The organism is Chitinophaga caeni, assembly GCF_002557795.1.
Classification (GTDB): Bacteria; Bacteroidota; Bacteroidia; order Chitinophagales; family Chitinophagaceae; genus Chitinophaga; species Chitinophaga caeni.
This window is the reverse complement of record NZ_CP023777.1, coordinates 3093087-3150757: the sequence shown is the minus strand read 5'-3', so window position 1 is coordinate 3150757 and position 57671 is coordinate 3093087. Positions and strand designations below refer to the sequence as shown.

38 protein-coding genes and 1 tRNA gene (2 of these 39 cut by a window edge) are annotated in these 57671 nt (G+C 42.2%); 13 read left to right on the top strand and 26 right to left on the bottom strand.

The window, feature by feature from the left end:
• Positions 1-423 carry the 3' portion of a PepSY-like domain-containing protein gene (locus tag COR50_RS13275; RefSeq protein WP_157760825.1) on the top strand. Its footprint begins 6 nt before the window's first position, so the window shows 423 of its 429 coding nt (coding positions 7-429); its start codon lies beyond the left edge, outside the window; its stop codon occupies positions 421-423.
• A gap of 3 nt (positions 424-426) precedes the next feature.
• Positions 427-2838, top strand: coding sequence for a TonB-dependent receptor domain-containing protein (locus COR50_RS13270; RefSeq protein ID WP_098194433.1), 2412 nt, complete (start codon positions 427-429; stop codon positions 2836-2838).
• A gap of 200 nt (positions 2839-3038) precedes the next feature.
• Here the strand turns inward: COR50_RS13270 and COR50_RS13265 are convergent, their stop codons facing one another.
• The 4 genes from COR50_RS13265 to COR50_RS13250 all read right to left on the bottom strand — a co-directional run bounded on the left by COR50_RS13265 (position 3039) and on the right by COR50_RS13250 (position 5753).
• Positions 3039-3794, bottom strand: coding sequence for an SDR family oxidoreductase (locus COR50_RS13265; RefSeq protein ID WP_098194432.1), 756 nt, complete (start codon positions 3792-3794; stop codon positions 3039-3041).
• A gap of 82 nt (positions 3795-3876) precedes the next feature.
• Positions 3877-4257 carry a helix-turn-helix domain-containing protein gene (locus COR50_RS13260; protein ID WP_198405644.1) on the bottom strand — a complete coding sequence of 127 codons (381 nt, stop codon included), beginning with the start codon at positions 4255-4257 and terminating at the stop codon, positions 3877-3879.
• A 227-nt stretch (positions 4258-4484) separates the two neighbouring features.
• Complete coding sequence (locus tag COR50_RS13255) at positions 4485-5111, bottom strand: FMN-dependent NADH-azoreductase (RefSeq protein ID WP_098194431.1); 627 nt, start codon at positions 5109-5111, stop codon at positions 4485-4487.
• Positions 5112-5171: 60 nt separating this feature from the next.
• Positions 5172-5753 (bottom strand): Crp/Fnr family transcriptional regulator, encoded by a 582-nt coding sequence (locus COR50_RS13250; protein WP_098194430.1) that lies wholly within the window; start codon positions 5751-5753, stop codon positions 5172-5174.
• A gap of 761 nt (positions 5754-6514) precedes the next feature.
• Here COR50_RS13250 and COR50_RS13245 point away from each other — a divergent pair.
• Complete coding sequence (locus tag COR50_RS13245; RefSeq protein WP_098194429.1) at positions 6515-7525, top strand: terpene synthase family protein; 1011 nt, start codon at positions 6515-6517, stop codon at positions 7523-7525.
• A gap of 134 nt (positions 7526-7659) precedes the next feature.
• Here the strand turns inward: COR50_RS13245 and COR50_RS13240 are convergent, their stop codons facing one another.
• The 3 genes from COR50_RS13240 to COR50_RS13230 all read right to left on the bottom strand — a co-directional run bounded on the left by COR50_RS13240 (position 7660) and on the right by COR50_RS13230 (position 9699).
• Positions 7660-8148, bottom strand: a complete 489-nt coding sequence (locus COR50_RS13240; protein ID WP_157760823.1) for a hypothetical protein — start codon at positions 8146-8148, stop codon at positions 7660-7662.
• Positions 8149-8732: 584 nt separating this feature from the next.
• Positions 8733-8816: transfer RNA gene (locus COR50_RS13235), tRNA-Leu, on the bottom strand.
• Between the two features lie 70 nt (positions 8817-8886).
• Positions 8887-9699, bottom strand: coding sequence for a 2,3,4,5-tetrahydropyridine-2,6-dicarboxylate N-succinyltransferase (locus COR50_RS13230; RefSeq protein WP_098194427.1), 813 nt, complete (start codon positions 9697-9699; stop codon positions 8887-8889).
• Positions 9700-9833: 134 nt separating this feature from the next.
• Here COR50_RS13230 and COR50_RS13225 point away from each other — a divergent pair, with 134 nt between their 5' ends.
• From COR50_RS13225 to miaA, 4 genes are all read left to right on the top strand, one after another.
• Positions 9834-10403 (top strand): L-threonylcarbamoyladenylate synthase, encoded by a 570-nt coding sequence (locus tag COR50_RS13225; protein WP_098194426.1) that lies wholly within the window; start codon positions 9834-9836, stop codon positions 10401-10403.
• Between the two features lie 87 nt (positions 10404-10490).
• Positions 10491-11915, top strand: coding sequence for a CCA tRNA nucleotidyltransferase (locus COR50_RS13220; protein ID WP_098196229.1), 1425 nt, complete (start codon positions 10491-10493; stop codon positions 11913-11915).
• A gap of 100 nt (positions 11916-12015) precedes the next feature.
• Positions 12016-12588: an IS1096 element passenger TnpR family protein gene (locus tag COR50_RS13215; RefSeq protein WP_098194425.1), complete on the top strand. Its 573-nt coding sequence runs from the start codon at positions 12016-12018 to the stop codon at positions 12586-12588.
• Positions 12589-12656: 68 nt separating this feature from the next.
• Positions 12657-13565, top strand: a complete 909-nt coding sequence (miaA, locus tag COR50_RS13210) for a tRNA (adenosine(37)-N6)-dimethylallyltransferase MiaA (protein ID WP_098194424.1) — start codon at positions 12657-12659, stop codon at positions 13563-13565.
• 67 nt (positions 13566-13632) lie between these two features.
• Here the strand turns inward: miaA and COR50_RS13205 are convergent, their stop codons facing one another.
• The 11 genes from COR50_RS13205 to COR50_RS13155 all read right to left on the bottom strand — a co-directional run bounded on the left by COR50_RS13205 (position 13633) and on the right by COR50_RS13155 (position 29651).
• Positions 13633-14046, bottom strand: a complete 414-nt coding sequence (locus COR50_RS13205) for an SPFH domain-containing protein (protein WP_098196228.1) — start codon at positions 14044-14046, stop codon at positions 13633-13635.
• A 61-nt stretch (positions 14047-14107) separates the two neighbouring features.
• Complete coding sequence (locus tag COR50_RS13200) at positions 14108-14923, bottom strand: hypothetical protein (protein ID WP_157760821.1); 816 nt, start codon at positions 14921-14923, stop codon at positions 14108-14110.
• 216 nt (positions 14924-15139) lie between these two features.
• Positions 15140-15880 (bottom strand): hypothetical protein, encoded by a 741-nt coding sequence (locus COR50_RS13195; protein WP_098194422.1) that lies wholly within the window; start codon positions 15878-15880, stop codon positions 15140-15142.
• 580 nt (positions 15881-16460) lie between these two features.
• Positions 16461-18737, bottom strand: a complete 2277-nt coding sequence (locus COR50_RS13190) for a redoxin domain-containing protein (RefSeq protein ID WP_098194421.1) — start codon at positions 18735-18737, stop codon at positions 16461-16463.
• A gap of 8 nt (positions 18738-18745) precedes the next feature.
• Positions 18746-20140, bottom strand: a complete 1395-nt coding sequence (locus COR50_RS13185; RefSeq protein WP_098194420.1) for a RagB/SusD family nutrient uptake outer membrane protein — start codon at positions 20138-20140, stop codon at positions 18746-18748.
• 19 nt (positions 20141-20159) lie between these two features.
• Positions 20160-23594 (bottom strand): SusC/RagA family TonB-linked outer membrane protein, encoded by a 3435-nt coding sequence (locus COR50_RS13180; protein ID WP_098196227.1) that lies wholly within the window; start codon positions 23592-23594, stop codon positions 20160-20162.
• A 182-nt stretch (positions 23595-23776) separates the two neighbouring features.
• Complete coding sequence (locus COR50_RS13175; RefSeq protein WP_098194419.1) at positions 23777-24946, bottom strand: FecR family protein; 1170 nt, start codon at positions 24944-24946, stop codon at positions 23777-23779.
• 151 nt (positions 24947-25097) lie between these two features.
• Positions 25098-25718 carry an RNA polymerase sigma factor gene (locus COR50_RS13170; RefSeq protein ID WP_098194418.1) on the bottom strand — a complete coding sequence of 207 codons (621 nt, stop codon included), beginning with the start codon at positions 25716-25718 and terminating at the stop codon, positions 25098-25100.
• A gap of 210 nt (positions 25719-25928) precedes the next feature.
• Entirely contained in the window at positions 25929-26891 is a 963-nt protein-coding gene (locus COR50_RS13165) for an alpha/beta hydrolase (RefSeq protein WP_098194417.1), read from the bottom strand.
• A 627-nt stretch (positions 26892-27518) separates the two neighbouring features.
• Positions 27519-28025 (bottom strand): VOC family protein, encoded by a 507-nt coding sequence (locus COR50_RS13160; RefSeq protein ID WP_098194416.1) that lies wholly within the window; start codon positions 28023-28025, stop codon positions 27519-27521.
• Positions 28026-28187: 162 nt separating this feature from the next.
• A complete protein-coding gene (locus COR50_RS13155; RefSeq protein ID WP_098194415.1) occupies positions 28188-29651 on the bottom strand; it encodes an alanine/glycine:cation symporter family protein in 1464 nt (487 codons plus the stop codon).
• A gap of 554 nt (positions 29652-30205) precedes the next feature.
• Here COR50_RS13155 and COR50_RS13150 point away from each other — a divergent pair.
• Positions 30206-30721, top strand: a complete 516-nt coding sequence (locus tag COR50_RS13150; protein ID WP_232516165.1) for a hypothetical protein — start codon at positions 30206-30208, stop codon at positions 30719-30721.
• Between the two features lie 164 nt (positions 30722-30885).
• Here COR50_RS13150 and COR50_RS13145 read toward each other — a convergent pair whose 3' ends face one another.
• The 8 genes from COR50_RS13145 to COR50_RS13110 all read right to left on the bottom strand — a co-directional run bounded on the left by COR50_RS13145 (position 30886) and on the right by COR50_RS13110 (position 48182).
• The gene (locus COR50_RS13145) at positions 30886-32799 is read right to left on the bottom strand and encodes a SusD/RagB family nutrient-binding outer membrane lipoprotein (protein WP_098194414.1); all 1914 of its coding nucleotides are present in this window, start codon (positions 32797-32799) and stop codon (positions 30886-30888) included.
• 18 nt (positions 32800-32817) lie between these two features.
• Positions 32818-35949, bottom strand: a complete 3132-nt coding sequence (locus COR50_RS13140; RefSeq protein ID WP_098194413.1) for a SusC/RagA family TonB-linked outer membrane protein — start codon at positions 35947-35949, stop codon at positions 32818-32820.
• Positions 35950-36183: 234 nt separating this feature from the next.
• The gene (locus COR50_RS13135) at positions 36184-37377 is read right to left on the bottom strand and encodes an ROK family protein (protein ID WP_098194412.1); all 1194 of its coding nucleotides are present in this window, start codon (positions 37375-37377) and stop codon (positions 36184-36186) included.
• A 362-nt stretch (positions 37378-37739) separates the two neighbouring features.
• Complete coding sequence (locus COR50_RS13130) at positions 37740-39503, bottom strand: RagB/SusD family nutrient uptake outer membrane protein (protein WP_098194411.1); 1764 nt, start codon at positions 39501-39503, stop codon at positions 37740-37742.
• 12 nt (positions 39504-39515) lie between these two features.
• Positions 39516-42821: a SusC/RagA family TonB-linked outer membrane protein gene (locus COR50_RS13125; RefSeq protein WP_198405643.1), complete on the bottom strand. Its 3306-nt coding sequence runs from the start codon at positions 42819-42821 to the stop codon at positions 39516-39518.
• 759 nt (positions 42822-43580) lie between these two features.
• Positions 43581-44228 carry a trypsin-like serine protease gene (locus COR50_RS13120; RefSeq protein WP_098194409.1) on the bottom strand — a complete coding sequence of 216 codons (648 nt, stop codon included), beginning with the start codon at positions 44226-44228 and terminating at the stop codon, positions 43581-43583.
• 5 nt (positions 44229-44233) lie between these two features.
• The gene (locus COR50_RS13115; protein WP_098194408.1) at positions 44234-46441 is read right to left on the bottom strand and encodes a hypothetical protein; all 2208 of its coding nucleotides are present in this window, start codon (positions 46439-46441) and stop codon (positions 44234-44236) included.
• Between the two features lie 16 nt (positions 46442-46457).
• Positions 46458-48182, bottom strand: a complete 1725-nt coding sequence (locus tag COR50_RS13110) for a hypothetical protein (protein WP_098194407.1) — start codon at positions 48180-48182, stop codon at positions 46458-46460.
• A gap of 302 nt (positions 48183-48484) precedes the next feature.
• Here COR50_RS13110 and COR50_RS13105 point away from each other — a divergent pair, with 302 nt between their 5' ends.
• The 5 genes from COR50_RS13105 to COR50_RS13080 all read left to right on the top strand — a co-directional run.
• Positions 48485-48934, top strand: a complete 450-nt coding sequence (locus tag COR50_RS13105; RefSeq protein WP_098194406.1) for a hypothetical protein — start codon at positions 48485-48487, stop codon at positions 48932-48934.
• A 223-nt stretch (positions 48935-49157) separates the two neighbouring features.
• Positions 49158-51536 carry a TonB-dependent receptor gene (locus tag COR50_RS13095; protein WP_098194404.1) on the top strand — a complete coding sequence of 793 codons (2379 nt, stop codon included), beginning with the start codon at positions 49158-49160 and terminating at the stop codon, positions 51534-51536.
• 959 nt (positions 51537-52495) lie between these two features.
• Positions 52496-55585, top strand: coding sequence for a SusC/RagA family TonB-linked outer membrane protein (locus tag COR50_RS13090; RefSeq protein ID WP_098194403.1), 3090 nt, complete (start codon positions 52496-52498; stop codon positions 55583-55585).
• Between the two features lie 10 nt (positions 55586-55595).
• The gene (locus COR50_RS13085; RefSeq protein ID WP_098194402.1) at positions 55596-57230 is read left to right on the top strand and encodes a SusD/RagB family nutrient-binding outer membrane lipoprotein; all 1635 of its coding nucleotides are present in this window, start codon (positions 55596-55598) and stop codon (positions 57228-57230) included.
• A gap of 175 nt (positions 57231-57405) precedes the next feature.
• Positions 57406-57671: the 5' portion of a hypothetical protein gene (locus COR50_RS13080; protein ID WP_098194401.1), read on the top strand. The gene runs 13 nt beyond the window's last position; 266 of the gene's 279 nt are visible here — the first part of the coding sequence; it begins with the start codon at positions 57406-57408; its stop codon lies off the right edge, out of view.

Sequence of the window (57671 nt, the reverse complement as noted above, 5' to 3'; positions counted from 1 at the left end):
AAATTATTATTGCTGCTATTAGCCATTCTCTGCGTAGGAATTACAAATGCGCAAAAGTTACCCGGAAAAGATGTTCCTAGCATTGTAAAATCAGCGCTGAAAAGCAAATTCCCAAATGCAAAACAGGTTAAGTGGGAACAGGAAAAGGAACATTACGAAGCAAGTTTTAAATTAAATAAAAAGAACTATTCTGTACTGATAGGCACACCGGGGAATATATTGGAAACAGAAGAAGAGATCAAGATCGAAAACTTACCGGTAAAGGCAAAAGCATACCTCGCGAAAAATTATGCAAAGCAAAAAATTAAGGAAGCTGCAAAGATTACAGATCATAAAGGAATGATTACTTACGAGGCTGAAATAGGTGGAAAAGACATCATCTTTGATCTTCAGGGGAATTTTTTGCGGGAGGTAAATGCATAGCAGATGAATAAATTATGGTTACTCCTCGTATTATTAGGTAGTCTCTATACCAGGACCGGTTTTGCGCAGGTAAAGTCGATCACCGTTTCAGGGATGATAAAAAACAAAAAAGATCATAGCGCGATGCCTTACGTGAATGTCGTGGTAAAAAATGAAAAGGACAGCTCATTTGTAACCGGTACCCTCTCCGGTGAAGACGGGCGGTTCTCCATCAATGGAATCAAACCGGGAAATTACCTTCTAGATGTATCATTTATGGGTTTCGCCAAGAAAGTGCAGCCATTGTTTATCGGCAGCCTTTCCCCCTTCCTGGACATACCGGCAATTGAACTGGAAGGGGCAACCAAAGAACTCAATGGTATCACCGTTATTGCCCAAGCTGGCAAGGCCGGTATCAAATTGGATAAGAAAACCTTCAAGATGGCAGATAATATTAGCCAGGGCGGAGGCTCAATTCTTCAAGGCTTACAAAATTTACCGGGTGTTACCGTGCAGGATGGGAAAGTTCAGCTACGCGGTAACGATAAAGTGACGGTACTGATCGATGGTAAACAGACTGCTATAACAGGCTTCGGCAGTCAATCCGGGCTGGATAATATCCCGGCTTCCGCGATCGATAAAATAGAGATCATCAATAACCCTTCATCGAAATATGATGCTAATGGTAATGCCGGGATCATCAACATTATCATGCATCAAAACAAACAGCAAGGCTTTAACGGCAAGGTTGGCATCACGGCAGGCTTGGGCTCACTTTGGACCAGGAAAGCGAATTTGCCTTCAATACGGCCACAATACAAAGCTACGCCAAAGATCAATCCTTCGCTATCCCTTAACTACCGGAAAGAAAAAGTGAATATTTTTTTCCAGGCCGATGATTTATATACCCATACCTTAAACAAGAACGAATTCGTAACCCGCACCTATGACGATGGCGCCATTATTAAATCACAGCTAAAGCGCAACAGGAATACGAACTTCTTCACGGGCAGAACCGGTGTTGATTGGTTGATTGACGGTCAAAATACGCTGACCGTTTCAGGTATGTTTGGCAGCGAGAAAATCATTGACAGGGGCGATCAACCATTTTTCAATGAAGACTTGTCAAAACGGCTTCGCCTTTGGCAGTTTTTGGAAGATGAGCTAAAAACCACAGCGATGGCTACCACGACCTTCCAACATAAGTATAAGGAAGCCGGGCACCTGCTCAATATCGGGTTCAATTATACTTTTCACAGGGAAAACGAGCAATATTTCTATCACAATTACTTGCCCGCATCAAGGGGTACCGATGCATTCAAACTGTTATCAGATGAACAGGTGTTCGATCTTAATATCGATTATTCCAAGCCATTGCGCTACGGGAGAATAGAAACCGGTTTCAAGTTACGCAACAGGCGCATTCCCACTAATATGGACTTCAGACCGGGAGAGAACTCCGTATTGGATACCGATGCCGGAGGTTGGGCCAAGTATAAAGAATTTATACCGGCGCTTTACGGCAATTATATTTATGAGAATGAAAAATGGGAAGCCGAGCTAGGGTTGCGACTAGAATATGTAAAAATACGCTATGATGTCAATCCCGGCCACAGCACCTATAAAAGTGATGGATATGACTATAGCCAACCATTTCCCAACTTAAGGATGGCCTACAAACTGGATGATCATAACAAGCTCTCCGTTTCCTACAACCGTAGGGTAGACAGACCGAATGAAGTTGATATCCGTATTTTTCCAAAATATGACGATGCGGAAATTATCAAGGTGGGCAACCCCGCCCTGCGTCCGCAATTTACTAATTCTTTAGAGCTGGGTTATAAAACCACCTGGGAGAAAGGTTATATGTATACCGCGTTATACCACCGCTTTGCAAACGGTACAATAACGAGAATATCCAGTATCATACCCGGCAGCACTTTGATTTATGCCATCTTCCAAAATGCAGGGAAAAGCTACAATACAGGCTTTGAAGCGATATGGAACCAAAATGTTTCCGAAAACTATTCATTTAATTTGAACGGCAATATTTACAGGAATCAAATCGATGCCTTTTCCGTTGAAAACTTATATCCCGAGCCTAACCCCTATTCCTCCAACCTGCAAACTGCCATATCGGGCAACCTTAAACTAAACAATTCACTCCGATGGGGTAACAGTTGGAATGCACAACTAACCGCAACTTACTGGGCGCCGGATATTATTCCGCAGGGAAAGATTTCTGCCAGGTTCTCAATGGATGCAGGACTCAAGAAATCAATTCAGAAGGGAAAGGGAGAAATTGTCATGAATGCTACCGATCTTTTGAATACGATGGTTATTAAAAAGCAAATCGATGGAGTCGGCTTCCGATACAGCAGCGATGACTACTATGAAACCCAGGTAATACGGCTGGGTTACAGCTATAAATTCTAAATAAGATTATTCGAAACAAGACTCATTGGCCAGGTTAAGCAAGAAAAAATTCAAGAATAAAGTGGCTAGATCAAAAGTATTTTACAGTCCTTGACAATCGTGTAAATAAAATTTGTACCCATCAGGTACACGAATAAAAAGAGGCCGGATCAACTTTTGATCCGGCCTCTTTAGCATTCTCGAACAAAATACTATTTCCCTTACCGCGTGGTGTACCCACCATTCGCGAAAATGGTTTGGCCGGTAATCCACCATCCGTCGGTTACCAAAAATTCTATCAAGGGAGCAATGTCCTTGATATCCGTTAATCCACCCAAAGCCGAAGCAGATTTATGGTAAGCAACGGCATCATCAGATTCCTGGCCGTAGAAAAATGGCGTATCCATTGGCCCGGGAGCTACACCCGTAACCGATATTCCCCTATTTCCAAACTCCTTGGATGCCATCCTGGTAAAATGTTCAACAGGCGCTTTAGCCCCAGCATAAGTGGAATATAAACCCGTGTATGCAGCTAAAAGAGAGGTAACGATCGTACAAATTTTCCCATTATCATTCAATGCTCTACCCGCTTCCTGGATAAAGAAATATGCTACTTTCGAGTTGATATCGAACATGGTATCATACTCTTCTTCCGTTGTTTCCAGGAAAGGTTTCTTCAGCACCATCCCGACCGTGTTGATCGCGATATCGATTCCCCCGAACTTAGATACCGTTTCGTTAAAGAGTTTTTTAATATTTTCAAGTTTCGTTAAGTCAGCTTGAAAAAGAAATGCTTCGCCACCATTCTTCGTGATATCGGCCAATGTTTTTTCCGCATCTGCTTTTGTGCCATTACTGTTGTAATGGATGGCTACTTTTGCACCCTTTGCTGCAAAATCACGGCTTAATAAGCCACCTAAGTTCTTGGCGCCGCCAGCTATTAGTACAACTTTTCCTTTTAAATCGTTTCTTGCCATCTGGATTGATTTTAAATATGTAAATAGATAAAACAAAGATGACAAAACCCGGATTGTTGATCGTGGTGAACTTTTCGGAACTTTATTTTTGTTGTTCTTTCCTGAATTGACCCGGGGTAAGGCCAACAAATTTTTTGAAGAATTTTGAGAAGTTGGAAGGATCGTAAGTCAGTAACCTGGCGATTTCGGAAGTGGATCGATCTGTTTCTAGCAGCATCTTTTTGGCGCTTTCAATTATTTTTAAATCATAAAAGTAACAGGGATGATGCCCCGTTTCCTTCTGGATCGTATCCGTAAGATGTTTATGCGAAATATATAACTGGGCCGCAATTTGGTTAATCTCCATAAAATCGGGCGCCTTCCCCGATATAACATCCGGAACATGCGTATCAAGGAATTGAAAATACGCGTCCTTAATTTCTTTGCTTCTCTTTAATACATCTCGATTTGTTGTATCCATCATAATTTTTTCTACGCCCAATAAAACAATGATAGTGGAATTTACGGAATTCTTTCCGCTTCGTTAAGATTAATTATATCCGCCCAAGGTGAGTTGATAAAGTATTTGATCGGAATCCTATCTTTTCAATTAAATGCTAAATATAAATCCATCATTGCCCCGATGGAAATTAAAAAAGGGAATGTTCACAGATGTGACGGATCTACCCCTATGACATTCCCTGCTATATTTCACCGGATCGACCGTATTTTTTCGAATATTTCTTCCTTCGATTGCTCGAATATTTCACCCCCAAATTCTTCGTTATCAAGAGAAATAGTCGTAACATCACCTACTCCCATAATACCGAGAATAAATTTCAAATAAGTAGTTTGAAAATTCATATGACTGTTTTTCTCATTTTCCCCATAACCGGTATCCCCGCGACTGGAGAGTATAAAAGCCTTCTTATTATCGAGCAATCCTACATAATCTCCATCGGGAACACCCGATCTAAACTTCCATGTTTCATGGATCCGCATCACTTGATCCAGGTATGCTTTTAAACCGCTGGGTATTGACCAATTATACATGGGCGTTGCAATCACGTAAACATCGTGTTCCTTTAGCTCCTTTACCAGCTCATTGCTAAGTTTCAAAGCTTTTTGATTCTCTCCGGTTCTATTGGCTGGATGGATAAAAGCGCCGGCAATCCAGGATTCATCGATCGCTGGAATTACATTGATGCCCACTTCCCGGAAGGTAAATAAGTCGCCGGGATATTTAGCTTTCCAGCTTTCCTCGAAAAGGGTGGATAATTTACGGCTATAGGACCTCTTATCCCTAACACTGGCATTAATAATCAAAATTTTTCTCATTGCTTAATTCTTTTATAAAGCAAATGTTTTGATTATTACGTTCAAAAATATTGACCTAGTTCAAGAGAATTTATTTTTTTTGATCCTGCTTAAAAATTCAGCAGACATCCCCAGGTAGGATGCGATCAAATATTGAGGCACCTTGGAAGCGATAGAGGGGTAATTAGCTAAAAAATCGAGATACCGTTGTTCAGCATCAAAAACATTGTTATAAACAATCCTTTTCTGCAAGGTGCTAACATATCCTTCCAATATGATCCTAAAATACCTTTCCAGTGAAGGAATTTCGGACAATAATTTTTGAAAGGAATGATGATCGATCTGTAAGACCGATGTTTTCTTAATAGTTTGTATGTTGTATATAGAGGGTTTTTGTTTTGAGAAACTTTCTATATCCGTGGCCCACCAATCATCAACCGCAAAATAGAGAATTTCTTCTTTACCATTTTCTGCATTGATATAAAAAGCCTTGACTACACCTGAAAGCAGGTAATTATCATAGCGGCAAATATTACCTTCCCTTAACAGGTACTCTCCTTTCTCCAGGGTTTTACTCAGCCAAAAATTTTCAAATACTGAAACTTCGGCAGGACTTAATTTTAGGAATCGAGAAATGTTATTTATCAATGGATTGATGTTCATGATGCTGTATAACTTTCAAATAGAAATACAATAATATGCCTTCATTGGAAGAGTTGCGCGATAAATTTTGCATTAAATATATTCAAACATTATTGTCCGACTAAATTTTAACCGGGGAGCAATTTGATCCCTCATTAGTTCGATTCAATGTTCATCGGCTCGTTTCTTGTACTTTTTTGTTCACCCCAAAAAGCACCAAAAAAGGGCACAAATTGGCCCTTACGGCCACCAATTTGATCGCTCGATCTGGCATTTCTACTACTGTATGGCTTCGCTATTAACAGTGCGAAGTTCCACTGTTTTGTTGGTGTGGCTGAATAGATCATCCTTCGCTTACATCCTTGACCAGGTAAGGAATCCAAATAAATTTAATGCAATTTTAGCCGGACGACAAGGATATTCAATTTGGAATTATCTACACGTTCTTTCAATTTGCCCCGGCTCTTTTGGCATAAACGCGGCGGCTGCCCGGCGAACTTAATTTTTATAAGCTGGTATTTCAATATTTACAACCCGAAAGTAATAGCAATGCAATAGGAATTTAGCGCGAAAACCTGAAAATTGATATATATATTTCATTATAATGCAAAATGGCTTATATTAGCTTAACCATTCGATCAATCGATGGCTAACCCTAATTCTACCTGAACATCGGAACCAGCATTATGTTTAGGACCCGGTCATATTACGTTGAAACCTAGTTTAACCCGTATTTACCCTAATTTTTAATTATAATTTTTTAACCCTAAATGTTGATCCAAATGTCGTCCATTATTTCACATGAAGCGCTTGTTGCAAAGCTCAAACATCTACCCCAGCCTAAGTATCCATGGCCGAATTCAATCCATCCAAATTTTCTTGAAGCGAGGCAATCATATTATGCATGGATTGACCGCGATTACAAGTTTCAAAGTGAATCAGCCCGTAAAAAACATAAAAGTCATAACCTGACGGATCTGGCGGCCCGCGGATTCCCCTACTTACGTACCCTCGAAGAGCTTCGTCCCGTAGCTAGTTACGCGGCGAACGGGGCCATGATGGATGACTATTTCGATCGTTGTTCCCGGCAGGAAATGCTTGGCATCGTGCAACACATCATGGCGCTATTAAAAGGAGAGGAAACCGAAGAGCCGATCAACAATGGATTCTTGCGCCAATGGTGGGTGCTACGGCAAGATGCGCTTCAATGCGACATCCCGGCGAGCATTTACCGAAGATTCATAGATACCATCGCGGATACATTCAACGGTTATGCCGAAGAGAAAGCCTATTATGCTGCCAATATAATCCCACCGCTGGCCGTATATACATTGATCAGGGAGGCTACCAGCGGCGCTGTTCCCTTTTGCAAGTATGTATGTATGCAGAAAGATTATCGCCGCTTACCCGATGCCATTCTAAATCATCCGCACCTACTCCGTATAGAGGTTATTTGTGCCCTGCTGATCGGGATGCACAATGATTTCATCTCCTTGCCGAAAGAACTCATGAGGCCCGGCGATACGATGAACATCGTGAAAGTATTCCAAAACGAGCATAAAATGCCATTGGAAGAAGCTTATATGGCAGCGCTGGCGCATCATGATAATTATTTGAAGGAGTTCCTGGTACTGCAACAACATTTACCACGATTTGATGACGAATGGAAAAACATGGTAGCAGAATATGTGGAAGACCTCGGTATAATGGTTTCCGGTGTTTATGCTTGGCATACTAATGACACAACAAGGTATGTTCCGGGAGGTTATGTAGAGGGTGAGTTTGGGGGGTGATAAATGTTATTGCTTTCATTAGCAACTGGCACCATAGCAATATCAATAAAAATCTCCGTATTCCTTATGAAAGGATATGGCACCCGGTTTTATGCGAATACGCGGTACAGTCAACAATTTCTTTATCATCTTGACTATTGAACCGCTTTAAAACTTTGATTGCTAAATGGTGGCGTAGAAGGAACAATAATAACATTGAACTCATGCTTGGTAGCCTGGTGACAACTATTGCAGGTTGATGTGAGAGTCATGAAGCTGTTTTTAAATTCTTTGATGTTTTTATCCTGGATAGCATTGCTTACATTTTGTAAAGGTTGTTCGATCATATCAATAGAATTGGTTTCAGGCCTATCGGTGCAATATTTCGTAATATCATCTAAGCTTTCCTTGATTTCGTTGATTTCAAATTCAGCTAGGTCCCAGTTGTTGTTTATTCCTGCAAACCATAACTTGTCGTGGTGTACTTGTATATTGCCCATAAATTCACCGAATCCGGGTTTATAAGCATTATCCAGTTGATGTTTCAGGCTGTCTATCTCCGCCTGTAACCCCGGTATCTTACTTTCCTGCTGCCGGCAAGCAGCAAGTACAAACATTACTGACAAAACCACTATATATTTCATTCCCGGTTTACTTTTGTAATGAAGCAATTATTAGTGTAATAAATTTACGCAATAAAGAAATATTATCATATTGACGTATTATAGGCCAAGTAACAGGAAGCCCTGCCGTTACCCACTGATACATATAACACAAATGGAGGGTTTAGGTTAAGACGGATGCCCACAGGTGTAACTATACGGTTGAAGCGTTAAATACCGTAAATCACGGATAAGCAATCCCGATGCCTTCCAGGATATGATAAATTGTTTGAAGGCGACCTGGTTTGTTAAACCCTACATGGAGCAATCGGATACCCAGTGCACAGTTATGCATTCTGCCGGGATGTGACCACGTTGGCCTGATTCAATCCCCTGCCATTTTTGAGCGGATTGTTATTCCTTACCTGAGAATGTGAAAGAAAGAAGTTTTTCGGACACGACAGTCGTTGTATCATGCCGCTCAAAGGTAAGACCGGCTTAGCAGCCTAGAGAAGAGGAAATAATTTTCGCGTGTCTATTATGTGCGGCAATAGTGGCAAAAGCGCACAAAAACGGCATCCACATAAAAAAATAGGTTGTAAGTAAAGTACTTACAACCTACCAGGTGCCCAAGACTGGATTCGAACCAGCACGTCCTTGCGAACGCTGCGACCTGAACACAGTGCGTCTACCAATTTCGCCACTTGGGCAGCCCCTCGTTTTTAAGAGTGGGCAAAGATAAAGATATAATTTCTTAATCTCCAAATTTTTATGCAAAAATTAAACGGCAACATTGAATTCTCTCAACGTATCGTTTAAGCTCGTTTTCAAATCCGTAGATGCTTTACGTTGACCGATGATCAACGCGCAACTTACCTGGTAATCACCTGCCGGGAATTTCTTCGTGTAAGAACCGGGGATCACCACGCTGCGCGCCGGTACCCTACCCTTGTATTCTACCGGGGTTTCGCCACTCACATCGATGATCTTAGTGGATTGCGTCAATACCACGTTGGCGCCTAATACGGCTTCTTTTTCAACGTGAACGCCTTCTACCACGATACAACGGCTCCCCACGAAAACACCGTCTTCAATGATTACCGGGCTGGCTTGTAACGGCTCCAATACGCCGCCGATACCCACGCCACCGCTCAGGTGTACATGTTTCCCGATCTGGGCGCAAGAACCGACCGTTGCCCAGGTATCTACCATCGTTCCCTCGTCAACATAAGCGCCGATATTAACATAAGAAGGCATCAAGATAGCGCCCTTCGCAATGTACGCGCCGTAGCGTGCCACGGCATGGGGTACCACGCGAACACCCAATTCTTTATAATTGGTTTTCAATTTCATTTTATCATGAAATTCAAAGGGGGGCAATGACATCGTTTCCATGGGTTGAATGGCGAAATACATCAGGATCGCCTGTTTTACCCATTCATTTACCTGCCAGCCGTTCGCCGTTGGCTCTGCCACGCGTAAATGTCCCTTGTCTACCGATTCTATTACAGCCCTCACCGCGTCGGAGTAGGTATTGTCTTGCAACAAAGCCCTGTCGTTCCATGCAGCTAGTATCAATTCTTTTAATTCCATTGGTTCTAAATTTTGCACAAAAATAGGGCTCATTTCGGATTTATCTTAGTGATTTGTTCTATAGGCTTGTATAATCTGTCTATACGGGAGGATCAAATGAATTATTTTTTCAAGGATTTACTAATTTTGTATTTATGGATTTCGAAAAGGATATCGTGAATTGTTTGCAAGTTTTAAGGCAAGGTGGTACTATTTTATACCCTACTGATACCATTTGGGGCATCGGCGCCGATGCTACCGATGAGATGGCTGTACGCAAGGTGTATGAACTCAAACAACGGGACGAAAAAAAGAGCTTGGTCATCCTGCTGACCGATCACCGCGATCTCAAACATTACATCGCGAATCCCCCGCATGATATCGATTCCATTATCGGCGGCTTTGACCGGCCTACCACCGTTATTTACCAGGGCGCCATCCACCTGGCTCCTAATGTCATCAATGAAGACGGTACGGTAGCTATCCGCTTCGTCCGAGATACCTTTTGCCGCCACCTTGTAAAAAGGTTGCGCAAGCCCCTGGTCTCCACTTCCGCTAATATCAGCGGGCAGGCATCCCCGGAGAATTTCGCCGCAGTATCTTCCGAAATTAAAAAAGGGGTGGATTACGTCGTGGAATACCGGCAAGATGATACGGAAAAACACCCGCCATCTAGGATTATCAAACTGCACCAATCCGGTGATTTTGAGGTAATTAGACCCTAACATTTCTATAATAATTCAGGACTTTACGCTTCGTTTGACTACATTTGCGGGCAAACAGAGGAAAATTTTTATAATATAATGGCCAAGATGCGTTTCGATATACCTGTTTCACCGAAAGAAAGAACCTTATTCGAGCTGGTAGCAATGGCTGCCGGGGAGAAAAAAATGCCTACCTATATCGTGGGCGGCTTCGTTAGGGATAAGTTGCTGAACAGGAATACCAAGGATATTGATTTCGTGTGTATTGGCGATGGAATCGACCTGGCAAATGCCCTGGCCGACAAGTTGGAACCGAGGCCCAATGTAAATTTCTTTAAAACCTTCGGTACGGCCCAGATAAAATGGTTCGATTTTGAACTGGAATTCGTGGGCGCCCGCAAGGAAAGCTATAACCGCGATTCGCGGAAACCCATGGTGGCCCCGGGCACCTTGGAAGATGACCAGAACCGCCGCGATTTCACGATCAACGCGATGGCAATAAGCCTCAACCCGAGCAATTACGGTCACCTGGTTGACCCTTTTAATGGAATGCAGGCACTGGAAGACCAGGTGATCCGCACCCCCCTGGAACCCGGCCAAACCTTCAGCGATGATCCGCTTAGAATGATGCGGGCTATCAGGTTCGCATCCCAACTTAATTTCAAGATCGACCCGGCTACTTTTCAATCGATCAAGGAAAATGCCGCGAGGATCAAGATCATTTCCCAGGAGCGCATTACCGACGAGTTTAACAAGATCATGCTCTCCCCCAAGCCTTCCCTCGGGCTCGACTTATTATACAAGGCGGGTTTATTGAAGTTGATTTTCCCGGCCATGATCGACCTGGTTGGAGTAGAAATGGTAGAAGGTAAAGGGCATAAGGATAATTTCTACCACACGTTGCAGGTTGTTGATAATATTTCTAAAAATACCAAGGACTTATGGTTGCGTTGGGCTGCCCTTTTGCACGACATCGGCAAACCGGCCACCAAGCGTTTCGAGGTTGGCCATGGATGGACTTTCCACGGGCATGATGCCGTAGGCGGAAAGATGGTGCCCAAGATTTTCTCGAAGTTCAAACTCCCGATGACCGAAAAAATGCGCTTTGTTAAGAAATTAGTAGAATTGCATTTGCGCCCGATCAGCTTGACAAAGGAGAATATAACGGATTCGGCTATACGTAGATTATTGTTTGATGCAGGGGATGATATTGGCTCGTTGATGATGCTCTGCGAAGCGGACATTACATCGAAAAATAAGGCTAAAGTGAAAAGGCACCTGGAGAATTTCGAAATGGTTAGGAGCAGGTTGAAGGAAGTAGAGGAAAAAGATCGCGTCCGCAATTGGCAACCTCCCATTACGGGAGAATTGATCATGGAAGTATTTAATTTGCCTCCCGGCAGGATCGTCGGTGATTTGAAAAATGCGATCCGCGAAGCTATACTGGATGGGGAAATAAGTAATAATTACGAAGAGGCTTACCAATTCATGTTGGAAAAAGCAAGGGCATTTAACTTGACCCCTGTTAAATAAATTCATAATTTTACATAATCGGGCATTTTGCATTTGAATTCGGACGACAATAAATCACTACAACAATATTTAATCTTAAACATTACATAACGTTACATATATGCCGGTATTGAAATTCAGAGTTTACTGGGAAGAAGATGAAAGTGTTTATAGAGACATCAGCATTAAACCTGATCAAAGTTTCTTTCAATTGCATCAAGCTATCTTGACAGCCTTTGAATTTGACAGTAAACACAAAGCTTCGTTTTTCAGGAGTAACGACAATTGGCAACGCGGCCGCGAAATTATTATTGAAGCTGATGACATCCAAAGGGTGGCAGAACCCCTTATCATGGTTGAAACGACTATCGGCTCGGCCGTAAAAGCGCCTAACCAGAAATTTATCTACCTGTATGATTATGCCAAGCAATGGACTTTCTTGGTAGAATTAATCGGCGTATCAAAGGATGAAAACATTAAATTGTCATACCCGGTATGTGTACGTAAGGAAGGGCTTGCCCCCAGCCAATACGGAACAAAGGGCATCATCGGCAACGATAAACTGGTGGAGATGGAAGAAAAATACGATCTTAACCGTGAAGGGATGGACGCTGACGGCTTCGGGGAAGAAGGTGAAGATGGCATTTCTGATGAAGGCAGCGACGGGGGTGAAAGCAACGATGACTCATATTAATATTTGTTCAAATAATTGATTTAACCCGAAACCAAAGTTGCCCTGCTGCTTTGGTTTCTTCATTTAGGATGGAAAGAAAGAAAAATACGGTGATCGTGGTAGCCGGGCCAACCGCAGCCGGGAAAACGGCCATGGCCATCCGTTTGGCGCAACTGTTACAAACGGAAATCATCTCCGCAGATTCCAGGCAATGTTACCGCGAACTCAGTATCGGAACGGCAAAGCCTAGCCCGGAAGAACTCGCCGCGGTGCACCATTATTTCATCAACTCCCATTCTATCAAGGAAGAAGTAAATGCGGGCACTTACGAGCAGTTAGCCCTGGGCTACGCGGCTGAAATATTTCAAAAGCGGCCTGTTGCCGTGGTTTGCGGTGGCACGGGTTTGTATATAAAAGCTTTTTGTGAAGGGATGGACGCCATGCCGAAAGTTCCTGCTGAAACTAGGGAGCGCATCCGCCGGCAATACGAAGTGTACGGTATCGATTGGCTACAGTCTGAAATCAAGCAAAAAGATGCGGCATTTTTCGAGGTTGGAGAGATACAGAATCCGCAGCGCTTGATGCGTGCATTGGAAATCATTGAAAGTACAGGGCAATCTATTTTGAGTTTCAGGAAATCTAACCCTGTTGAAAGAGATTTCAATATACTGAAAGTGGGTGTTACGTTGCCGAAAACATTATTACATGAAAATATTCACCTGCGAGTAGATAAAATGATGGATGCTGGTTTGGTTGAGGAAGTCCGATCGGTACAGGATTATAGGCAACATAATGCATTACAAACGGTGGGTTATACCGAGATTTTTAATTATTTCGATGGCAAACTTTCCATTGATGAAGCGGTGGAACAAATTAAAACCCATACCCGTCAATATGCAAAACGTCAACTGACTTGGTTCAGGAAAGATACCGCTTACCATTGGTTCGATGCCAGGGAACCGGGGAAGGTGCTGGAATTTGTTAAATCAGAGTTATAACAATGATTACATCAATGATCAACACGAATAAAAGTCGATCATTGATGCAAGTTCTGTTTTAAGCTATTTATTTATTGGCTGGTGCAGCATTTCTGCCTAATCCCCTACCCGCTTCCATAATGGGTAATCCTGCTTCCGTTGGAATATACACCACGTTGGCTTTTTCGAGGTGTTCCAACCAGAGGTAATGCAGGTACACTTCATTATTCTTCAAGCTTTCACCGATAATTTGGTTTGCTTTGGCAACACCTTGCGCGCGGATCACCTCTGCCTCAGCCAGCGATTTAGCGCTTTCCCGCTTGGCTTCAGCTTCCTGGATCGCGATTTTACGGTTTTGTTCGGCGCGTTTCAATTCTGCTTCACCGGCAAGCTGTTGTTGCCATACATTATACTTCGGGCAGCCGTATAGTCCAGCAGCAACCAGCACTAACAAGGTCGCGATGGCGCCAAAAAATGATTTAAAAAATTTGTTGGATTCCATGTTCTTAGAAGATTTCATAATAGATTTACGATTAGTTCGCTATGATAAAAATAATCATATTCTATTGAACAGGAATATATTCGTAAGTATAAGTAAATTTATTAGTAGAGTTAAAATTGGGATAATAGGTTACTCTTTCTTCTTCTAATGGATAATAATTATCTAAATATTTTGTAATCCTCCTATTAATAATATAATCGCCCTTCTGGTATTCCTCGTTAAATGAAGTTTTTTCAATTACAAAGGCTGTATGCTTTGATCCTCCTGACCATTTATTCGTAAAGGTTGAATCCTCTATCTTAGAAAAATCAGAATACATAATATAATAACTAGTCTCAGGAGACTCTTCCGATAGATACTCGACCTTGAAACGATTATTATGCTTATCATAATAATGTATCCTTCTTTCATGTTTCACAGAATTTGCATTTTTCCGAACTAAAACTTCCTCGATCATGCGATTTCCTACTACTTTCCGGCTTGTAGAGCCTCTAAAAACATAGTCATCAGGTAAATGATTTTTCAACGAATCTTCTGTTCCAATTAGGTTCATATTATTATCATATTTAAAGATTCGCTTTAAATAAGTATAAATTGAATCATAGCCAGAAACATAAGTTTGAGATTTAGGGTAAAAATTAGGATAATATTCATAATCAACCCTTGTATAGATCGTATCATCGAAGTATTGTAAGAATTGCTTAACGGTATAATTTTCATTGTAGATGTATTCTGACTTTAAATAGCCATTGTAATAAGTTTTACTAAGAAGCCACTTAGGGTGAAATGGCGTTACTACTACTTCATTTTCTTTCTTCGCACAAGAAATAAAAAGCAACATCATACTAAATACTAAGTATAGAAATTTACGTATCATAATTTATAATGATTATTAAAAGGAATTTTAGTTAGGTTTATCACACTCTACAGATTTACATTTAATTAATTAAAAACTAATTATCATTAATTGATATTTCTGTATATTTAAAGCATAGAATAATTGGCTAGCTTATGTTCTGATATTATTGAAAGCAATACTATATTACAGTTTATTAAAAATATCGTTGTGTAAACTGAATTGATAAATCATATCCTATTGAACAGGAATATATTCAAATTTCAAATGGTTAGTAGATAACGTATCATTATCCTCATCAATATTGTAAACTAATTCTTCAGAAACGTACGAGTCTTCTAAGTAGCTTAGTACCTGTATAACTGTCGTTAAAACTTTACCATAGTTGTACGTCCCTGGTACTGCATTAGGGTAAGTCAATTGATACTTACGAGGTGTACGTTTGGAACTTTCTGAGAATTTATCTGTGAAGTTTTTATTTACCAACTCGGAAAAGTTATCATAAGTCATAACATAATTGTACTCCGGATCGTCAATGTCAAAATGTTCCTCTTTAATCAGGTTGTCTTGATTGTCATAGGTATATATCTCCTTTAACATATAACTATTGCCTCCTGCTGCGAACGTACGTTCATCAGTTAATTTATTACCGGATAGCGTTCTATTTGAGATGCTATAAAATGTGTATGGCCCAGTTGAAGTACTTGCTAAAGAATCTTCGATTTTTATTAGGCTTCCATTGTCATTATAACTAAAGGTACGTTTTAAACTATTAGTACGATTGATATAAACCTTTGACTTCATTTTGCCATCTGGATAATAACTATATTCATATTGGGTTTTTGAATAAAGGGTATCGGCATTATACAACCAATATGCTATAGCGATATTATTTTCATCGTAAAAATATTGCGACTGCAATTTATCATTGGAATATGTTTTGGAACGTAACCATTTCGGTTGAAATGATCCCGGCATATTTTCATCATTGTCTTTTGAGCAAGCAGCAAAAAAATAAAGTTGCACTAAGTAATAGGCATAGAGTTTTACCTGTCATGATTTCTTTCGATCATTTAAATTAATAATAGGGAAATTGGGTTATCTTGCTTTAAATTCAGATTAACACTGCAATATAACAAAAGGCTGTTATATATTTTGAAAATATAATAACCAAAGACGCTGTAGAATAGTTTAGGTAGCTTTTACAAATTCATAATTATAACGCGTACAAATAACCGGGGTATTAATTTCCTAGGGTTCACCTTTTAATTGAATTATGTTTTTTCCTAGTTCCACTATGTCATTAATTGCAGAACAATTTGTATAACCTTCCGGGGATGACAACCCTGCATCTGGATAAGCACATAATTTTCTCCGGAATAAATTCTAGATGGATTATTGTGTCTTGCATATATTGACCAACTAGTATATTATTTAAATTCCAAAAAATCGAAAGCAAATAGCGTCAACATATTTTTCATAAACAAAAAAAGGGCCGCAACCCAAATTGCGACCCTCTATACAGTTGGTTCTTGTTAAATAAATTATTCCAAACCGGCTACTTGCTAAAAATCTCCGCTAGCTTCCGATCCATCGCGGCATCATCTTCTCCTCCTCCACCGTAGCGGCCGATTATTTTTCCATCAGGGTTAATTAAGATTTTCGTCGGTAAAGTATGAATACCATACGCTTCGGACTTATCCTCGCTCCGGTCAAATTCGCCATTGTTGAATTTCAAACCCCGTAACACATGTTTCCATACACCGATCCCATCTTTAACAACAGCTTTTTTCCAGGCGGCTTCATTCCTATCATCATCAGATACACCGATGATTTCAAATCCCTTGGGTTTGTATTCCTTGTATAACTTCAATAAGTGTGGGTTTCCACGGCGACAAGGCACGCACCAACTAGCCCAAAAGTCCAACAGCACATACTTTCCGCGGAAATCATCGAGGCTAAGCATTTTCCCGTTTATATCCTTTCCCGAAAAATTGGTGGCCATGCTACCTGGGGAGCCGGACAATAACTTGTCCATCTCCTTTTTAAATTCTACTCCATACGAAGATTGCTGCATCGCTTTCCCCATGCTTGTATACATCTCTTGCATCGATTGGAGATTCATATCCGAAGCGAGGAAACGAAGCATACTTGCGCTTAAGAAAGACTGGGGATGTTCTTTACAATAATTCAAAGAAAAATCCTTCCTTGCCTCAAAATAAGGCTCCAGCATGTCGCGGGCTTCCTGGGCCTCATTTTTTAAGACATCCAATTCTTCCTGGGGCGCCTTCCTTTTCGAAGCATCCATATACTGCTTATTTTTATCACTGTAGTTTTGCAACTCCTTACTATACCGGTCTTCGATTTTCGAAATCTCTCTCTCATAAGCATCTGATTCAAATTCAGTATAGCCACCGCCTACAGAAGCTTTGGAAATGTCCTTTCCGTGCAAGGAAACATGCATTACAGTAGGATCTACAAAAAATCTTTTATACAGCGTTTGATCATAAGGATCTGCTTGCATATCCACCAATACCAGGGCCATATCTACCGGGTGACGAATCTCCCGAGAAAAAGAAAATTTACCTTCTTTAATTTGAGCACTGTCCGTATGATACTTCCCTGTAATGTCCATGCCGCTGAGTTTGAGCCACCTTCCATTAAGCTCCGCCGTACTTTCACCTTCAAGCGTAAATGTACCCCCGTAGAGCGGCTTCTCTTTGAAAATCGAATCTAGCTTCTGATCTAAATCTTCTCCTCTCAAATTTTTTCCTATAATAATACCCTTCGGATCTACCAATACATTCGCCGGAATTGACCTGATATCAAAAATTTTCCCTACGGCATTATTCCAGTACTTTAAATCCGACACATGTGTCCAGGTTAATTCATCATCGTGAATCGCTTTCAACCAACGGTCTTTACCATTGGGTTGATCAAAGGAAATACCCAATACTGTAAACCCTTTACTATAATATTTCCTGAAAGCTTTCACCACGTTGGGGTTCTCATGCCTACAGGGTACACACCAACTAGCCCAGAAGTCTATCAATACATATTTCCCACGGAAATCCTTGATGGCAACCACCTTTCCGCTGGTATCTGCCTGGCTGAAATCCGGCACCTGTTGACCACTAGCCGTAATTTTCGCTGCATTGATTGAATTGCTAATCGCTCTTCCCGCAAAATTTTGCTTCGCTCCTGGTCCCATCTTTTCATATAATGCTTCCTGTTCATCCAGCGAAAGATCATAAGCTAGGTAGAACTTCATCACGGAAGAACTAACGGGCGATGACAGGTGCGATTCCACCCATTCTTTTTGAATGCCGGTCGTGATTTTTCTCATTTCATCCAACTTGGGTTGCAATGCGGCTAGCTTTACGGAATCTTTCTCTTTATACAAGCGGTTAGCCTCTGCATATAATTCCTTCCTACCTTTTAACGCGGGATTTTTATCAACAGCCTCTTGGAAATCATTAAAATCCTTTACGAATGAATCCCCTGAGAATACGGCATCTTTAAAATCCTCCCCTTTACCTTTAATGAGCACCTTGCCATTATCCAGGTATAGCTGGATCAACTTGCCTTCTGAATATGCTTTCCCAATACGGATCATATAGAGTCCGCCTTCACCGGGTTGAATGGTCTTATCGAAGCGGAATCCTCCTTTAATGCTGGTAACCGAATCTTCCGTACCTGCACCGCCCATTTCGGAAATGTAAATTGTTTTACCCGCGGGCATGTTCTTCAACTTCGCTTGTAAGTGTAAAGCCTCTTGAGCGAAGGCAGGAAGGATCGCTGTGCTGAAAATTAAGATTAAACTAATCTTTTTCATATGTTAACTTAGTTTATATAACCGGGATTTTGATCACCGATCATAGGGTTTCTTTGAAATTCTACTAATGGAATTGGTAATATAAATTGCGTGTTAGATACAATAGTCGGCCTTAGCTCTTGGATTTTTGCCATGGGTAAGCGCAATAAAGCTTGCCAATCCTGCCCGTCTTCGCAAAATAAATTCCTCACCGTTTCGGCATATAGCTCCATTCGCAATTCATCACGATCCGTGATGGCATCTAAGCTGCTAAAATCGGTGATCCCCGCTTTGCCCATAACGGTTTTCATCAGCCCCTTCACTTCGTCGATATCACCATTGGAGCGCAACAAGGCTTCCGCTTCTTGCAAATACACTTCTGTAAGGCGGAACATGTACCCTACTTCTACCTGCTCTCCCAAGAACTTGGAAATGCCCAGGTAGTCAGAAACGGTATGAAAACACCAAGCTACGCGCGGGTCGCCGTTCATGATTTCGGACAATGGTTCTTTAACTATATCTGCCGGTAAGTCGCGGTATAAATAGCTGTCCCTTTTGTTGACTTGCGCTGCAAATGGAACGGTACCGAGCATTACCTCGGAGCTGGACAACCCTTTCGTTTTGAAGATATCTTCCTGGTGGTCTTCTAAAAGGTAAGGACTGTTCGCAATGATATCCTTCGTCAAGGTAACAACTTCGGTAAAATCGCTCTCTAATCCCCTGTTGAGCAATATTCTTGCTTTCAAGGCTTTCGCTGTCCAGGATGTAACCCTCTTGGCTGATTGCGCGCTAGGTGCATCTTGGATCGCTTTATCGACATCAGCAAGAATAAAATCATAACTCTCCTGAACAGATTTCCGGGTTGCAGGGATGTTCGAAGTTGTCACCGGTTCATCGCGGATCATTACACCGTAAGGGCTGTTAACATCGAAATATTGAGCGTAGTAAGCCATCAGTTGATAATGCCCGTAGGCACGCATAAAATAAGCCTCTCCCAAGATCTCGTTGCGGCGTTGTTCCTGAATTTTATTTGAAGGTAATAGCTGAACATCCTTGATGACACTATTGGCAGCATTGATCAGCAAATATGCTGACTCCCAAATATAAGTCGCATCATAAGCGGTTGGAGTGACGGCGTTCATGTTCAATGCAGAGGCACCGGTACGGTTCTCGATAAACCCGGCCAAGCTCGATGGCAGCTTTTCATGTGTATAAGAAGTTTGGGTGCTCTGAACCCCGCGATCATCCCCGGCTTCAGCAAAACGGTAATAAACCCCGTTGAGTGCTACCTCGGCGCTTTTTTGATCTATGATGACGTTACCTTCTACTTTCGATTGCGGTGGTAACTCGTTCAACGATTTCTTGCATGAAAAAAAGTTCAACGCAAGGAACGAAATAGTTATATAGATTGATAATTTCTTCATGTTGGATACATTTTTCTTGTTATAGCCCTAAACGGATACCTGCCACGAAATAACGGCTGGTCGGGTAAGAACTCACATCTCGTCCGCCCCCGATGATGCTTCCCGGATCATCACTCACTTCGGGATCAAGGCCCGGGTACGAGGTGATCGTGAACAAGTTTGTGGCAGAGAAATAAATCGATGCGCTTTTCATATGAACTTTTTCTAACAATCTATGCGAGAAGGCATAGTTTAATGTCAAGGATTTCAATTTCAGGTAAGAGGCATCGTAAACGTTTTCGTCGGTTAATAAATTAATACTACCATATATTAACCTAGGCCTGTTTGAATTTGGATTATCAGCGTTGTAATGATCCAAAATGCGGGTACTGCGGTTCGCTAAGTTATCAGTCGAAATGCTGGCCACATCATTTTGATACATCAATTCGTTCCCGTAAGAGAATGTAAACAGTGTTGTTAAACTCAAATTCTTATAATTCAAGGTACTGGTCAAGCCCCCGTAAAAATCCGGGATCGATTTACCGATGATATCCTGTTTCCAAAAACCGGTTTCATCCATTTCGTAAGCTAAATCTCCAATATTCAAATACGGGCTGAAGATGCTCCAATAAGGGAAAGCGTTCTTAAAATCTTCGAGCTGCTTTTCCGTTTTAATAACTCCTTTCGAAATTCTTCCATATAGTAAACCTAAAGGTTCTCCTTCTTTCACGATACTGGTACCCAGGTTCAGCGCATCGCGATCATTCGGGTTAGAGAATGGCCCGCCGTTTACATTCAACACCTTGGAGCGGTTCGTGGAAATGTTAAAGGCCAGCGTCCATTGGAAATCTTTTTTACGGATCACATCTCCGCGCAAATCAAATTCGAAACCGTTGTTGCGGACTTTGGCTATGTTCAGAATTACATTAGTATAAGCAGCACTCGGCGCGGTAGAGATGTTTAACAATAATCCATCCGTTGTTTTATCATAATAGCCGAAAGTACCTCTCAACCGACTTTGGAACAAGGTAAAGTCAAGACCTAAGTCCTTCTGCAAAGTAGATTCCCATTTAATAGCATCATTGCCGAGTTGTGAAGGGATCACGGCATTTTGGCCATCGTAAGCAACCGGTGTGTACAAGGTTCTCCATAGGTGATCGCCTATGTTTTGCGTACCCGTTGTTCCGGCGCTCACCCTCAATTTCAACTCATCAACCCAATTTACATGCGACATGAACGGTTCTTCAGAAATACGCCATGCAAAGGCTCCCGATGGGAAATACCCCACCTGGTTGGAAGGAGCGAATTTGGACGAAGCATCCGAACGACCTGTGAATGTAAAGAGATACCTTTCTTTCCAAGTATAATTGGCGCGTAAATAGAACGACAATAACGAGTTCATCCTGGAAGGATCGCTCCCTTTCACGGAAACAGGCACGGCAGCAGCGTCCAGGTTATTGAGGAAATCATCATCCGGGTAGCCGCGACCCGTTGCTGAGAAGAAACTGGCTTTGTATTTCTCCCAGGAAGTTCCCGCTACTACATTGAGGCGGTGCCTCTCGTTAAACGTTTTATTATAGGTCAAAGTATTTTCGAAGAAAGAGTTCAAGGAAGTACTGTTCGACTGCGAACCCAAACCACCACCGGAACTTTCCCTGCCGTAAAATCCACCGATATCAACGTAGCTAGGAACATAATTCAACTGGTGGTAATTAGTATAGTTGACGGAAACCACGGAGCGGAATCGCAGATCTTTCATCACATCATAGTTTAAAGCCATGGATCCGAGCAAAGAAGTGGTTTTGGTCCTGTTTATACCGGAAGCCACGGCCAAGGGGTTTTGAAAACCTTGGTAGGCTGTACTGATTTTGCCCAGGTTGGAATAGCTTCCATCTTCGTTATAAGGACTTTCCGTTGGCGGTGCAAACATGGCCTGGGTATAAATCCCGTTGGTAATGTTATTCGTTGTAAAACCGTAATCCAAGTTGGTTTGAACCTGTAACTTATCGCTGATATTATTATCCAGGTTTACCTTTCCCGAAATTCTTTCAAAATCGGTTCCGATCAGTACCCCGTCCTGGCGGGTATAAGCGAGGGAAGTATAATAGCGGCTACCGTTACCGCCACCTCTCACGGCGATATCAGCATTTTGGTTGAAGCCGTTACGGAGTACTAAACCCAACCAATCGGTATTAGCGTTACCGAAGAAATTAGGATCATTTAATATTTCCGTAGCTGTTGCATTCGGTTCCCTCCCGATGCGCACCCTTTCATCGTTAAGATTTTTAGCCGCTTCTTTGAATACAGCTTTGTATTGCTCCGCGTTCAACATTTTTTCTTTCAATGGAACGGAAAGCCCAGCGTAATAATTTGCTTCCAAGGTGGGCTTCATATTGATCTTACCCTTTTTAGTGGTAATAATCACTACGCCGTTGGCAGCTTTGGAGCCGTAAATTGCCGTAGCAGAGACATCTTTGAGGATATCAATAGATTCTATATCATTGATATTCAATCCAGCCAGGCTGTTCAATCCCCTGGAAAAAGCCCCTGAAACACTGTTATTAAAATCTTCACCGTAGTATGATTCTACCGGGTTAACGATCTCCGCAGAATTTTGGATATACCTGTTCTGGATCGTTACCGGTACACCATCGATAATGTACAAAGGGTCGTTGGTACCGATCAGCGAAGCGCCACCGCGTATCCTGATCCTGGCAACACCACCGGGAGAACCGTCAGCCTGGATCACCTGCACACCGGCAGCTTTACCATTTAAGGCTTGGTCGATACTGGTAAAAGGCACATTTTTTATTTCATCCGGGTTTACCGAAGCTACGGAGCCGGTCAAATCTTTCCGGCGGGTTGTACCGTAACCGATAACTACGGGCGCATTCAGTTCTGTTGGTTCGATGCCCATCTGCACTTGAAAAGGCTTACCGTCAGCGAGATTAGAAGCATTTACCTTGTAACGCTCTTTTTTATATCCCAGGAAAGTAAACTCAAGGATATTCCCCTCCTTAGCTAAGATGGAAAAGTCGCCTTTTGTAGACGTGATGGCAGTTTTTCCATTCGATAAATTTCTAACGGAAACACCTATCAGCGCTTGGCCCTGGTCATCTTTCACGATGCCCTGGACAGGCTTTTCCTGCGCCGGAAGTTCGAACAATGAAGCCGGGTCTATTTTTGGTTGTAAAACAACGATATTTTGATCCAGTATCTTGAAACTGATCGGCTGATCTTTCAAGCAGATCTCCATCAGTTCGGCAACCGTAACGTTCCTGGCCTCGACATTGAAAGGCGTTGTTTTGCGAAGGAGCTCATCGGTATAAATAAAATTAAAACCCGATTGCTTCCTGGCATCCTTGATAACTTCCTTCAGCGAAGTGTGATTTCGAACTATGGTGACCCGTTGAGCCAGGCTCGTGGCGCTTAATTTTAAGCAAGCGACCAATATTAATGCGGCTGTTAATTTCATAACCAGCAGATTTTGGCGGATGGGATTTAATAGACATAGCAATTTCCCATGCAAAGTCAATTTCATACATTTGCAGTGTTTGAGTTAAGAATAGAGATGTGTCGAAAGCATTTACATTCACTCAAATTTAGCCGGGGGTGTAGCAGCACTCCCGGTTTTTAAGTTCGTGTAAGCGATTAGATTTATGGTTTAAGAATCGTAATTTTATTCCCTTCTATTTTAAACTTCACCCCGTTGGTTAGCTCCAGTGTTTTCAATACGGTTGTTATATTAACATTTTTAGGAATAGTTCCCGAAAAATGTATATCTACTTCATCCTCGTAAATTACCTCGATATCGTACCAGCGCTCCAATTGATGCATTACCTCGTTGATATTGGCATTATTAAACCAAAAGAGGCCATTTTTCCATGCCATTACCTCTTCGGTATCCACCTTATCCGTTTCTATTTTTTCTGCGGAACGCTCCCATGAGGCTTGTTTTCCCGGTGATAAGAGTTGTATTTCCCGGCCTACCTGTACCTTGACGGCTCCTTCCAGCAAGGTTGTTCTCCAGGTATTTTCATTGTCATAAGCCTTTACATTAAAGTGTGTTCCCAGGACAAGGATCTCCATATCCTTGGTATTCACGATAAAGGGATCCAGCTCCGGGGCAACTTCGAAATATGCCTCACCGGAAAGTGATACTTTGCGTTCGCCTCCGCGGAAACTTACCGGGTACGTGATGCTTGAACCGGCATTCAGCCAAACCCTTGTACCATCAGATAACTGGATTTGGAAACTGTTGCCTTTAGGCGTTGTAAGCGTGTTATAACTAAGCGTTTTACCACCTTGTTTATCTTCATAGCTCAATATCCCGTTCGACTGCAAAGCCGCCTGTTCTTGTCCCGGTATGGCCTTACCTTTATGAATCTCTTCCAAAGGAACTTTTTGGCCGTTGCCTAAAGTCAACACGGCACCTTCATTTGCAGGGGGTATATCATTTTTAAAGCGTTCGGATTGCGTTAGCTGCGAAACAGGTACTTGTTTTTTCCCGAGTTGCATCCATAGCAAGGAAATTACTGCCATCACGGTAACAGCAGCCACCCCAACCCAAGGTTTCCAATTCAATGTCCTTGTTTTAGCTACGGGCATGTTCCTTTTCGATTGTAAAGTCTCCCAACCAACTTCCACGGGAAAATCCTGGTACATAGATTCCATTTGTTGGCCAATCCACTCCTTGTCGGTCAATTTTTGAAAAAGCGCTTCATGCTCCGGGGCATCTTGCCTCCAAAGATCCAGGCTTTCCCTATCGCCCGCGTTAATTTCCCCGCGTAAATAGTTCAATATCAATTGATAAACATCCTGTTGCATCTCCCGTAATTTATTAGGTGGCCATTACTCCCCATATGAGAACGAAGTCCGGTTGATTTTAACCAATCGTTTTTAAAATTTTTTTTGATAGGATTTAGTAACATGCCTGAACGCATGTATAAACTGTAGGATAGTTATTGAAAATGGTAAACTAATGGAGGGAATTAGGATGTTGATGTAACAAATAAGTATGTATAGGTATGATACCCCATAACAGGATGTCAATATAGCCTTTTTTCTTCAAATAATTTTGTAAATGCTTTATAGCCCGTGTTTTATGATTTAAAACCGTTTGCGGAGAAAGGCCCAATTCATCCGCGATGGTAGCCGTGGCTTTTCCATCGAAGAAAAACGATTTGAAAACAAGGCGCGATTGGGTAGGCAAGTTTTCAATTTCCTCGTATACTGCCTGTAAAACCAATGCCGTTGTACCGAGGTGCTCCTCTAATTGTTCCGGTCCCTGGATGTGTAATAATTCTGCGTGAGCCGACTGGTGCCGTTTCGTTTTACGAAGAAAATCGATACTGGCGTTGCGCACCGTCGTAAAGAGAAAAGATTTTACGGCCGGGATCGATTCAAATTGTTGTTTGCGTTGCAGGAATTTCATGAATGCTTCCACGGCGATATCTTCCGCCTCGTCTTTTTGATGGATCAGGCTATTGGCATAATATCCTAAGGGCGCATAATACATGCTAAATAAGCGATGAATCGCTTGTTCATCGTCTTTTATGGCTGCTTTTAATAATTCCTTATTTCGCTGATGGTGGTGCATTTATCGACCGAAAGATATAAAATTTCCAATAATTCTTTGTCAAGGAATTGCAGTTTACAAGTATTGAGTATTCAACAGGTTTCAATAACTGCTTTCATGTTATCAAAAAAAATATAAATAGTTGATGTTGTACCAAATAAAAAATCGCCATATGTAAAATAAGTTACACATGGCGATTCCTGGTTTCCAAAAAAATTATAGCTTTTCGAATTACTTCAATGCTTTTTTCAAGGTAGCCGCAGCATGTATGAGTGCGGATTGCACCTCGGGAATATGCGCCAAGGGGTTTAATAATCCGTAATCGTGTATCATGCCCAGGTACCTAACCATCGTCACATCAACACCTGCTTCATTCAATTTGCGGGCATAAGCCTCCCCTTCATCGCGCAGCACATCATTTTCAGCTGTTTGTACCAGCGCTGGCGGCAAACCTTTTAGTTGTTCGAGGCTGGCACGAAGCGGGGAAGCATATATTTCGGCACGCTCTTTTTCATCTTTTGTATATGCATCCCAGAACCAGGTCATCATATTTTTGGTCAGGAAGCGATCATTTGCATATTTATGATAGGACTCCGTATCGAAGGCGGCATTTGTAACCGGCCAGAACAGGACTTGTTGTTTCAATGCAGGGCCTTTCTTATCTTTCGCCATCAAGGCTACCACGGCAGTCATGTTACCACCGACACTATTCCCGACAACAGCAAGTTTGCTACCATCTATCCCGATTTCTTTGCCATTTTCAGCAACCCATTTCGTTGCAGCATAGGCTTGATTGATGGCAACGGGGTAATGTTTTTCGGGCGAGCGATCGTAATCTACATATACCGCAGGTAAACCGGAGTAAACAACCAGGTCACGGATGAATCTTTGGTGGGTTGGATAATCACCCAATACCCATCCGCCACCGTGAAAGAACATAAAACCGGGGCTAATATCCTTTAATCCCGATGGTTTTACAACGATGATTTTCACGCTGATCCCATCCTGCTCAATCATCTTTTCGGAGGAATCTACACCGGAAATATCCACTTCAACCGATTTTTGTGCGCCTTCAAGCACAGCCCTGGCTTCGCCGGGTTGCATGGTTTCCATAGGTTTACCACCGCTGCTATTAAGCGTCTTTAAGAATTCTCTAACCTGCCTTTCGATAGATGGGTCTTTTGCTGCGTCCATAATAAATAGGATTTAAAAGTTAAGAATAATGAGATTGCTAACCAGCTTAATAATAACCCGCTTTATAAAATATTGTTTATCTCACCATTAGAATTGATTTTTTAACGATATTTAGAAAACATGATACACATCATATTATTCAGCTATATTAAACCTAGCAAGTTGCATAATTCATGGTGTTAAATAATCATTATTGTCCGACTAAATTTTAACCGGGGAGCAATTTGATCCCTCAAAAGTTCGAATCAATGTTCATCTGCTCGTTTCTTGTACTTTTTTGTTTACCCAAAAAAGCACCAAAAAAGGGCACAAATTGGCCATCACGGCCGCCAATTTGATCGCTCGATCTGGCCTAGCTACTACTGTATGGCCAAGCTACCCTTCGCTATCAACGGCGCAAAGTTCCACGGTTCTCTTGGCGGGGGGTGAATGTATCATCCTTCGCTTATACCCTTGAACAAGGTAAGGAATTCAGGTACCTTGAAAGCATTTTTACTCGGACAATAATGTTAAATAATTATTATTTGAGCGAAAAATTCCCGGAATATATTTCGCACCAAGAATTCCTTATAATAAAAAACCGCTCCAAATTAGGAAGCGGTTCAAGACTATATAAAATGTATGATATTACCCGTTATAAGCGGCTTCTAGCTGTGCAATATCGAGCTTCTTCATTTGCATGAGAGCACCCATCATCCGGCCTTGTTTTTCTGGCTCTTTCGATTGCATCATTTTTTGTAGCGCAGCGGGAACTACCTGCCAAGAAACGCCGAATTTATCTTTCAACCATCCGCATACCTGCGACTTTGGATCACCGCCTTCCGATAATTTTTCCCAGTAATAATCTACCTCTTCCTGGTTTTCACAGCTTATAATAAAAGATATTGATTCATTGAAAGTGAAGTTCGGATTTCCATTCAAAGCTAAAAATGATTGTCCTTCGAGCTTAAATTCCATCGTCAATACGGTACCTTCCGGCATACCGTGAAATTCGAAGCCTTCCTTTCCATACCGGGAGATATGCCCGGTGCTAGAATTTTTAAAAATACCAACGTAAAAGTTAACAGCCTCTTCGGCATTGGTAGTGAACCATAAATTCGGAGTAAGTTTTTGAGAGTGGATCTTGTTATTCATAATGTCGTGTTTTTATGATTCAAAGGTAGCAGAAGGCATATTTATAAATGCTGTACGATGGCGACAAATTGGGGGGAACTTTGCGACGGGAAAAAATAGCCATAAAAAACCGGGATACTTGAATATCCCGGTTTATATAAAGATTCTATATGCTACCTTATATTATTGTACAGGTTCCGCGCTTTTTTGCGTTTCCCATTCCCCGGCATTTTTGATGCCTATTTCCGAAGGTTTAAACCGGATCGGCTTACCCGCCTTCACTTGCTTGCTATAATCTTTTAGGGCCTTCAATGCTGGCTTTTGCAAGATAAAGATCGCGATAATATTAAGCCATGCCATGATACCGACACCGATGTCACCGAGTGTCCAGGCAGTATTTGCAGTCTTGATAGAACCATAAAAGGTTGTTACAATAATGCCCAGCCTCAGTATCCAAATTAACCAGGGTTTGTTGCCCTTTTTATCGAGGTAGCTCAAGTTTGTTTCGGCGATATAATAATAAGCCATGATTGTAGTGAAGGCGAAGAACAATAAAGAAACCGCTATGAAGCCACTTCCCAACCAGGGGAAATGCGAGTTTACCGCGGCTTGCGTAAATGCTGCACCTTCCTTCACCCCCGGCAAGTTTTCAACGATAAAACCACCACCGGGATTTACAACATTGTATTTACCTGTAAATAAAATCATGAAAGCCGTAGCCGTGCAAACAAACAAGGTATCAACATAAACGGAGAAGGCTTGTACCAAACCCTGCTCTGCCGGATGATTCACTTCAGCAGCCGCGGCTGCATGGGGGGCGGTGCCCTGCCCCGCTTCGTTCGAGTAGATACCACGCTTAACTCCCCAGGCAATAGCAGCACCGAACAAGCCGGAGAACGTGGCTTCCAAGTTAAAGGCAGATTTAATAATCAACATGAACATATCCGGTACTTCCTTGATATTGATACAGATAATTACTAATGCCATTAAAATATACAAACCCGCCATGAAAGGAACAACAAACTCGGCCACCGTACCGATCCTTTTCACGCCCCCGATGATAATCATACCGAGAAATACCGCGACGATACCGCCGGTTAAAGCCACCGGTACGTTGAAAGCCTCTTTCATACCCACGGCAATACTGTTACTTTGTACGCCGGGAAGCAATAAAGCAGTGCTGATGATGGTTGCTATCGCGAAAATAACGGCATACCATTTTAAGCCCATCCCCTTTTCTATATAAAATGCCGGGCCACCACGGTATTGGCCGTCTTTCACCTCTTTGAAGATTTGCCCCAGCGTAGCTTCTACGAATGCAGATGCCGCACCGAGGAAAGCGATCAGCCACATCCAGAATACGGCACCCGGGCCACCCATCGCGATAGCCGTGGCTACACCCGCAATGTTGCCGGTTCCCACCCTCCCGGAGATAGCTATGGCAAATGCTTGGAAAGAACTTACTCCCTTATCGGACGCTTTACCTTTGAATAGCAATCCAACCATTTTCCTCAAATACCGTACTTGCAAAAAACCGGTCCGTAAAGAAAAGTATACACCTGCAAATAAACACAAAATCACCAGCGCATTACTCCAAACAATATCATAAATAGATTGAATAATCGAGTCGAAATTAAATTGTTGCATAGGTTGATAAAATAATGTTGTAGACCTTGAATCAGCCTTGATTTTAAATAAGGCGGTAATTAAGGCAATTTTTATTAAAAAACCGGGAATATGGTGAAAAAATTGTACACATCAGGCCAAATTGGCATAATATAAACCATACTTCACCTGTATTTCCGTAATTATGACTCCTTAATGTTTATATTATGATAATATAAATATTTATTAAGTCGGAAAGCGACCTTATCCCTGTAGCACAAATAAGGCCACAGTTCATTCTATTAGAATTAATCACCTAATTATTATTTGTTTTATCAATTATTGATACTAATATAAATACCATTTAATGTTACTTAAATGCTAAAAGTTACTGCAACAGAGGTATTGGGATATATTGAAAAACTAGACTCGCACAATTATTTATTCATATAAAAGATTTAGGGACAGCTAAATCAACCTAAGTTTCAGCAGAAATTTAATCCAGAAGCTGCAGGAGGCTAATTTTAGTCCTTTTCCTGTAGCATTCAACTTTCCCCGTAAAAAATTGTTTAGATGAAGAAGTAAACTATATCAGCATGAAAACATTAGCCATCAATTTCCTTTATTGCCTCCTGGTGATTACAATCGTCGAACTTTCATTTAAACAAGATGCACACGCCCAATTGAAACGCTTCAGCATCGGTCCTTACGTGGAAGCGGCCTTTCCCACGGGCGATTTTAGCGACACCCATAAAACCGGGATCGGCGTGGGCCTTGGCGCCGATATTAAATTGGTAGCCGGCTTAACTGCCGTCGGCTCCGTTGGTTTTAATTACTTCAAAGGGGAAACCCTCAACTCGGTTAAGATCCCCGATGCGAAGGTGATACCGATCAGGCTGGGCTTACGTTACAAGCTTGTTTCCATACTTTATATCAAGGTTGAAGGGGGTACTGCTCAATTCTTGGGAGACTATAACGATGGTGTTGGCGCCTTGTTTGCCCCCGGCATCGGGATACGTATACTCGGGCTTGATGTTGAAGGGAAATACGAGTCCTGGTTTAAAGATGGTACGCATGCTTTCTGGGGATTGAAAGCGAGTTATAATTTCTGATGTCTTTGATAACCTGCTTCTCCGGGAAGCAGGTGGTTTTAAAATAACGTGACTAGTCCTGAAAATACGATACAGGATTAGAGAATAAATAAAAAGGGGCCGTATCGAGATACGACCCCTTATGCTATCGTTATGGCAAATAGCAGTTACAAATCACTAAGATTTTAGTGTTTAGCCCACCAGAGTGGTGTTAACACTGCATCGGGACCTCCCAACATGCTTACAGCTTCCTGGTAACCCGTAGCATTTGAGTTGCTCAGGTTAGTCGGGTAACGTAAACGTTGCGGGAAGAAACGGATATCGCTAGTCATATAAGTTGAACTATTCAAAGCCGGCAATGCTGGCAATGGTTCTTCTACGGCAGGATTCTCAAAGAAAGGTAAACCTAATCTTCTTTGATCATTCCAACCTTCCAATGGCAGCCAAGGCACTTGGGCAAGATATTTCTGCGTGATGATCTTCGTTAAATGATCATTACGAACGCTTCCATTCTTGTACAGGTTGTTGACAGGGTACTTGATCGCTACTGTACCGGTAGCATTCGTGTATCCATTTTTGAAGTTCATACTCCTTGTAGCGGGAGGTTCAGCGGTATGATCCCAAGAAACGGAAGTACCATCATTGTTATAAGAGGTAGAAGTTAAGTAAGCGCCCAAGTATTGACTTACGCCATTGTACTCGAAACTGGAAGTAATACCCGCTTCATAAGCTTCTTTACCACTCATTGGTACGGTCCAACCTCTTTCAGCAGCCTCCGCAACCAGGAAGTACGTTTCCCAAGGAGCAAAGAAGATACGTTTATTGGTGCTGGTTCTATACTCTTGTGCCATACGAGGCCAGCCACCAACGGTACCGCTCCTGAAAGCATTACGCGTTCCTTTTACGCCCCAGTTACCTGCATTTGTACCATTCCAGGTAAATTTACCATCTAGCTCTACCTGTACATTATTGTTGGCATCATTTAAATTACCAACTGTATTTTCCCAAGTAGGTTGATCGTATGATGGGTATTTACTGAAATTTGGATTACTATAGTCGCCCGGTAAGATAAATGTTGCAAGACCACGTGGATCCACTACGTTTGGAATACCATCTAACCAGTAACCTGCTAATGGATCATTAGTAGCCATTGCAAAATGGTCAGGTAAATAAAGACCCGCGTAATCGGCAGGTTTTACATACGGTTGTTTATCGGCATCCAATTGGCTAGCAGAAGGAACGCCACCTAAACCGGTATACAAGTTCTCCAACGTGGTAGACAGTATCTGGGAATTCCATTCGCGGCTCATTACACCGGATAATGGATCCCAACCGGTTTGTTCTTGTACCTGGAAGGTTTCATCCATAGTTTTGATGTACTTCCCGGTTGCTACGGCCGCTTCAAATTCTGATTGGGCTTTACCGGCATCCACTTCTGAAAGACGCATAGCTAAACGCATTCTTAACGAATTGGCGTACTTGATCCACTTGGTGTAATTATAACCGTATGCAAGGTCAAATTTACCTAGTGCATCAGGGTTCACAACATTTTCATCAATTTTTGAAACCGCATCTTTCAACTCGTCCAGCATGTAATAATAAATATCTTTTACAGAGCTGTAAGTTGGGTTCGTACCGTTGAAACCTTCGATGGGAATCGGGCCGAAGTTATCGCTCATTTCACTCATCAGGTAAGCTCTCCAGATACGGGCTACTTGAATCAGGTTGTTCGTGTATTCTTTAATATCACCACTTTCAACTTTCTTTTCTCCGAGTTGTATAGCCGTGTTAATGCTATTCAACCAACCATTCAGATACCGGTAATAGTCGGTACTCCAACCATCGTCGGAGCTACCGCTTGACAAACCACCACCAAACTGCTGGCGGCCAGCGGTTTTCCAATATAATACAAACACCCTTTCGGCGATGTGCGGATCCATTTGTGCACCAGTGATAGAGTTATGGATAAAGAACTCTAACTGCACTTGATCTTCCGACGCCGACTTTGGGTCAACGTTCAGATCTTCAAATTTACTACAAGAGGCTAGCGTCATAACGGCAGCTAATAGCCAACTTGATTTTATGAGAATTTTTTTCATTACAATACCAATTTTACATTAGAAACTAAGACCCAAGTTCACGTAGAATGCGCGGGTTGTTGGAGGGCTAGAGTTCTCGAAACCTGTTGCATTAGTACCTGTTGCGAAGATTGACTCCGGATCAATACCTTTCATATGGCTGGAAATCATCCATACGTTCGTGCAGGAAACACCGATCCTGGCACCTTGCATGGCAATTTTTTGAGCCATGGATTTAGGCAATTGATAGTTTAATTGAATATTACGCAAGCGTACATTTGTTGCATCGTAAATATTAGCTTCGATGATACCGATATTGCCACCGTTAATCGCTTGGTAGTATTGTTGAGGTGTAACCTCTTCAGTGTTTGTAGTATAACCACCTGATCCATCAGAAACAACGCCGCCAACTACGAAGTTATCACGTGCGCCGCCTTTAACCGTTTCAGCAGCTAAACCATTGTACTGTAATACAGACTGGGAACCGGAGAAGATTTCACCACCGAATCTAGCATCTACTAAGAAAGAGAAAGTAAAGCCTTTGTAAGCGAAGCTATTGGTAATACCTAGTAATGCTTTAGGCATTTGGTTACCCAAGAGGTAGGTTTCATTTGTAGCCTGCGGCAAACCGTTATTCAATAATAACTGGCCGTAATATTCGCTCTTCTCATCAGTTACCCTCTGGTACTTGGTACCGTAAATTTGACCGTACAATTGGCCGGCTTCTGCAATGATTGAAACGTTTTCATACCCACCTAAACGGTAACTTTTAACGTCTTCATTACTTAGGATATCTTTTACAGTATTCCTGTTCCTAGAGAAGTTAGCCATCAAGTTCCAACTCAAACCGGTCGGGTTATCAAGGATCTTAGCATCCAGCATCAATTCCACACCTTCGTTCTGGATGTCACCGGCATTGATTTTCCTACTTTCATAACCACTACCCGGATCCATTGGCAAATCGATCAATTGGCGGGTTGCATTGGATTTGTAATAAGTTACATCCAAACCAATCCTGTTATTTACGAACCTGAACTCACCACCAAATTCCCATGATTTAATCAACTCGCTTCTAACATTGGGATCATACAATACTGTTTTACGGCCTGCCGTAACGGGACCACTTGGAGATTTGCCAATATCATAAGTATTGAATAATTGGTAAGGTTGGAGGGAATTACCTACGGCAGCGTAAGAAGCTCTTACTTTACCGTAAGACCACCAGCTTGGCAAGCTCTTAATAGATTCTGTAATCAAGTAAGACAAACTTACTGAAGGATAGAAGAATGACCTGTTGGCCTTGCTTAAGGTAGATGACCAGTCATTCCTACCCGTGATATCTAAGAATACCACACCATCATAATTCATAGACAACATACCGTATGCGGAGTTAATCTTGTATTCAGAATAAACATCCGTCAAACCGATATTACCATCTACGTTATCGATCTTGAACAAATTCGGTACTTGCAGGTTGGCAGCACTATTGCTGAAGTAAGAATACTTGTTGTGCATCAAGTTACCACCCAAAGAGAATGATCCACCGAATTTACCGAACAAGTTGTCCTTTTTAGCAGTAATTAAAGTACTGTAGTTAACCTCGCTGAAGTTTTCTTTACCGATGCTGTAAGAACCGTTGGTTGCACCCGGTGCACCACCGTATCTTTTATTTTCGAATTGGGTATTGTAAAGATCTCCACCACCCCTTACTTCAGCATCCAACCAGTCAGTGAATTGGTACTTGATACTACCTGACATGATGAAACGGTTACGGTTATCATCATTCAAATTATAAACGCTGTTCCAGTAAGGGTTCAATTGGTTAGATTGGTTATACCAAATCATGTTACCGAACTCGTCCACTTTATTTTTCTTGAAATAACCGATATCCAGTGTGCTCGGGAAACCGTACAGGATCCTGGCGGGGTTCCTATCATTCAAACCGGCAACTGGCCTGTTATGCGCTTTAGAGTTGATGTATTGAACTTTCATATCTGTAGTCCAACGATCACCTTTACCAAAGCGGCTCACAGCGCGGGTTGTCAAGTTCAAACGACCCAATTCCGACCCGGGAATCATACTGTTGTCTTTCAGGTAATTCATTGATGTGTAGAGCGAAGATTTGTTAATCTGCTGTTGGAAAACAACACCTGTATTAGTAGAATTACCAGAATTGTAGAAGTTTTTGAAGTTATCGTATGCTTTCAGCGCAACCTGCTCGCCAGCCCAGTTCGTAACAGTTTGGCCGGAGATTTTCTCACCCCAAGATTGGTTGCTGATGGCATTGAAAGCGCCGCTTTCACCTTGACCGAAAGTCGATTGAATTTCCGGTTTCAGGAACAGGCTTTCAAAACCGTTTGTTTGGGTAACTGTAATCCCTAGGCCCGGTGTTTTACGACCCGTTTTGGTTGTGATCAAAATAACACCGTTACCAGCGCGGCTACCGTAAAGAGCAGCAGCGGCAGGACCTTTCAATACGGAAACATTCTCGATATCGTTAGGGTTGATATCAGAAAGACCATTACCGGCATCCATACCAGGTTCCCACATGTCGACATTCGCAGTTCCGTTGGCACTAGTGCGCAGGCCACCTGAAGCGTTATTAATCGGAACCCCATCAACAACTATCAAGGGCTGGTTATCACCGGTTAAGGAGTTGTTACCGCGAAGCAAAATTTTAGAAGAACCCGCGGGGCCGTTACTGGAACGCATTACTTGCAAACCGGCAACTTTACCGGACAACGCGTTTGTTACGTTTACCTCGCGTGCATTTACAAGGTCTCCACCTTTTACTTCTTGCATGGAATAACCGATAGCTTTCTTCTCGCGGGAGATACCCAAGGCGGTTACCACCACTTCGTTTAAACCTTTGGAAGCGTACTGGAGCGTAATATTTAATGAACCTTGGCCAACAATCACCTGGGCAGATTCGTAACCCATGGAACTAATTTCAAGAGTAGCACCGTCAGCAACTTGGATGCGGAATGCACCCTTCTCATCTGTAGGGACTTGATTAGCGGTACCTTTTTCATGTACCCTGGCGAAGATTACCGGTGTACCGGTGGTATCCTTGACGGTACCGGTCACCCATTTCTTTTCTTGAGCGCTAACATCATGCGAGCACAATGCTGCAAAACAAGTTAGCAGTAAGAGGCTTAGCCATCTTTTCATTGCAGATAATTTAGTTTGTGGAATAATAAAAAAAGCATAGCCTGAATTAAAGCAAATGCCTTAAACTTTAGGATGATGTCCTATCCATTCATGAAACCGGATAATTTTGATTTTTAACTACCTAGTTTGGTTGATAATCAATTTAAATACTACCGTTACTTTTCATTTGATTGAATATTAATCTTACGTTTTCATTCGTTTTTTACAGTCGGAAAATCATTTGTTTTATAGCGACTAATTACTTTTATAAAGCTTCTTCTGATCAAAGTGTTCCATCACCAAGGCTGCCGCCCCTAATCTTTCCGCTTCATTTCCCAGGGAGGATATCTTAAATTCTACGTTCTCAGCAATTTTGGGGATACAATGCTCGTTAAGCGCATGCTGAATGGGCGCTAACCATAATCTACCTGCCGAAGCTCCCCTGCCACTTAATATGATCAAACCCGGATTCAAAATATGTATCAATATCGCGATACCCCGTCCTATCTTATACGCCGCTTCGGAGACTAGCTCCACGGCATATTTGTCACCCCTCGATGCCGAATACATTATAGTCTTCACGCTTTCTTCCAAGTTATCCAGCGTAAGATCCTTCATGACAGATGTTTTCCCTTCATTCAACCCTTCAATTGCTTTCTCGGCAATCACGCTAAGCGATGCCTCCGTTTCCAGGCAGCCCATCTTTCCACAACTGCAAATCTTGTTATTCGTGAATAAAGGAATGTGACTAAACTCACCGGCAAAGCCATTATCGCCCCTAAACAGGCTACCGTTCAAGATCATTCCCAAACCGATTCCCCAACCTACATTCACTACCATTGCATTCTTGGAATGCTTTGCTGAACCTAACCTGCATTCTGCCAAGGCTATTAAACTCGAATCATTATCTATTAATACCGAAACACCCGTTACCATTTCGAGGTAACTAATAATATTATGCGCACCGGTATCGAAATACGAATAATTGATGCCCTTGTTCGTGTCAACGAAACCGGGCATCCCGATGCCGATCCCAGCGAATTTTTCCTTGGGGATGCCTGAATCTTTCATAAGCCCCACCAACTGCGCCCCCAATTCGGTTAGCGCTGCCGTGTTGGACGACAAATCCAAGCTGATTTTCAGTTCCTCTCCTACTACGTTATTATAAAGATCTAATATGCTAACGCTTGTTACAAACTGGTCCATCGCTACGGAAATAATATAGCGCATGTCCCGCTTTAACGAGTACATCTGTGCCCTTCTGCCCCCGGTCGAGTTCGCGTATCCCGACTCTATGATCCACCCTTTCTCCAGTAAATCATTTATAGCCTTGGAAGTATGCGCTAAGCTCTTATCCGTAATTACACTAAGTTCTGCACATGACAGCTCCTTATTGAAATATAAGTGCTTGATTAAAGTCCTGTTATATTGTTGCTGCCTAGTCGACACTTCTCATAATGTTTTGGTATAACCCCGTGTAATTTTCTACAAATTAGAAAACTTCTTTAATTTTTGCAAGAAGTCGGACTGCAATTTTAAGTAGTTCAACATATTTCTCCAAATAAAAATGAAGTAAATCGTTTTAGGTTAATTTTATATTAGATTTTGTATGGATTGTGGAGGTTTACACCCGGGTAAAGTATTCCATTCAAAGCTACTACTAGCAACGGTTTAATGGATTTTCACTACAGGTTACCGAGGTAATTAAAAATAATATTTAAAAAGTAAAGTTTGTTAATAATTTAATTAAATAAATAGGGCCGGTAAAATACCGGCCCCATTGCTTATTTATTTACATTAAATAAGCTTTATCAATCCAAAGCGGGGTTAAAAGTTCCTCCCCAGTTATTATTTTGTTCTATGCTCGGGTTCTTATCTATCACATCACTTTGAATCGGGAAGAAGTAATACGATTCGGGTAGTGACATCACTTTCACACCTGACAATGGAACTTGCAGAACGCTGTATTTAAAATTAACTTCCGTAAGTTCGTAATCATCCGCTTTCTTTTTCGCTTGGCTAATGGGCATTTCAGTACCGTCCGCGTTGATCGCTATAGCTTCAACGCCATGCTTTGTAATTCCATCCAAGCGATCCAGCATACGCCACCTACGCAGATCCCAAAAGCGCTGGCCTTCGAAACAAAACTCGATATTCCTTTCACTTATGATCGCTTCCCGCACTTCTTCACGTGTCGTTGCAGTGATACCGTAATTCCCGTCTAAGCCGGGTTCGATACCTGCCCTTCCGCGTATTTCTTTCAAGATTGTTAATGCTTCACCTTGTTTGCCGGTTTCGTTAGCAGTTTCAGCATAATTCAACATCACCTCCGCGAAACGCATGAGCACGAAGTCCAGGTCATATTGTTGCACTTCTGCCTGGGTAAGGTTTAACAAGCTGTTCTTCAGGATGAAGAACCCGGTATACCTATTCAAGTTAGTCGAGTTGGTTTCCGCTGCCGGGTTGACCCCGAAATCATCCAATTCGTGCGCAACGCCCAAGGCGGTATACTGGCGTTTACCGGCTTTCCCGGATACCGGGTATTCCTTACCATTCCAAACTACGGATTTTACGAAACGCGGATCCCTGTTTTCCCAGTAACTTTGCAGGAATTCCGCATCGGTTTTGTAATATGCCCCTGTAGGATCATTATATAATTTTCCATCTTTCATAGGAAACTCCTTTACGAATTCCCAAGTCGGGCAAGCAGATGCAGGACCGCGGCTTTCAGATCCCGGTCTTACACCGTAATCCCAATTCGTAACTTTATTCGGGTAAGAATTTATCACCGCGAATACCACTTCAGGCCCTTTTTCTACCAAGGCAATGTTACTGTAATCGCTAGCTAATGCATACCCTTGCGCTTTTAGATCTTCATAGGCCTTTTTATTTACCTCGTAGGCCATCTGCCAATCGCTATTATCCCAGGGATTATTAGGATGGAATTGCGGCGATGCCTTGTAAAGTAATACTTTGGCTTTAAATGCAAGTGCGAAGTTGGCATCGATCTTCCCGTATTCCGTGGAAGATTTATCGATGTGCGGAGGCAGCATAGTTATGGCATCATCTAAATCGTTCAAGATCGAATCAAAACATGCCGCTGTAGAATTTCTTGGCAGCATTAAATCATCTTCAAAACGATCCAGCGGCCTTGTAACGTAAGGCACCCCACCGTGGTACATCACCATTTGAAAATAACTGTAAGCACGCATAAAAAGCGCTTGCCCCGTAATATTATCTTTCAAATCTTGCTTAATCGCACCGGAACCGATATCCTGTAAAACTTGGTTAATTAACCTGATACGGTCATAGTTCCATGACTTAAACTCACCGTTTGAAATCGTGATCCTGTTCTCGTAAAAATAGATGCCGGCCAACTGTTCGCTTTTCTGTTCCAAACCGGTTGACCAGTTGCCGAACATTTGGTAAAGGTTTACCATGTAAGCATTTGCCAAGTTGGGATCATTCCAAATCTGGTCAGGATTATAATAGTTGATGTCCTTGATGTCGAGCACATCTTTACATGCGGTAGCGCCGATGGCTAACGCGGTTATGAGGATTAATATCTTTTTCATAATCATGATTTTCTAAAACTTTATGTCTAAACCAAACGTGAATGTCTTCATGATTGGAAATGAATCGTAATTTTTCTGTTCCGGATCGTGAAACTCCTTCATCTTGGAAATGGTAAACAAGTTGGTACCGTTGAAATATAACTGGGCATTGCTGAGACGCAATGCATCCAACCAACTTTTTGGTAACCGGTAGCCAAGGTTCAGCATGCGCATACGCAGGTAGGCGCCGTTGCGGATCCAGAACGAGGTAGAACCTGTTCCAGACTCATACCAATTCTGCCCGATCGGGCGTGGATACTTTGCATTTGGATTTTCGGGTGTCCATACATCGGATGCCCAGATCGGGTAATACGGACGGATCGCGCCACCGTGTTGGCGCATCCCCGCGCCTTCCTGGTTGCTGATAATACGATCGTAAGCACCCACACCTTGCATATGCGTTTGCAACGTAAAGTTCTTCCAAGAAACATCGAAGCCAAAACCGAAGTTGATCCTAGGAGCAGCATTATCCGAAAGTAATTGCACATCATTCCCATCGATCTTCCCATCAGGACCGGGAGAATAACCATCTCCGCGGATATCTTCAAAATACAGTCCACCGAGGTACGGATCACGACCATATTGTTTAAAACCCTTATCCATCAATGCATTCAACTGTTCTTCCGTGCGGACGATGCCCAGGGCTTTTAAACCAACAATCTGGTTAACGGGTTTCCCTATTTTAGAAAGATCATGACGGTTGCCTCCAGGGCCATAAGAAGGTTCTTCATCCAGGATATCCCAGCGATCTTTTGCATAACCTATATTAGCATGCACTGAATACCTGAGTTTTTCATTCAGCGCCATATCGTTCCACATCAGCGTGAGTTCTCCTCCACGGTAAGAGCGTGCGGCGTAATTTTCCGGCGCTAAGCTTTGCCCGTAAAGATCCGGGATTGTAACTTGTCGCCCGCCGAGAATATCCGTTTCTTTCCTAAGGAAAACGTCGATGGTACCGCTGAGCCTATTTCTTAAGGTAGCGAAATCAATTCCGAGGTTATAAGTCGTGGATGTTGCCCATGTCAAGTTCGGGTTGGGTGTAGCCCTGGGAACAATTCCTTGATAAAGCCTGTCCCCGAAAATATAGCTCCCCCCGTTTTCATATAACTTCACGTAAGAAAACGGATCGATCTTGTTCCCGTTAACATCAAGATCATTACCTGTTGTTCCGTAAGAAGCTCTCAACTTCAAGTCATCGAATACCCGGGCATTATCTTTCATGAAAGATTCCTCCGAAATTCTCCAAGCCGCGGAAACGGATGGGAAAAATCCCCAACGCTTATCGCTCGGGAATAAGGTATTACCATCGTAGCGGAAAGAAAATTCCGCGATATACCTGCTGTCATAATTATAATTGAAACGTCCTATCCATGATTGCCTAGCCCCAATTACTTCACTGGCATTACCAAACCGCATGGTAATATCTTCAGGGTATGCAAAGAATTGATCGATTGATGTCAAGGGGTTTTCCGCCTTTGCTAATGATTTATATCCCCCGTTCTCTGCTTGTTCAAATACCACCAGTGCATTCACACCATGTTTTTTGAAAGTTCTATTATAAGTCAAGAACCAATCTACCTGGTAATCCCACAACGTAAACATCTCGTAACTCATGAATGGTTGGTTCTGGCTAAATGTGAAGATGTTGGTTTTATCGGGGTCCGGGGCAGCGGGAACGAACCTGTTACCATCGGGATCTGCCGAAGTAAACACATAATTCTTTTGATACGTGAGATATTTCTTACGCATATAATCCTGTGCATTATAACTACCGACAACCTTGGTAGAAAGACCTTTCACATATTTATCCAAGCTGATATCCAAGGTAAGGATGGAATTTAATTGGCGCTTCCTCGTTTTGATGTACCTGTCCCCGATAACTTGGTCGATTACGCTCCAGGCTTGCCAGGATCCCATCGGCGTCTGAACCGGGAACTCCGTAACATAATTTGCCGGCGTTCCATCTGCTTCCAGGTAGAAAGGGTACGTTTTAGGCCAGTTAAATGTTACGCGGTAAAGGTCGGACACATCGAAATCATCATCACCGGTGAATGGCCAATAAAAGCGATCCAGGTTTTGCTGGTACGCGCCTAAATTCAGATCTACCTTGATGGCATCCGATATTTTGGCCGAAACATTACTACGGAGGTTAACCTTGTTGAAATCTACGGTTTTGTAAGCTCCTTGTTCTCCCCTGTAACTCAATAATGAATAATAAGTGATCTTATCTGAGCCCCCGTTTACGCTGAGGGTATGCCGGTGACTGGAAGGGTTACGCCAAATAAAATCATTCACATTATAACTCCGGTTCTTGAAATATTCGAACTCGTCATCCCCGTTTGGAATCGGCGTCCCGTTATATTCCGCAACGCGGTTTTGATAAATCAATTCGTCCGTTGCGGTGGTCAGATCCGACAATAAAGTCATCGTTGGCTTACCGGTTGTATAACTATTCTGAAAATTTACGGTTGGTTTCTGGGCAGCGCCGCGCCTGGTGGTTACAAGAACTACGCCATTACCCGCGCGTGATCCATAAATAGAAGCCGTGGCAGCATCTTTCAAGAAACTGATCTGGTCTACTTCCGCTGCTTCCAAGGCATCGAAGGCTTCCTTATCGCGCACAATTCCATCAATCACGTACAACGGTTCACCGAAACTACCGCGTATCCTGATGCTGGAACTGGCGCCGGAAAGACCGGAAGTATTGGTAACGTTGACGCCTGGCGCCCTACCCGCCAAGGTATTAGAAAGGTTAGACGGGGCGATGTTGTTAACGTCGGCGGCATTTACGGAAGTGATCGCACCGGTGAGATTTACTTTTTTCTGTGTACCGTAACCTACGACCACCACTTCATCCAAACCCTTGGAATCGCCCGACAATACTACATCGTGTTTCGTTTGTGTACCCACCGTTACTTCTTTAGTTTCATAACCTACGAATCTAAATACTAATATAGAAGTTGCGCCGGGCACGGATATTTTGTAATTACCCTCTATATCAGTTACCGTACCTTTAGCCGTACCTTTGACGGCCACCGTAACACCGGGTAAAGCCACGCCGGATTCATCGGTCACCTTCCCTGATACACTAACTTCTTTAGCTTGGAACGGTACTGCTGCATGTAACTTTATAAATACTAAACAAGCGGATAATAAAATAAATAAGAATCGGCAAAGGAAGATTTTAGATGGATGCACCATACCTCTAAGACCCGGTGTTAACGGACTTTTTAGGCATGGCGATGCCGTTCTATTATTATTGCGAATAGAATGATACATCTTAGTGATTTGTTTTTGGATTGATAAATAACAGACTTGTAGCTAGGCGACAACATACGAATATGTCCATAACCTACAGTCGCCCGCAAAGCCTCTTAAGGAGCCCTGGGAAGTACTTTCATTGCAAACTGTTATGATAAATTATAATAAATGACGCTATAATTGCAAATGCTATTCAATAGGAATCCTAACCAGTCATTTCAACAACCGGCCACATGGTCTTTCAATAGTATTTAAAACTATACTACAGTGGATTCAAAGCATTACGCTTAATAAAAATGATACTACCTTTGCAAACTCCCTTAAATAAAAACATGATACTGCATTATATTGGTGACAACTATTACTGCACTGCACTTTGACAATAAATCAACCAGGATATGTTACTAATTCTCTACATTAAACAAGACACGCTATTACTCAAAGCATTGAGTTCATTATTTTCTACATTAGAAATAGCAGAAAGTAGAATTAACCTGGGTTTCCAAAAGACTATTTAATTCCATTTATTCGCATTTACAAGATAATTGCTAATCTCTATAAATTGTAATTTTTCAATTGAAATTTTCGGTTAATTTTAAAATAAGTTATTCACATTACCGTGCGAGAACGCTAAGGGCATTGGGAAACATCATGTTATATCAATTAAATCATATGTATCAAAAAGCCCAAAGGCATACTCCCTTGGGCTTGTGATTGATTGTACTTGAAGGCAAACTAATACTATCTTAATGATTAACCATATTATTTTAAGTGTATTCAGGCAATAATCAACGGGGCATAATTAAGTATCCCATCGATAAAAGGTATTGCATAACTTTTAGTTCCATCGCTATTGGCGCCCAATATAATCCCCACGATATAATGCGTACTTGAAAAAATAACGCTACCCGAATTACCCGCTTCAGAAAACTGCCCATCGCTGGTAGGTGTGATTTCTACGAGGCGCGTGAAAAGGAAAGGGCTTTTACATAGGGAGAATTCCATCACGTGATTAATAGCGCTCTTGCTGATTACACCTTCACGGATTTCGCCACCGGGCAACATCATATAAACCTGTCCCTTTTGCCTCGGTTCAATAAATCCTAGGGGCTTTTGAAGAGAGGTGTCTTTCATTATCCACTCGCAAGCAAGGCCGGCATTTAATTTAACCAATGCCATATCAACATAATTGATCTTTTGCAGTGCCTCGTATTTCAATAACGGCACCCAATGACTCAGCGAACCAACTTGCTGGCCTGATCCCACATCCCTAATGGCATCGCCAACTTGGCATTGGTTCAGGTTAGCAGCCACATGGTTATTGGTGATGCCATACACGAACTCCCGGTTCGGCATCTTGAAGAATCCGCCCAGGCTACCGGCGCCACAGGTACCCCCGCGTATGATTTTAGTATTGTTCTTCATTTTCTTCAGGGTTTATAATCGCCCCAGGAGGGTTTCTTTGAAGTAAAAAGATTGAAGAAAGTGACATCGACACCTAAGAATATCCCGAACCGGAAAGCATTCGAGCTGTACGTATTTCCATCCTGGTTAATCTTCCTTAAATCAGGTGTATAGTTACATGCAGCACCGATTACAACCGGGGAATTATTAAAATGCCACATTAATTGCAATCCCGGCGAGAAAAGTTGCTTCCAACTTACATCGGGCGCGGTTTCCACGGTAGAATCGCTGGATAAACGATAATTCAACACCGCCCCGAGATCAACCAGTTGAATACCGATGTTCATACTTCCCGACTTCTTTTTCATGGCCTTTTGATACAATTTTTCACCACCTGCAACATGGAAGCTGATATCAAAACCGATCGGCAGGTAAGGCGCTAAAGAATACTTTGTTTGCACTTCCTTCTTGCTGCCGGGAATAACCGCCCCGCCGGCATCTACCGGGTATTTCTTGATATTTTCCCCACCGAACATCACACCCGGAAACGCGCTCAATGACACCACGGTACGCTTATAATTCTTGAGTTGGTAACTACCTTTGGGTATCAATTCGTCTAACGCGGCCTCTACCTGTCCCGCATCTTTCGATGCAATGATGTTAAGCATGAAACTACCGTAGCGCTGCAAATTCTTCGTTACCGTATCAGCTAAGCGCGAAGGATACTCTTTTGTAACGGTGTTGAATACGCCGATAGTGCCATCTAACACTTTCCCGTATTGCTGTGTAGATATACCTTCACCCATTTCAGTAACGAAACCGGAATATTGTTTGAACGATTGATAAAATGTGTCATCCTTTACAATATTGTAATGCAAGAGAAACTGGTTTCCCGTTCCAAATAATGCAAAGGCAGATTCAAACAGTTTCCGGCTTTCTTCGAACGACAGCTTCTCCCCTTTCTCAAGGCTTAACAAATCCTGTATATTTTGAAATTGCGCGATACCGTTTTCAAGCAAGAGCCGGAACTCGTTAAAGTCGGTTAAGCTGGAGCGGGTTAAATTGTCGAAAGTTTTATTGTTTTGAAATACGTATTTCAGTTGCAGGTGATTCCTAGTATAAATTAACTTGATTAATATTTCCCAACTTTCAAGATCCATCTTCCTGGCATCTGAAATATTGACTACCGTGTAAGTCTGCTTTTCGCTCATCGTTCCCGCCACTTCCGATAACACTTGGAGTAGCACCATCATCCTTTTGAATACCGGCGCTTTATCCCCCGTCTTACTTGGCAAGTAGTAGTTCGCAGCCATCGTATTGATAACATTTACAGCATGTTCTTTCATATAGATCCTGTACGCCAATTGGGCGCTGCCCGAGATAGCAGCCACGAACTCCGAACGCTGTGTGCTTTCCATCTTTGGCCATAGGCGCTCCATGGTATTGGAAACAAATGTTTCCCCTTGCAGTAAGTTGGGAAAATTGCGGATATCTTCCTGCATAGCCACCTTCCATTTATCACCGTATTTGGCAAGACTAATACCGTTATCCTGGATAAAAGCGTTCATCACATCCAGGGTTTGCGGCAACATTTGCCGGAGCGTTTCATCGCTTTCCAATTTATCGTACCAACCTTCGAGGTAAACTTCCACCAATTGTTCCTTTGCACGCTTGATAATAAAATCCGTCACACCGTAAATTATGGCGGCTTCAGAAAAAGCGAAGTTGGTCGGTTGCCCTTCAGATTGACCGAAACCTCCCTCGATGATATTACTTTTAATTCTCTTCAACATCGGGAAGCTTTTGGGAAAATCATTTACAGCAAGCAAATCCACTTCCGAATTATTATTAAGCAACCAGGCTGCCGCCAATAGTTCTTTCTTCAATGCTGATTCCTCTTCGGCTTTTTTCAACAAACTGGTTTCCGTTGCCGGGGTCGTTTCGTTTTGATTATTAGTATTCACTAACTCCCCCTCGTTTACAGTGTTGGTATCGTTACCTGCGTACGCATCGCCGGTAACGGCTTGCGCTTGATGCAACAGGTTGATAAAAGGTGTAAAAGGATCAGCCAGCGGATCGGCCAACCGCAAGGTATCCCCATCTAAAACAACCTTTATTTGGGATATATAAGGCTTGAGGGATTTGAGCAATTGAGCATCTTTAAAATAATTATCCTGTGCCAGGCAATAAGTAGCCATAGCGGATAGCATCATTGTTAAAAGGATCTTCTTCATGTATAAGGATTAAAAACTATTGTTTAGGTGATAACGCCCCTTCATCCGGGGTCTCCATGTTTACGAAGGTTGCTTGGCCGGGTTCAGGAATTTTTTTATATGCATCGCCTTCATCCGGTTGATCTATTTGGCCTGGTTCCTTTCCAGGAGGCTTGAATGTAAGTTGCTTTTTAGCCCATTCCCATATCCTGTCACTAAAAACAGCGCCTACGAGGCATGTAAAAAATAAAACGTGCGGGTTAGGGTTATTGCTGCCATTATTTATTATGGCAATACCGCCCTTGGTGGCTAAAAATATGACGATCGCAGCGCTGAATCCCCGTACAACGATGACATGCAGGTCTTTCATATACGATACCGCAGCATCCTCTTCTTTCCTGTTGATATAACTACTAATCGCGGCTCCCAACATACCGAAGCCAAACATACCGATGATTAAAACGAGGTCGGCGTTATTAGGTAGTAGTAGCCAACTTGCGCTCCTGCCGATCCACCCCCACTCTTCTCCCGGGACGGGCTCCTTGGGTTCCGGCCGCCAGTTAAAGTTAGTCCAGGCATAATAGGTATTTCCCGGCGTTACGGCCGTCCTGACATAGAAATAGTCGTATAAATACTGGGGGGCTTGTGCATTTCCAAGCTTCTGTAACTCGGTAATAAAATCGTCGTAAATAGAAATATAATAATTGGCGTAATTAGCGATATAATTATCATAATCGTTTAAAATACGGTATTGGAAGCTTTTCAATTCAATTTCGCGGCTTCCTAATTCCGTATCAAAATAATCTTGTAATCTTTGGAAATACTCGTATTGCAAACGTTTGCCACCACTGTAATTTCTTAATTTGGATTCCAGCGCAGCTTTCTTGGTATTCCCACTGGTTAAATATTCATCCAGGGAACGGTTATATTGGGCCACCAAGTTATTGATATAGATACTTTTGCTACCCAGGCTATGTTGCAAACCTTTGAAATTATGGATAAAAATTTCCTGTGCCGAAGGGGAGAGTTTCGAGACATCTTGTTCCCTGAACTTTTGAAACACATTCGCGGAATCGAGCTTGAACCGTTCCGTGTTCAGTAATAACTTGCTGCCGTTGGCTACATTCAATTGAAGCCAAGTGCGGGAAGAGTCGGCCCTACCATCGGCCTGGTTGTAATTTATATAGGGAATCGCGATTGTTACACATAAAACAAGGTATAAGCTCAATAGTAGCAGCAAGGTTAAGGCCACGTTCTGTTTTACGCGGGTGGATGCTTGCAAGATATGATGCTTATAAAAGTACTGCAAGTTATCCTGGACCTCGTACCGGTTCGTTTTTTTATTGTAAAATACCCCGGTCAAGACAGCTTGCAACAACCAGGCAATTAACACTCCCAGCAATACATCGAAGTTGAGCAAATTCCCCGTTATCCAATTCATACAATTTTCGAATAAGCCCGATACATATTGCAAGGTTTCTTGCAAGTTGAGCTGATCGCCGTCCAGCCGGCCAACCCACTTTATAAGCGCATTTATCAATATGAGGAATAAATTAAAGGGGGCTGTCCAAAACGCGTAAAAGAATGCTTTTTTGATCGCGCCGGCCACCATGAGCGTCAATAACCGCACGGTAATTGTTTCTCCGAATAGATTGTGTTTAAAAAGTGAAAATTTATAAAAGAGGAAAATGCCGTAAGCACAAGCTACCAGCAACAAAGCAATCAACAATGACGTGATGCCAAAAAAAAGGTAATGGGGCATACCAAGAATATTTATTTATACAGTTTTTACAGGTTTTGATCCCCGGTAACTACGCACTGTGGAGCAGCTCGAAAGATCAAGTTGGTTTTATCCATTAATCGATGTAACGAAATTCCATGCTCTCATACCCTTTGACATGAAACGATAGAATTGGGGCAAATTTCATTTTGGGGTATTATCAAATAAATCCTATTTTCGGATCAGTTTCAAATGTAAGTAAAATATTAACTATTTTCTTATTTTGTAATGAGAATATTCTACTGGATTTTTTAAGCTTTCCCTTCCCGGAAAAAACTTGTATAATGCGATATTCATTACTAAGCTTTACGTTGGTTTTATCCTGCCTGGCATGCAATAATTCCACCAAGAACGACAAGAACCTGCAACAGGAAACCGATCCGCAACCGGACACGCTTTGTTACCAGTTCTCCAATAACAAGGACCTGGTAAGTATGCAACTTTTTATACTTGGCGACAATGTAAACGGTAAATTGGAATATGCCTTTTTCGAGAAAGATAAAAATTCCGGGACATTGGTGGGTAATTTCCATGGTGACACATTGGTAGCCGATTATACCTTCAAATCGGAAGGTATCTTCAGCACTAGGCAGGTTATTTTCTTGAGGAAAGGCAATGAAATGATCGAGGGCTATGGCCCCATGGCAGATCAAGATGGAAAAATGATATTTAGCCGCCCGGACTCCATCCGGTTTAATGAAAACACCCCGCTATATAATATTGATTGTCAATAATATACAATAAAATTTTGCAGCTCCCTTCTTGCTAACTAATAAGTAGTAATTGAAAATCAACATTTTAGAATTTCCCGGTGTTGAATTTTTCCTTATCTCGTAAATAAATTTCCCGATTGGACTTCTCATAGCCTTTAAACTGATAGAATTTTGCGCCAGCAGATCTAAAAGAAATAAGGTTATGGTATTTTTACGCAATTCGATTAATTGGAAAGGAATCAGCATGTTATGCGCAATGTTATTCGCGCTAATGGCCCCCGTATTGGCCGAAGATGTAGAAAATGGCGGTACTATCAAGGGTACCATCACTACATCCGATAATAAACCGGCTCCCTCCGTAATAGTTTTATTAAAAGGAACGAAAAAAGGCACCATCAGCGATGAAAATGGTCAATATACAATCCGCAACGTAGCCCCGGGTAATTATACGATTGAAGTATCGCTGATCGGTTACGAAACTGTCAGTCAACCCGTAACCGTAGAAAAGGAAAAAACGGTGACGGTAAACCTGCAACTGGATGTTTCCGAGCAGAAACTAAACGAAGTGGTGATTACGGCTGCCAGGAATAAATACCAACAGCCCAACTCTCAATATATCGCGAGGTTACCAATTGCCGATATTGAAAATCCGCAAGTTTATAATACAATTTCAAGTGGTGTCATGCGCGACCAAGTGGTTACCAACTTCGACGATGCGTTGAAAAATGCACCGGGGATCGATAAATTATGGTCGTCTACCGGTCGCGGCGGCGATGGCGCCGGTTATTTCGCACTCCGCGGCTTCGCGGTTCAACCAACCATGAAAAACGGTTTGGCCGGGATTACCAATGGTGGTTTAGATGTTGCCGGGATAGAAAGAATTGAAGTAATTAAAGGTCCCTCCGGTACATTATTCGGTAGCTCCCTGGTTTCTTACGGCGGTTTGATTAACGTGGTTACCAAGCGCCCGTATGACCATTTCGGTGGCTCCGTTTCCTATACCGGCGGTAGTTACGGTTTAAATCGCTTCACGCTGGATGTAAATACTCCCCTAGACAAAGATGGAAAAATATTGTTCCGCGTAGTTGGCGCTTACCATGATGAGAACAGCTTCCAGGATGCCGGTTTTGCTAAAAACCGTTATATCGCCCCTTCATTAACGTACAAAGTAAATGATCGTTTGAGCTTCCTGGTAAATGCGGAGTTTTATCAAACGGAGCGTACCAATCCTACGATGATCTTCTTCGATCGTAGTACGACGCTATTCGCCAAGAATTTAGACGAATTGGGATATAACCCTAAAAATTCATTTACCAGCAATGATTTAAGTATTAAAAATCCAACTTCAAACGTGCAGGCGCAAATGTTGTATCAATTGTCTGACAGTTGGACTTCGCAAACCGTGGTTTCCAGAAGTACCGCGAAGACGCAGGGTTATTATTCTTATTTGTACGAAGGAACGCAATATTTACCGGGCTTTCCAGATGTAAAAAGCACATTTGCCCGCTACATCAGCAACCAAGATGCATATACAAACACAACGGATATCCAACAAAACTTTACCGGTGATTTCTATTTAGGCAAGTTCCGCAACCGCGTGGTAGTAGGATTGGATTACTTCGAAAGCGATGCTAACGGTAGCAATTCAAACTACGTACAAAACGGTGAGGTTCGTATGGACGGATTCGATAACGGGGTCTTAACCAAAGCCCATATGGATGAATTGCTTAAGAACGATTCCTTGAACATTTCTAATGCCAACCAGAAAATTTACAGCGCTTACATTTCCGATGTGTTCAATATCTTGCCGTCCCTATCCGCGATGGCAAGCGTGCGCGTAGATCGATTTGAAAATGGCGGTACAACGGTAAGCGAGTCCAGTAAATACGGTCAAACAGCAGTATCCCCTAAGTTTGGTATCGTTTACCAACCTATCATCAATACTTTAAGCGTTTTTGCCAATTACATGAACGGGTTCACAAATGCTGCCCCTAGGATGAACAAAGACAACGTGATGCAATCTTTTGACCCGGAACAAGCCAATCAGCTAGAAGGCGGCATCAAGGTCAATTTACTGGGTGGACTATTGAGTGGTAGCTTAAGCTATTACGACATCAAGGTAAAAAACATCATATTGAGCACCGGTCCGCAGGAATATACCCAAGGTGGAACAAGGTACAGCAAAGGCATCGAGGCGGCGGTAACTGCTAGCCCGGCACCAGGCTTAAACATCTTGGCAGGTTATAGCTATAACGATAGCAAAATAACGAAAGCTGAAGGCACCTCTGATTACCTCGATAGGCGCCCGGAAGAAGCGGGACCACAAAACTTGGCCAACCTTTGGGCTACTTACAAGTTAACCAGTGGAAAACTGAAAGGTTTCGGGATCGGTTTCGGCGGTAACTACGCCAGCGAGAACAAGATATTAAACCGTGTTACCACCGGCGTATTTACCCTACCATCTTACACCGTAATCAATGCTTCCCTATTCTATAATTCACCTAAGTTTGACGTAACTTTCAAACTGGATAATATCACGAACGAGGTATATTATAAAGGTTGGAGCACCTTAGAACCGCAAATGCCAAGAAGGTTCGTGGGTAACGTTGCATTCAAATTCTAATAAGATATATTATCATTGTTGTCCGGCTAAAAAAGTACCAAGAAATGTGCAGGTGGACATTGAATCGAACTTTTGAGGCGACGATAATTTTTCATTGAAAATTTAGTCTGACAATAAAGATATTTTATAGTGAAAAAATCCCGGCTATCATAATTAGCCGGGATTTTTTGCTTTTAGACGATTAATAGCTTACATTTAGAAACAGGACGGTTTATTCTATGATTTTTGCAGTATGGCACACCCGAACCCGTTCCCAGGATAAAGAAAAGTAATAAGTGGAAAAGATTAATTATTAAAGGCATCATCCCCAAAAAACTAATATTGAAGGGTAAAATTTCGATATTAGCATATCAAGAAGCGATTTGCCAAAAAATATCAAAACATTTTATAACACTGAACATAACGCTTTTTAAACGCCCCCATTTCCTTATATGGAGAATAGCATAATTAACAATCTATACTAGATAACTTCAACACTGAAAAGATATGATCCCGATAATCAGCATGTTATCAATTGGGGCTATTTTAAAAGTTAAAAGATGAACACGGCCTAATGGAGTTAAATTTCATGGTAAACCGGGTATTCTTATCAATAATGATATGGCAATAGCATTGATGGCAATAGAAGGTCAAGTATATTAATAAAAGGCTGCCATTCCCCGATCGCAATGGGGAACAAAATACAATAAAAAAAATAAATATTTTAATCAAGATATTAATGGGAAGATAGTATTTTAGTTACAGTAAAATTATAAAGCAACCAAAATCAGTAAATTAAAAACAAGGTGATTTCTAAGCAAACAAGGCTTAGGTAGTAAACTCGAATCCATCAACCAAGTAAATCGAGAATGGTAGTAGTAAAAGTATCTCAAGGCTATCAACCCTATGCATGATCTATAGATCGGCTATTGATAGATTATATCTGCAATTATATCAACTCAAATCTAAAACTTCAAAACATGAGAACATTTCTCCGGTTATTGACGATCTTTTCGTTGGTAATGTTAGTACTACCGGGAACCATGTGGGCACAACAGAAAGCTATTACGGGCACCGTTATAGCAGAAGGTGAAGGGCCTATTCCCGGTGCAACAGTCAGGGTCAAAGGAACCCAGCGCATTACGCAATCAGACGTGAAAGGTCAATTCAAAATTGAAGCCGCTACGGGCGAAATCCTCGAAATCAGTTATGTAGGCTACGAAACAAAAGAAGTGGTGATCGGAACAAGCACCACGCTAAGTATTACCCTTCAAACATCACAGGAATCACTCGGGGAAGTGGTAGTTACTGCCATGGGTATCAAGAAAGAGAAGAAAGCATTGGGCTATTCCGTGCAGGAAGTCCGCGCAGATGAGCTGATGCGGAATAAAAATGCTAACCTGGTAAACTCCCTGAATGGTAAAGTGGCAGGGTTGAACATTACCAACTCAGGCGGCGCTCCCGGCGCTTCCGCTTCTATTATTATCAGGGGCGGTACCTCCTTGGAAAGAAATAACCAACCGCTATTCGTGATCGATGGGATGCCGATGGATAACTCTACCGGGCAAGGTGATAACAGTGCCTTTGACGGGTCTGTTAACCTGTCTACCACGAACAGTAACAGGGCCATGGATATTAACCCCGAGGATATCGAATCGATCTCGGTGTTGAAAGGCCCAGCGGCATCGGCGCTTTACGGTTTAAGGGCAGCAGCAGGCGCGATTATTATCACGACGAAAAGAGGTTCTACCGGTTCAACTAATATCAATATTAATAGCAGGTATACCAACAATTGGGCAAACAGGTTACCGGATCAACAAAAAATTTACAAGCAAGGTTCTTATTACGGGGGAGCATTTACAGATCAAACCATGACCTCATGGGGCGACCCATTCGCAAGTGGTGAAAAACAATATGATAATATGGAAGATTTCTTCCAACATGCGAATGCTTTTGATAACAACATTAGTATATCAGGTGGTAATGCTAACGGAAATTTTTACCTGTCCGCATCTGACTTATACCAAAGCGGTATCGTTCCTACTACAGATTTCAAACGCTCTACCGTTAGGTTAAATGCTGAACAAAAGAAAGGAATATTCACTTTTGGCGTTAATGCTACCTACAGCAAAAGTAAAACGCAAAAAACACTTACCGGTAGTGGCCTTTGGGGCGCCGGGGGAAATGGTTATATGGAAACGGTGGTTACTTGGCCACGCAACTTGGACATGAAGCATTATCTCAACGATGACGGTGGTAAGTATCGCCTTTTCCCGGATCAAGATACCAGCGCCGATGTTGACAACCCCTACTGGATTATCAACAAGAACCCGCAATCCGATAGAAATAGCAGAATTGTAGGTAGCGCATATGTAAATGCTAAGATCACCGATTGGTTCGATGCTAGCTACAGGTTAGGTATCGATAATTACACTTCGACATTCAGGAACCTGATTTCTCCCGGTTCCGGGGTTAAAGAAGCTTGGTACCATGGAATGCTTTCGGAAACCAATAAAAATTATAGCTACCTATACTCAAACCTTTTATTGACTTTCCATAAAAAATTCAAAGATTGGGATTTGAGCTTGATTGCAGGTACCTCCGCAGAAAATACATATATAAAAAGCACCTCGGTTCGGGCGGAAGATTTCGTAATACCGGGGTTTATCAGCTTGGAGAATGCGACGACCGACAATCAATACTTTAACGACAATATCAGTAGAAACAGGATTGTCGGCGCTTTCGGTGATTTAAAAATAGGGTATAAAAACATGATCTACCTGGGCTTTACGGGTCGTAATGATTGGACTTCTACCTTCGCCCGTTGGAACCGCTCTTTCTTCTACCCCTCTGCCAATGCGAGTTTCATCTTTACGGAATTGATGCAACCTAACAAGGTTCTTTCCTTCGGTAAGATCCGGGCATCTATTGCAGGGGTAGGTAAAGACGCTAACCCTTATCAAACCAATACCTATCTATTTGGGCCAGAAGAAACTATCGGCGGAGGATTCAGGAACTATTGGAGCAGGGGTAATGAAGGTCTTAAACCCGAATATACGTATTCTTACGAGTTCGGAACAGAATTACGCTTCTTAAATAACAGGTTAGGATTCGATGCAACTTATTATATTAATCGAAGTGTGGACCAAATTTTAACGCCAAGGGTAAGTAACGCAACGGGGTATATCCTGAGCTCAGTAAATACCGGTGAAATTCAAAATAAAGGGATTGAATTTATTATTAATGCAACCCCGATCAAGAATAAGAACCTGACATGGGATGTGGCATTGAACTTCTCCCATAATAATGGCCGCGTTAAATCTTTGCCGGGAGATATCTCTATCTTATATGTAACGGATGTGCAAATAGGTTATGCTAAAGCCGCGTCATTTAACGATGGTTATTTCATGGGACTGAGTGGCTCTAAATGGCAGACGGATAGCACAGGTGCCTTGTTATTAGATTGGAATACGGGTTACCCGCTTACAAGCACTTCAACAACTGACCTAGTAGGAAATAGGGAACCTAAATTCATCGGTGGTATTAATAATAGCTTCACCTTCAAAAATTTCAATCTTAACTTCTTGATTGATTTCCGTAAAGGTGGTGATGTTTACAATGGTACTGATTACCTGTTAACAGCTTATGGAATGAGCAAGGAAACTGAAAAACGGGGCGAAGAAATGACCTTTACAGGAAAGTCACTCAACCCCGGTACCGGTAAATATGAAGATGTAACTCGTACTGTAGAAGCGACAGAACAGTTTTATAGGGATATCTACGTTAAAAACTCCCCTTTCTTTATACAGGAAGTAAATTGGGTTAGGTTGCGTGCCATTAATCTATCGTATAGCTTACCAACCAAAGTACTTAACCGTACTAATTTCTTGAAGGGAGCTACATTAACTTTAAGCGGGACCAACTTGCTCCTATTGACAAACTACGATGGAATGGATCCAGAAACTAGTGCAGCAGGCGCAGGTGTGGTAGGTTCCGGCTCTTCTGGTATTGACTATGCAGGTGTTCCAAATACAGCAGGCTTTTCCGTTGGTTTGAATCTAAAATTTTAAATGTTGGATTATGAAAAAATTACTCGCAATACTATCTATAACGGTTGCCTTTACATCCTGTAATACTTGGTTAGATGTAAACGACAACCCCAACTCCGCTAACTCAGCCGTGCCTACGGCCGAGCAAAGGCTTCCACCCATCTTGGCGCAATTTTCCGATTGCTATGAAAGTGCAGGAACGAGGGCGGCGTTTGTAAGCCAGCAATTGGCAGTAACATACGCTATTAATAATAACTATAACCTTACCCGTTGGTATTCTAACCTTTCAAGCGCCAACTGGCCTTGGCAATGTTGGTATGTAAATACAGCTGTCAATATTGCACCGATGATTACTGCCGCGGAAAAAGTGGGCGCATACCATTATATCGGCGTTGGTAAAATCATCAAAGCTTGGGGCTTTTCAGCATTATCAGACTTTTACGGCATGATGCCATATGATGAATTTGATGATCCCAATACCTTTACGCCTAAGTTCGACGATGGCTCCTACATCCAAGGTAAAGTTTTGGAATTATTGGACGAAGCCATTCAAGATTTACAAAAACAACAAGCTCCAGGTGCGCCTTCGCTTGCTGAAGGAGATACTTGGAACCATGGTAATGTGGACAATTGGATCCGTCTTGCCAACGGTATAAAAGCGCGTTGTTTATTGCATTTAGTAAAGAAAGCCGATTTCGATCCCGAGGCCGTTTTAGCTGCCGCAAATGCTGGTCCGCAAACGGAGGATCAAAGTACAATCATGCAATATATCGATGATCCTTCTACCACCAATAACGCTAAATCGAGCTTACAATATCAAAATACCGGCACTTCTGCCAGGTTTACAAAACTTTATATCGATTATTTAAGTAATAATTATACCGGGGCTCCAACCGGCGCCAATGACATGGAAGACCCCAGGATGGATATAATCTTGCCAAGAATGCAAGATGGTAGCGGTAATTGGGTACGCACGCAAGGGGTTGATATGACTTCCGATGTAGTTCTAAATGGTCCGAAAGCCGTATCATTTAACAGCACTACTAACAAGTTCTCCAACGCCGATTCGATTTACATCCAGTTGCGTAGAAACCCCATGAGCCCCGCAGCCGGTAATAGAATCGCTTCAACAGGTTGTTGGTATACGGATCGCGGTGCTAAAGGTTTGTTGCTAACGAATGCTGAAATGCATTTTATAGTAGCTGAAATTAAACTGCGTCAAAATAAACCTAATGAAGCATTACAAGCATATCAAGCTGGCATCAAGGCTCATATGACTTTGGTCGGTGTTGACGGCAGCGTATCTGATAATTTCTTAGCCAGTACTTCCGTGGTGCAGGACCCGGCCAAATTAACATTGAGCGATATCATGATCCAAAAATATATCGCCCTTTCGTTCTCTATCGAAGTATGGTGCGATCTTAGGAGATTAAACTATTGTACTGATGCCTCGGGTGTTTACAATGAAAGTACCGGTGTCTATAAAGGTTTCAAAAGACCGAAGCACGTCTATTTGGAATCTTATCCCAATGAAACAGATTGGCCCCGTAGATTTGCAGTTCCAAGCTATGAAATCAACTATAACCTTGACCAGGTTAGAGCCGCCAATCCCAACGCGGAAAAACCGACTTATATAAATCAACCGGTTTGGTGGGACAAGCCCTAAGTTTAGCAATTAATTCTTATAAAATCAGAAGGGATCGCAATTATTCGCGATCCCTTCTAATTTATACATTATAACCGCGGGAAACATAGCCGCATTCCCCCCTAAAATTGTCGCAATCCTGTCCTAGATAAATACATTGTCACCAGTACATTTGCCATATCAATACTGATGCGACATGGTTGAAATATTTAAAACAAACGTCAAAAATATCGAGGTAGCGGATCAATGCATAACCATACTAAATGAACAATGTCCTTCATATAAAGCCAATTTCGACCTAATGGACATTGACAATATCTTGCGGATAAAAAGCGAACAAGAAATCGAAATAGACATCCCCAACATCTTACAAATTGTAAAATCCCTCGGGATTGAAATTGAATTAATCAACGATGAAATAAATCAGCCTACCCCGCTGCAAGAAATTGAATCCGCGAGATC

Coding starts and splice junctions, on each gene's coding strand:
- COR50_RS13270 (WP_098194433.1), top strand. CDS start 427: ATGAATAAATTATGGTTACTCCTCGTATTATTAGGTAGTCTCTATACC.
- COR50_RS13265 (WP_098194432.1), bottom strand. CDS start 3,794: ATGGCAAGAAACGATTTAAAAGGAAAAGTTGTACTAATAGCTGGCGGC.
- COR50_RS13260 (WP_198405644.1), bottom strand. CDS start 4,257: ATGATGGATACAACAAATCGAGATGTATTAAAGAGAAGCAAAGAAATT.
- COR50_RS13255 (WP_098194431.1), bottom strand. CDS start 5,111: ATGAGAAAAATTTTGATTATTAATGCCAGTGTTAGGGATAAGAGGTCC.
- COR50_RS13250 (WP_098194430.1), bottom strand. CDS start 5,753: ATGAACATCAATCCATTGATAAATAACATTTCTCGATTCCTAAAATTA.
- COR50_RS13245 (WP_098194429.1), top strand. CDS start 6,515: ATGTCGTCCATTATTTCACATGAAGCGCTTGTTGCAAAGCTCAAACAT.
- COR50_RS13240 (WP_157760823.1), bottom strand. CDS start 8,148: ATGAAATATATAGTGGTTTTGTCAGTAATGTTTGTACTTGCTGCTTGC.
- COR50_RS13230 (WP_098194427.1), bottom strand. CDS start 9,699: ATGGAATTAAAAGAATTGATACTAGCTGCATGGAACGACAGGGCTTTG.
- COR50_RS13225 (WP_098194426.1), top strand. CDS start 9,834: ATGGATTTCGAAAAGGATATCGTGAATTGTTTGCAAGTTTTAAGGCAA.
- COR50_RS13220 (WP_098196229.1), top strand. CDS start 10,491: ATGCGTTTCGATATACCTGTTTCACCGAAAGAAAGAACCTTATTCGAG.
- COR50_RS13215 (WP_098194425.1), top strand. CDS start 12,016: ATGCCGGTATTGAAATTCAGAGTTTACTGGGAAGAAGATGAAAGTGTT.
- miaA (WP_098194424.1), top strand. CDS start 12,657: ATGGAAAGAAAGAAAAATACGGTGATCGTGGTAGCCGGGCCAACCGCA.
- COR50_RS13205 (WP_098196228.1), bottom strand. CDS start 14,046: ATGGAATCCAACAAATTTTTTAAATCATTTTTTGGCGCCATCGCGACC.
- COR50_RS13200 (WP_157760821.1), bottom strand. CDS start 14,923: ATGATACGTAAATTTCTATACTTAGTATTTAGTATGATGTTGCTTTTT.
- COR50_RS13195 (WP_098194422.1), bottom strand. CDS start 15,880: ATGCCGGGATCATTTCAACCGAAATGGTTACGTTCCAAAACATATTCC.
- COR50_RS13190 (WP_098194421.1), bottom strand. CDS start 18,737: ATGAAAAAGATTAGTTTAATCTTAATTTTCAGCACAGCGATCCTTCCT.
- COR50_RS13185 (WP_098194420.1), bottom strand. CDS start 20,140: ATGAAGAAATTATCAATCTATATAACTATTTCGTTCCTTGCGTTGAAC.
- COR50_RS13180 (WP_098196227.1), bottom strand. CDS start 23,594: ATGAAATTAACAGCCGCATTAATATTGGTCGCTTGCTTAAAATTAAGC.
- COR50_RS13175 (WP_098194419.1), bottom strand. CDS start 24,946: ATGCAACAGGATGTTTATCAATTGATATTGAACTATTTACGCGGGGAA.
- COR50_RS13170 (WP_098194418.1), bottom strand. CDS start 25,718: ATGCACCACCATCAGCGAAATAAGGAATTATTAAAAGCAGCCATAAAA.
- COR50_RS13165 (WP_098194417.1), bottom strand. CDS start 26,891: ATGGACGCAGCAAAAGACCCATCTATCGAAAGGCAGGTTAGAGAATTC.
- COR50_RS13160 (WP_098194416.1), bottom strand. CDS start 28,025: ATGAATAACAAGATCCACTCTCAAAAACTTACTCCGAATTTATGGTTC.
- COR50_RS13155 (WP_098194415.1), bottom strand. CDS start 29,651: ATGCAACAATTTAATTTCGACTCGATTATTCAATCTATTTATGATATT.
- COR50_RS13150 (WP_232516165.1), top strand. CDS start 30,206: ATGAAAACATTAGCCATCAATTTCCTTTATTGCCTCCTGGTGATTACA.
- COR50_RS13145 (WP_098194414.1), bottom strand. CDS start 32,799: ATGAAAAAAATTCTCATAAAATCAAGTTGGCTATTAGCTGCCGTTATG.
- COR50_RS13140 (WP_098194413.1), bottom strand. CDS start 35,949: ATGAAAAGATGGCTAAGCCTCTTACTGCTAACTTGTTTTGCAGCATTG.
- COR50_RS13130 (WP_098194411.1), bottom strand. CDS start 39,503: ATGAAAAAGATATTAATCCTCATAACCGCGTTAGCCATCGGCGCTACC.
- COR50_RS13125 (WP_198405643.1), bottom strand. CDS start 42,821: ATGTATCATTCTATTCGCAATAATAATAGAACGGCATCGCCATGCCTA.
- COR50_RS13120 (WP_098194409.1), bottom strand. CDS start 44,228: ATGAAGAACAATACTAAAATCATACGCGGGGGTACCTGTGGCGCCGGT.
- COR50_RS13115 (WP_098194408.1), bottom strand. CDS start 46,441: ATGAAGAAGATCCTTTTAACAATGATGCTATCCGCTATGGCTACTTAT.
- COR50_RS13110 (WP_098194407.1), bottom strand. CDS start 48,182: ATGCCCCATTACCTTTTTTTTGGCATCACGTCATTGTTGATTGCTTTG.
- COR50_RS13105 (WP_098194406.1), top strand. CDS start 48,485: ATGCGATATTCATTACTAAGCTTTACGTTGGTTTTATCCTGCCTGGCA.
- COR50_RS13095 (WP_098194404.1), top strand. CDS start 49,158: ATGTTATGCGCAATGTTATTCGCGCTAATGGCCCCCGTATTGGCCGAA.
- COR50_RS13090 (WP_098194403.1), top strand. CDS start 52,496: ATGAGAACATTTCTCCGGTTATTGACGATCTTTTCGTTGGTAATGTTA.
- COR50_RS13085 (WP_098194402.1), top strand. CDS start 55,596: ATGAAAAAATTACTCGCAATACTATCTATAACGGTTGCCTTTACATCC.